The sequence below is a fragment of the Paenibacillus sp. NPDC057886 genome, from assembly GCF_042796655.1.
Classification (GTDB): domain Bacteria; phylum Bacillota; class Bacilli; order Paenibacillales; family Paenibacillaceae; genus Paenibacillus.
The window spans coordinates 1-57,671 of sequence record NZ_JBHVMZ010000013.1 but is presented as its reverse complement, the minus strand read 5'-3'; the positions used below and the strand labels follow the sequence as shown (position 1 = coordinate 57,671).

Here is a 57,671-nt window from a genome sequence, read left to right as displayed (position 1 = left end):
CTGGAATGCGTACTTTGATGCCCTGATCTATCTTCGTTCCGAGAAGTTGTTCCCGCTGCAATATGTATTGCGCAATCTGCTGATTCTAAACGCCGCAGACCCGGCGATGTTGGCCAATACGAGCCAGCAGCTACGAGACCAGGGATTTGAGCAGGTACTGAAATATGCCTTAATTGTAGTCGCCAGCATCCCTATTCTCATCATGTACCCGTTTGTGCAGAAGCATTTTGTTAAAGGGGTCATGGTCGGTTCTCTCAAAGGATGATCCTTGTAATTTGCACCCGCTAAGCCACTTGAAAGGAGGTGGGGGAACACTCCGGCTTCCGGGATCGGGTTTAACACGAGTACGTAACCAGATGGTTATGCCGTTTTCAACAAAAAGGAGGAGTCAGATTGAAAAAATCTTGGATTTCGATGTTGTTTCTGGTCTTTGCTTCGATGGCTTTGTTGTCCGCATGCGGTTCATCCGAGGAGACGGGTACAGGGAGCGACGGTAGCGGGGAGAGCGGTGGCCCTGTAACGATGACTTTTTTTTCCCCACAAGGTAAAGCGTCTATGGAAGAAAATGAGTTCACCAAATTTATCGAAGACAAGTTCGATGTGACCCTGAAATGGGATCTGGCCCCGACGGACGCCTTGCAAGACCGCAGACAGTTGCTGCTGGCGAGTGGGGATTATCCCGAAGTGTTCCTCCATGGCAAGTTCACCACCTCAGACCTTCAAACGTACGGGAAACAGGGCGTGTTTCTCCCGCTGCAGGATCTGATCAAGCAGTACGGTCCGAATCTCACCAAGATTATGGAGGAGAAGCCGTACTTCAAAGAAGCGGTAACTGCACCAGATGGCAACATCTACGCTCTGCCGATTTTCAATGAATGTTACCACTGTACGTATGCACAGAAATATTGGATTAACACCGAGTGGCTGGACAATCTGGGTCTGAAAATGCCGACCACGACCGATGAACTCTACACGGTTCTAAAGGCGTTCAAGGAACAAGACCCGAATGGCAATGGCAAAGCTGACGAGATTCCGCTCACGGGTGCACCCAACAAGTACGTGTGGAACGGCAACATCGATGCCTATTTGATGAACAGCTTTATCTATAATGACAACGATAAATATCTGATTGTGAATGATGGGAAGGTTGATTTTGCAGCGAATAAGGAAGAGTGGAAAAAAGGGCTGGAGTACATGCACAAACTGTATGCAGAGGGCCTGATTGATCCGGCTTCCTTCACGCAGAACGATCAGGCGATCGGGCAGCTGGGCAATAAGGAAGGTGATGAAGTGGTCGGCTCCATTACGACAGCACTCGTCAGCTACCTCGTGAACACGTATGACAAAGATATCACCCGCCACCAGCACTGGGACATCGTGCCTCCGCTGAAAGGGCCGGATGGCGTGCAGACGACAGGCGCTACGCAAAGCGTAGGTGAGTTTGAGTTTGCTATTACAAACAAAGCGACCGAAGCACAACAGATCGCCGCCATCAAAATTGTAGATTACATGTTCAGTGAAGAAGGTGCCCTGTATGCAGAATACGGTCCAACAGAAGGAAAGGGCTGGAAGAAGGCGGATGCCGATGAGAAAAACATCAATGGCGAGCCTGCCAAATACAGCTACTATAACCTGCCTGAGCGTGACCCGAATGTTGTAGTTAACGAGAGTTGGTCACAGATCGGGGCACATGACCTGTCCAATACGTTCCGCAATCTGTTTGCAGAAGGTCAGAACCCGCTGGAAGCGGAGGGTTATGGTACACGTCTGGCGCAAGCGACCAATGTATATGAACCTTATGCACCAAAAGAAGTCTATCCTGCGAACGTATTTATCCGTCCTGAAGATACAGAAACCGCTGCGCAGCTCACGACGGCCGTCAAGGATTACGTGATGACCAATATGGCTCAATTCATTATCGGCAGCAAGAGCATCGATAAGGAATGGGACGCGTACGTAAAAGGTTTTGATGGTCTGGGACTCAGCAATTACCTTGAGATTTACCAGCGTGCGATTGAGAAGAATCAATAAAGGTTGATGGATTCATGATTGAGGCTGTCCCGATGTCAACACAGGAATCGGGACGGTCTTCTCCTTTTGACAACCCCACTTCATCCGATATAATTTACTGAATATTTATGGAAAATTAGCGACCAGATTAGCGTGGTTGTCGTCATGCGTATAAACAGTGGGGGGCCTCGGAGATGAACAACAGTTGGTTTAGACGTTTGCTGCTATCGTATTTACCTGTTTTTTTTATTGTAACCACAATCCTGTTTATTATCTTCTTCCAGGTATTCAATGAACAGAACCGGAGAGAAGCACTCAAGGCCAATGAATTTCTGGCTTCACAGGTAACGCAATATCTGGATAATTCACTGCGCTCCATTGATTTCAAGGTGCTGCGTGATATTTTGACGAATCCCAATCTGAAAAATTATTATTCGGTAACCGGAAGCGAGGATGTGTATGCCGGAATTCAAGCGGTCCAGGTTATTGATGAATTGAAAATAGAGTATCCGCTAATTAATTCCATATATCTGGTGCGATACAACGACGATACGGTATTCAGCAACGGCAAGGCAGTGCCGATTGAGGAATTCCCTGATGCAGCGTTTATTAAAGACAGCCGTGCTGCGGCAACGCAAAAGTGGGTGGGCGCGAGATCCTTTAAGGCATTCCCAACCGAGGAAGGAAAACAGGTCATTACTCTCATTCGTGGTGTCGGAAACGGCACGGGTCTTGTGGTTGTTAACGTCGATCTGCCAACCTTGCAGAAGTCCATCATGCAGATGTACGACCCGGAGTTTACCTTCGTAAATATCTTCAATCGCTCGGGCGGCAATCTGTGGGACGGAGGAATGCAGGATTACACTACAGCAGTTTCTCCCAAAACAGCTTCAGGTGAAGTATTCTCCGAATTCACATCCAGCTACAGTGGCTGGAAGGTTCAGACGGGACTGAACAACGGCAAAATCGTCAAATTTGCCCTGAAATTTTATAATATCTGGTTTGTTTTTGCCGTTGCCGTTGTCCTGATTGGTGTGGTGTGGGTGATTTATGTGACGCGGAGAAATTACAAGCCCATTCAGCAAATCGTCACGTTGATTGAAACGGTGGCTTCGCAGAAACAACCGGGCATGAGCTATACCAAGGATAACGAGTTCCGTTTTATCCAGACTACGCTGGAGCGAATGATTGATCAAACCAAGCAATATCAGGAGGAGCATGAAGAGAACCTGATTTTGCAGAAGAAATACTTCTTTCAGGAGCTGCTGGAGGGTACGAGGGACTTTACCAGCAATGAATTGACAGCGGAGATGAGCAGGTTCAAGCTCCCGCAGTTAGAGGATCGATGGGCTGTAATTGTGGTGGAGATCGATCAGTACTCTCGCTTTATGGAGGAATATCACAATCAGGATCAATCTCTTCTCAAGTTTGTGTTATCCAGCATTCTGCAGGAGAGTGCAAGACACGAAGGGACCGATGTATGGGCAGAGTGGATATCGGATCAGCGTCTGTATGCGATTGTCTGGTTGCCCGAGACGGAAAAGGGTGAGGAAACCGAGCAGAGACTGCTCTCCGGTTATCTTGACAGGGTTGGGCAGTATTTGAACTTCACCGTAACCATCGGTATTGGGAGAGTGGCAGTGGATGTTCGTGGTCTGAGAGCTTCGCTGAAAGAGGCTGTGCATGCCTTGGAGTACAAGGCTGTGCTCGGCATGAACCGGATTATTCCATGCGGGGAGGTACCGAACTCGACCAATGATGTGTATGAATTCCTGAAGACGATCTCTTTGCTAGTGCAGGCAATGCGACTGTCGGACGATGTGTGGGAGAAGCATTTTGACCGCTTGTTTGAACAGATCCGTGAATCCGTGCTCTCTCGCCAGGAGATTATGAATACGGTCCAATTGCTGTTCCAGCACTATAACCGGGAGTTCGCAGAACTTCCACGGGAGTATCAGGAGCGATGGGCTTCTATATTTACACCACTTCTGCCAAGGTTGGAGGGTTGGGAGACGTTGGATGATTTGCGCGCGCTATGCTGGGAAGGCTTCCGTGATCTGGCGGAGCAGATACAGACGCTGCATTGTTCCAGAAAACATAGATCTCATATTCTTGAAATTCGCAAGTATATTGAACAGAACTATAACAACCCCGAGCTATCGCTGAATTATCTAAGTGATCTATTCGATATTAATCCGAAATATCTAAGCAAGCTGTTCAAGGACGAAATTGGTGAGAAGTTCGTGGATCTTCTGATTAGTCACCGTATTGAGAAGGCGAAGCAGCTCATGCTGGAAACTGATAAGGCCATTCAGGAGATCAGTGAGGAAGTTGGGTATACGAATTACAATTCCTTCAATCGGGCGTTCAAAAATGTGGTGGGTGTAGCTCCTAGCGACTACCGAAAGGCCATGTGAACGTGTTGAAGGACGCCATATCGACAGGAAAATAGTCGTTCTATTCTACCGGAGTCACCGCAGTTATCGCATTTACCGCAGTTGCCAAACCAAGCTTAACTCATAAGGAGAATGTGCATATGGACTATAAAGATGCTTCGCTTCCCATTCAGGAGCGGACCCGAGACCTGCTCGGACGCTTGACAACGGAGGAAAAGATAGGACAGCTGATTCAGCCCATGGGGTGGAAAACTTATGTTAAGGAAGCAAATGGTACGGTTCAGGTTACGGATGAGTTTAAAAAGGACATCGCAGAGGGCGGGATCGGGTCGTTGTATGGAGCACTTCGGGCTGATCCCTGGACGGAAGTGACGCTGGAGACTGGCCTGACGCCTAGACAGGGAGCTGTTGCCACCAATGAAATTCAGCGGTATGCCATGGAGAACTCCCGGCTGGGGATTCCCATTTTGTTCGGGGAAGAGTGCTCTCACGGTCATATGGCCATTGGGGCAACCGTATTCCCGGTGCCGCTAGCGGTAGGAAGTGCCTGGAACATGGAATTGTACCGCAAGATGTGCGAAGCGATTGCTGTGGAGACTCGGAGTCAAGGGGGAGCGGCAACGTATTCGCCTGTACTCGATGTGGTGCGGGACCCGAGATGGGGACGGACGGAGGAATGTTTTGCCGAAGATCCATACCTGATTGGTGAATTGGCGGTTGAAGCGATAAAAGGCTTGCAGGGTGACCGGCTCGATTCCAACCGGACGATTGTGGCGACACTCAAACATTTTGCGGCCTATGGCAGCTCCGAGGGGGGACGCAATGCGGCCCCTGTCCATATGGGACTGCGTGAGCTCCACGAGGTGGATCTGCTGCCGTTCAAGAAAGCGGTGGAAGCCGGAGCATGTTCTGTCATGACAGCGTATAACGAAATTGACGGTGTGCCTTGTACGTCAAGTTCGTATCTGCTGAATGATCTCCTGCGCGAGCAATGGGGCTTTGACGGATTTGTCATTACTGATTTTGGTGCAATACAGATGCTCGTCAATGGACACAACACCGCTGAGACAGGGGAGCAGGCCGCCGCTCAGTCACTTAAGGCAGGTGTGGACATGGAAATGTCCGGGTATATGTACCGAAAGCATCTCGGGCAGGCCCTGGAGCAAGGGTTAATCGGAGAGCAGGAGCTTGATACAGCGGTAAGGCGGGTGCTGGAGATGAAGTTTAGACTGGGCTTATTCGAACAACCCTTCGTTGATCCTGACTTTGCAGAGCAGGTAATCGGATGTGAAGATCATATTCGGTTAGCGAGGCAAGTGGCGCAAGAGGGAATCATTTTGCTCAAAAATGAAGACAACACCCTTCCGCTCAGCAAAACAGGTACAAAACTGGCGGTCATTGGCCCGAATGCGAATCATGTCTACAACCAGCTTGGTGACTACACCTCGCCGCAGCCGAGAGGACAGATCGTTACGGTGCTGGATGGGATTACGCGCAAGCTTGGTGCTGACACCGGAAAGGTGCTGTACGCACCGGGCTGCCGGATCAAAGGGGATTCCAGGGAGGGCTTTGCGCAAGCGCTCGCCTGTGCTGAAGAAGCAGATACCATCGTTATGGTGATGGGAGGATCGAGTAGCCGTGATTTTGGTGAAGGGACCATTGATTTGCGAACGGGGGCATCCGTTGTTACGGATGATCCATGGAACGATATGGAGTGCGGCGAGGGCATTGACCGGTCATCCCTGAATCTGATGGGTGTTCAATTGGAACTGGTGCAGGAAGTACATAAGCTGGGGAAACCGGTTATTGTCGTATATATTAACGGACGGCCTATTGCCGAACCCTGGATTGATGAGCATGCCCATGCCATTGTGGAAGCGTGGTACCCGGGGCAGGAGGGAGGCAACGCCATTGCAGATATTCTGTTCGGTGATGTGAATCCATCTGGTCGCCTTACCGTCTCTATTCCCAAGCATGTAGGGCAGCTTCCGGTCAGCTACAATGCCAAACGCACCCGGGGCAAGCGATATCTGGAGACCGATCTGGTACCACAATATCCGTTCGGCTTTGGGCTGAGTTATACGGAATTCAAGTACGAGAATGTAAGAGTTGTGCCGGAAGTGATTGGACCAGACGATGAAGCAGAGGTGCAGGTGGAGGTCACGAATACGGGAGCGGTTGCGGGAAATGAGGTTGTGCAGCTGTATATTACGGATGTATCGGCTTCGGTCACCCGGGCCGAAATTTCACTGAAGGGATTTCGTAAAATTCATCTGGAGCCGGGACAGACCCGGACGGTGACGTTCCCTGTGCAAAAAGAACATCTGGAGCTGATCGACTCCCGTCTTCAGCCTGTTGTGGAGCCAGGTGAATTCAGACTGATGGTGGGCAGCAGCTCCAGAGACTGGACTGCTTGTAGTTTACACATCCAGAAGGTGGGGGTGGAGGTATGATTCGAATTCAGAGATTCATTCAGGATCTGACTCAGCAGCAATGGCTTGATACCATTGAGCTTCCGCAGTGGCAGATGCAGAAAGCCAAGTATATCCGGCCAGGGGAATACGAGTATGATCAGGAGAATGCGGCTGTTCCAAGCTTGAATCCGCTCCATAGCAACCATGGAACGACTTACTTTCTAAGCAAAACCGTAGAGATTCCGGCCAATTGGGAGGAAGATGCGGTCGGATTGATCTTTGAGGCCGGGGGTGAAGGGCTGCTGAAGGTAAATGGCATGCCTTATCACGGACTGGACCGCAATCATTGGTATGTACCGTTGCCGAAGAACCGTGTGGGAACTACACCTTTGCTGGAGATTGAGCTATATGATCCCATGCCGGAACCACATGACCCCTTGAATCGACAGGCGGTCATTCAGCCGCCAATTCAGGGCATCCGATCCGCTTTGGTTCGTGTTAATTCGCCTCTACAGAGTCTGATGTATAGCATTACGGTACTTGCAGAATCACTCCGAGCATTGCCGGAGAAAGATTTAAAACGTACCCGTCTTGTCCGGGATATTCATCAGGTGATGGACAAGATGTACAATGAGCCGGGTCGCTGGAGTGAAGCGGCTTGGGTACAGCATTTGGAAGAATGGCTCGCACAGTCGGTACAGGAGGAGGACCCGGAAGAGTACCGGGACGGATTCATGCATCTGGTTGGACAGTCCCATATTGATATCGCCTGGCTGTGGCCTGTGCGTGAGACCGTGCGCAAGTCCAGCCGTACCTTCTCCACAATGTGTACCTTAATGGATGAGTATCCGGAGTTCGTGTATTCACAGAGTCAACCGCAGCTGTATGCATTCGTAAAGGAGCATTATCCTGAGCTGTACGAACGAGTCAAAGCCCGGATTGCCGAAGGCCGCTGGGAGCTGGTGGGTGGCATGTGGGTAGAGCCGGATCTGAACATTCCGAGTGGCGAGTCGCTTGTGAGGCAGATCTTGTACGGGCAGAACTTCTATCAGGAGGAGTTCGGCAAGCGTTCGAGCATCGAGTGGCTTCCGGATACTTTTGGCTACTGTGCTTCGCTGCCACAACTGCTCAAGCTGGCTGACATTCCTTATTTTATGACGACCAAGCTCAATTGGAATGATACCAACGTTTTTCCGTATGATCTGTTCCACTGGGTGGGTATTGACGGCACCTCGGTGCTTGCGTATCTCAATCATGGAGTGAATGAGCATACCCGGCCCAAAGATGTCGATGAGCACTGGCAATCCTATAAGCAGAAGGATGTACATCCCGAGCAAATGCTCCTTTACGGACATGGCGATGGTGGAGGTGGGGTAACAACTGAAATGGTTGCGTTCGCGGAGCGATCCCATTTCATGGTTGGGCAGCCCATCAGCAATTTCAGTACAGCAGGCGCGTTTTTCGAAGAGATTTCGATCAACAACCCTAAGCTGCCGAAATGGCATGGCGACTTATATCTGGAACTGCACCGAGGCACTTATACAACGCATGCGCGCAACAAACGAAGCAATCGGAAGGCGGAAGTACTGTATCGCGAAGCGGAAATCTGGGGGCAGTTTGCCGGAGTTGAAGCAGGGCAGGCGAGGAAAGATCTGGATGAAGGCTGGAAGCTGATCATGCTTAACCAATTTCATGACATTATCCCGGGGACGTCCATTCCCGAAGTATACGTAACATCTATGGAAGAGTATACGAAAGTATTTGCTCTGGGGACATCGGCTATGGAAGATCCCCTTGGCAGTATTGAGGACCGCATTACGACAGATGGCTTCGAGGGTCTGCCCTATATTGTATTTAATAGTCTAGGGTGGGAACGCGGAGAAGTCGTTACTATTACAGGCGACCATAAATTGAGCGGTATAACGGCATTTGACCATGAGGGTAATCGTCTGGCGAGTGATTTTGAGCATAATGGAGACGTGTTGACCTTGTCGGTCTATGTCCCATCCATTCCGGCCTTTGGATATACAACGTTATGGCTACGCCAGGAACCGGATGTCAGTCTTCCTACATTGAAGCAGGATGAATCCCTCCCTTCTGTCTGGGAAACGAAATTTTACACGCTTGAATTCAACGATGTAGGCGAGATCACCAGATGGTATGACAAGTCCATCCAACGCGAGTGGCTGAAGCCGGGTGATAAAGCGAACGAGTTACAGTTTTTCCATGACAGGCCAACGTATTGGGACGCTTGGGATATTGATCCGCGGTTTGAATCGCATCGTGCAGGAGTGGCAGAGCTGATTTCCAGAGAGGTAGTACAGCATGGAGTAACGCAGGATGTTCTTCGGTTTCATTGGAAGTTAAACGACTCGGAGATTCACCAGGACATCATCCTGTATCGTCATCAGCGACGTGTTGATTTCAGGACAAAGGTGAACTGGGCCGAAAGCCATAAGCTGCTCAAAGTAGCGTTTCCCGTTGATCTGGTATCTGCCAAAGCAGCCTACGAAATTCCGTTTGGTGCACTGGAGCGGCCAACCCATAACAACACCAGCTGGGAGCAGGCCCAGTTTGAAGTGTGTGGTCACCGCTGGGCGGATATCTCAGAGGGCAACAGTGGTGTAAGCCTGCTGAACGATTGCAAGTATGGATACGACATCAAGGATCAGACGATCCGTCTTTCCCTGCTCCGTGCTCCCAAATGGCCGGATGAACATGCTGACCAGGGTGAGCATGAATTCACTTACTCTCTGCTTCCGCATCAGGGAGACTGGCGGGAAGCGGGTGTGGTACGCCGGGCGATGGAACTGAACCATCCGGTTCGGGTTGTTGCGAGTGAACGACACTCTGGCATATTGCCGGCAGAACATAGCTGGGTTCATTTCCATAGTGAACATGTCATTCTGGATACAATCAAGGCTTCCGAAGACGGCACGGGAACGGTACTTCGTTTCTATGAGTCATCTGGTGGAAGAGAGACGGTCCAGGTTCAGTGGGCTGACGAACGTATACAGACATCTGTGGTCAATCTGCTGGAGGATGAAATCAGGACACTAGCTTGTCATGAAGGGAAGTTTGAGTTGACGTTCAAGCCATATGAAATTCAAACCGTGAAGCTGGTTTCAGCAGATTAGACTCAGGGAACCGGATAAGAAATGATCTGAGAAAAAGGAGTGACCGGGAAGGGGTCGAAAATTTAATAGAGTATTCCATTCATTATGAAAGCGCACCAGGAATGGAAAATCAAATACCGATTTAACGGGAGGGTATGGCATGAAATTAACAAACAAGATTGGCGTTATCGTAGATAGCTTTGGTGTAGGTGTACGTGAAGGGTTAAGCAAAGCGAAGGATGTAGGTGCAGAAGGCGTACAGATCTATGCAGTCCATGGAGAGATGGACCCCGCAACTCTCTCTCCGGCAGCTCGCAAGGAGTTGAAAAGTTATATCGATTCTCTCGGTCTTGAAATTTCTGCCCTGGTCGGCGATTTGGGCGGTCACGGGTTTCAGGTCAAGGAAGATAATCCGTGGAAAGTAGAGAAGTCCAAGCGCATCGTGGATCTTGCTCTTGATCTGGGCACGAATATCGTCACAACACATATCGGTATTGTTCCACACGATCCCTCCTCCGAAGTGTATGCCACACTGCATGCTGCATGTGAGGAGTTGGGTCAATACGCCAAAAGCGCAGGGGCGTACTTCGCGATTGAGACGGGACCGGAAACCGCCGCAGACTTGAAAGGATTTCTGGATACCCTGTCCACCAACGGGGTTTCGGTGAATTTTGATCCGGCAAATATGGTGATGGTTACCGGGGATGACCCTGCACGGGGGGTTCATCTGCTCAAGGATTATATTGTGCATACCCATGTGAAAGATGGTGTGCGCTTGAAGGAAGTAGACCCGAGGGACGTATACGGTGCAGTGGGATACGCGCCTATGGATCATGAGAAAATTGCCGAAATGGTCTCTTCAGGAACGTTCTTCCGTGAGGTGCCGCTGGGCGAGGGCAGTGTGGATTTTGACGGATATTTTGCAGCCCTTCGGGATATCGGCTACAAAGGTTATCTGACGATTGAACGCGAGGTAGGCGACCAGCCGGAGCAGGACATTCGCAAAGCGGTTAAGTTTATCCAACAATACCGATAGGGAGCTGAGCAGATGAAAGTGGGCCTGAGTACGTATAGCTTGTTGAACGATCTGAATTCGGGTGAAATGACGGTTCTGGATATCATCGACTGGATTGCTGCAAATGGTGGCGAGCATATGGAGATGGTTCCGTATGGCTACACCGTGGAGGACAATCCTGATCTCGCCGACGCCATTCGGGAGCGAGCTGCTTCTGCGGGTATTGAGCTGTCCAACTATTCAATGCCTGCGAATTTCGTGCAGGAGACGGAAGAAGCTTTTGAAGAAGAGATGGCTCGGGTCAAAAGACATGTCGATGTTGTACACCGGATGGGTGTAAAGCATATGCGGCATGACATAACGGCGTTTACTTTGCCTAAGGAGAAAATGACCATTGCCTGGTTTGAGGAAAATCTGCCGCTGATGGTGAAGGGAAGCCAGATCATTGCTGATTATGCTGCACAGTTTGGCATTACAACAACCATTGAGAATCACGGCTTCAGTGTGCAGGCCAGTGACCGTGTGCAGCGTGTGCTTCATGCCGTAGATCGCCCCAACTTCAAAACGACACTCGATATTGGCAACTTCATGTGTGTGGATGAGAATCCGATTATCGGGGTCATGAAAAATCTGCCGTACGCTTCTCTGGTCCACTTCAAAGACTTTTATTTCCGCCCTTATGATGAGCATCCGGGCGAAGGGGAATGGTTCACAACCGCTTACGGCAACTTCCTGCGCGGTGCCATTGTTGGGCAAGGGGATATTCCAATCCGCAAAATTGTGAGGCTGATTAAAGACTCTGGTTATGATGGTAACATTACGGTGGAGTTCGAAGGTATGGAGGAATGCAAGTCAGCGTCCAAAATCGCCATGAATAACCTGCGTCGGTTCTGGGAAGAGGCGTAGGGTCAGTTTATCTGAAATGCGAATAAATATAAGTAGGCTTGTCTAGTACGTCCTCATTTAATTAACCATAATACATCTGCAACCCGCTGGGCCACCTTATCAATAAGGTGGTTTTTCTTTTATGCAAAAGTAAAGATATGTACATCTTTTAAAAATCATTGTAATATCAGAATTATCTAGACGGTATCGTACAGAAGAGGAGAGCATGAGGATGCCCAAAACTATCGTCACTGAGGAACAGTGGGTCCAGCAAGGTATTGAACGATTTGAACAAGGCGGAGTAGAAGAGCTCGTCATAGAGAAAATGGCAGTTTCTTTGGGATGCAGCAAAAGCAGCTTTTATTGGTATTTCAGCAGCCGCGCCAGCTTCATTCAACAGCTTATTGAGACGTGGAAAGAACGCACCACCCGGCAGGTAATTGCGGATTCCAATGTCCATGCGACCGCAGATGAGCAAATTGTTGAAGTGCTGAACCGGATGTTTGGAACAACCCAGCGGGGAGATTTTCTTTTTTATCTGCGAAAGCTGTCGTTGAAGGATGAGGCCTATCGGGTGATCCTGAATGAAGTGGAGCAGCTGAGAATGGAGTTTATGAAGCAACTGCTGATCCAAAAAGGAATGCACCCTGAGCAGGCCTTTCAGAAATCATGGATGTTGTACCACTATTACTTGGGTTGGTATGAGCGCCATAAGCAGGAGAAGTTAAAGGATGAAGATATCCAGCGACATGTTGAACTGATTTGCAAGGAATGGATTTTCAGTTAAGGGGGAAGAGTGACATGTTGGGGATTCTGACTTGGACGGTGGGTATCATTTTTGCAATATTGAGTGGTTTGCATGTCTATTGGGCGCTTGGAGGAACGTGGGGACTTGAAGCGACCATCCCACACACGGGTAAAGACAGACTCTTTGAGCCCGGGAAGATCGGTACATCTGTTATCGCATTGCTGCTGGCTTTGGCGGCATGGTTCGTTCTGGAGCTGGGCGGAGTGGTGCGAGTGCTGTTCTCCTATTCTCTATTGCCCTATGGTGCATGGGGCTTGTCCATTGTGTTTATGATCCGTGCCGTAGGAGATTTTAGATGGGTTGGTTTTTTTAAGAGAAAGAAGGGGACGATGTTTGCAAAATGGGATAGCATCCTGTTCTCGCCGCTATGTGTTTTTCTGGCATCAGCGACCTTGGTGATCATGTACCTGCACGGAACGCATCAATGGCAATAGCGCCAACAATTCACATGGCGAGTGGCCTTATGAATCGTGGGGGATCAACCAGCGAGATGATGCTGCCATAACAGTCAACTTTGGACGCAAGGTATCTATCAACAAAGTAGTCCTGACCCTGCGTGCAGACTTTCCCCACGACAACTTCTGGGAGCGGGTGACTCTTACCTTTTCCGATGGCAGCTCCGAGCAGGCCAGTTTCATCCAAACCCATAAACCACAAACCATCGCAATTCAGCCGAAGGTCCCTCGCCATTCCCGGCATTAAGCCAGTTCGAGGTGTTTGGTCGCGAAGCCTGAATTACTAACATAAATTGGATCTCCATAACGATTAAGTTACGAACATCACAAGTATGGTATAATAGATATATTCAGCCTGGAAAATAACTGGCTATGGATGGGAGAGGTCGCTGATCTATGCAGGTATTCGAGGACTGGAATCAGAAAGTGAAAAAAACGTTTAATGCTACGAATCCCGAGGTTGTATTGACGGTATCTGAAGCAGGGAGTTTGCTCGGTCTGACCAAAGACCAGATGAAACTTTATGTAGACAAGAATAAACTAACTAAGGTCCCTATCATGAGAAGTGTTCATCGATACCTCTTGTTGAAAAGTGAAATAGATAGCATCGTAAAAACGCGATAACCTCATAGGATCGACCGCAGCCATTTTACCGACAGGATTCGGGAGAGTGGTTTTTTTTTTGAGAAGACACCGGGGTTAAAATAAGGATTAGAGGACAAACCTATCAATGAACGACGATGATCAACCCAGCACCGTTACAAGATGTGGTCAGAGCTCTTTTTGAAGAAAACATGGTTCATAGAGAAGCTTGTGGAAATACCTTCTTGTCAACGGACAACCTGTTCGTTTATACTCATGTCGCAAGTAGCAGGAATGGTTCAATTACATGATATCAAGGAGATGAAGCACGAATGGCGATTAGCTTGAATGTGTATCTTGTAACGGATGGTAATGGACGTGAAGCAGTGGAATTTTATAAAAAAGCATTTGGAGCAGAAGTGTTGGCTCTCCAAACGTTTGGCGACGGTCCTTCCAACCCAGACCACCCCGTACCGCCCGAAGCGAAAGACCGTATCATGCATGCTTCCTTGCAGATTGGCAGTTCTGTACTGATGTTATCCGATACATTCCCTGGCATGCCGCATATCGTGGGTAACCATGTGAATGTCACGGTGAATACGGATACCCCGGATGAAGCCAAATCCATTTTTAATCAATTGCAGGACGGCGGAGAAGTGAAGATGCCGATACAGGAAACATTTTGGAGTCCGGCCTACGGCATGGTTATCGATAAATTTGGCGTTCAGTTCCAGATCAGCTGTGTTGCAGCCAACCATCAGTAAATTGCGAGATAGCGTCTCGGCCATATAAGATCAAACTACAAAACCTCCAGGACATGAGTACCGTGTCTGGAGGTTTTTTTGTGACTCCTGCAAGGAGTGTGTATACTTGCTAATCTGAAAATTAGACTTCTTTCTGGATCTTGGAAGGGTTGTTGATTTTGTAGGGAACAGGGTTTTTGGCCAGCTTTTTCTTGATAATCTTTGCTTCAAAAGTAAGCACATCACCAACCTCAAGCTCCTGCTTCTTGATCGTGGCACTGTGGCTAGACCAGGCTTCGCCAACGTCAACAACCTCGGGCTCGGTGATCGTAACGGCTTCATAGATAATGACTTCATCATCATTGTCGGAAAAGTGGTTCGGCACGGTCGTAAATTCCTTCACGACAGCGGACATTTTCACTTTACCCTCCGGCAGCTCAATCTTGATCGACTTGGTTTTACCTGCGGTTTTCGCCTTCGGTTTAGCAGCGCTGCTTGTTGCGTTAGCGGGTCCAACATACGCTTCCACCAGACCGTCAGGGTCGCCTTTTAAAGCAGAGGAGGTATCATCTTCATCCGTGTACATATCCAGTTCCGAATCGAAGTCACTCATACCGGATGGAATCTTATCCGAATAGGAATCAGTAACAGGATCTTGTGCAGTATCAGAGCTAGGGAGCTCTTCTAAGTTGGTTGTAGCGACTGGTTCATTAGATTTGTCCTTTGCCGTGCCTGCTCCGACCAGATTTTTCACATTATAGCCAGAAGCCTGCATTTCTTTCAGATAAGACGGATGAATGCAGTGTTTCTGTTCATTGTCCAATTGAATGACTGCTGCCATATGATCGACAAAGCCAACGATGGTGCAGGGCATATTCAACCCATTCCCTTTATAATAGAACGTTTTTACCTTCGTTGCTTTTTCCGAAAGCAATCCCCATTCCTGGCACTTCTCAATCAACTCGTCTTCGTTCTCCAAAGCGGTATAATACTGCGGTTCGATCATAAAAGCATATGCCATAACGAATTTCCGCCTTTCCAATCATATCTTCATGTTCATCGTTGCCAAATTACACTCAGTGTATCACAAAAGTGGACCCTTCGATGAGGAATATAAAAGCGCCTGCGAAGGCGCCTATGGTATAATTTTCGGTAGACAACGGGTGAAAATTACCGTTAGAACACATAAACAAAAACCCACCGTTAAACAGGTTGACCGCCTGCGGTGGGATTTGCTCTGCATCTGAACAGACGCGCGCCGTGAGAGGGTTTTACCTCTCCTTGTTGTCTATTCTTATGTTACCATAGCCATTTTATACAGGCAAATGAGTGACTTTTCCTACATTAAAGTTAATATTTTTTATAAAATATCTTCAAGGAGGATGATCTCCATGGATAAAAAAGCGAATCCTCAAACTCTTTGGCTTGGGGTGGGTATTGCCATTGGAACGAGTATTGGTGTGGCTACGAACCAGATCGCCCTGGGGATTGCCTTTGGTGTGGCATTGGGCGTCGTGGTTGGATCTGTCGTTAGCAAACGTGCAGGCTCAGGGCTCGATGATATGCTGAGTGAACATGTCAAGGAATTGCATAAGCCGGAGGAATGGGAAGAGGTGCTTGAGCGGTCGCAGGATCATCCGGTGCTGCTGCTGAAACACAGTACGACTTGTCCAACCAGTGCGAGAGCATACAGGGAGTTTATGGCGTTTGTTGGCTCGAATGCCTCAGATCCCGCACAGAAGATAGAGTACCGGATCGTCAAAGTCATCGAAAGCCGCTCGCTTTCCCGCCGCATTGCGGAAGATACCGAGGTTCACCATGAATCGCCTCAAGTTCTGCTGCTGGACAGCGGCCAAGTCATTCAACATACGTCACACGGGAAAATTACCCGGAAGAGACTGCTGCAATGGGCCCAGAATCCGTTTGGATGAAGGGCACCCAATATACATAGACCCGTTTCCTTCAGCTGATCGCTGAGGGGAGCGTTTTTTTTACGCTTTTTTTACACCCTGGCAGGTATTCTTTACCCCCTTTTTACAGCGTTTCGTATTACGATTTCATATGTAGAAGGTTGCAAGAACGGTAGAGAGAGGGAGGGGAGCACATGGTGAATGATGCCACGATAATTGGGCTGGTTGTGCTGTTGTTTGTGGTGTTCTGGGGATTTGTAAAGTTTTGTGAGAAAGCATGAATGCTTAGGGCATGAAAGGGGAGAAGCCGTATGATCGTCATCGGCATGATTGTGCTCGCACTGGTAGTCTATCTTGGTTACGTGCTGGTGAGGCCGGAGAAATTCTGATGGTCGCTTGGGGCATGAAACCAGAAGCACACGGATCGTCGATTTTAGGGAGGAAATGCGGATATGAGTAGCGGTTTATTACAAGTGGCGGTGACGCTGCTGATCATCATACTGCTGGTGAAGCCAGTGGGGAGTTATCTGGTGAAGGTGTTTGACGGCAAGCGAACAGGACTGGATCGGATATTTGGCGGGCCTGAGCGATTGCTGTATCGATTGATGGGGGTGAAGGAGAACGAGTCGATGGGTTGGAAAAAGTACCTGTCGGCCGTGCTCATTTCGAACTTCGTCATGTTGTTATTGATGTTTCTGGTGCTGCGGCTGCAAAAATATTTGCCGCTCAACCCGGATGGCATCGGCAATATGCCTGCGGCACAGGCCTTTAATACAGCTGCATCGTTCATGACCAACACGAACTGGCAGTCTTACACGGGCGAGAACGCCCTGTCGTATCTGTCACAGATGCTGGCAGTGACGTTTCCGATGTTCACCTCAGCCGCGACCGGCTTCGCGGTCGCTATTGCATTCATTCGCGGCCTGGTGGGCCGACGGGATGAACTGGGGAACTTTTACGTCGACGTGGTACGGTCGATTACGAGAATCTTTTTGCCGCTGAGCTTCATTGTGGCGTTGTTCCTCGTATTCCAGGGTGTGCCGCAGACACTGGCAGGAGCGGTGAACGCTACCACGCTGGATGGGGCGCATCAGACGATTAGCCGCGGGCTGGTCGCTTCGCTGGAGTCGATTAAACACTTGGGTACCAATGGTGGAGGCTGGTTCGGAACCAATGCAGCGCATCCATTTGAGAACCCCACGGCGTTGTCGAACCTGGTGCATATCGTCTGCATGATGCTGCTTCCTACTGCGCTGGTTTATGCCTTCGGCATTATGGTAAACAATCGGAAGCAGGGCTGGACGCTGTTTGCGGCCATGAGTTTACTTTTCCTCGTGATGCTGACCACGGTATTTGTTTCGGAATATCGCGGTGTGCCAGCGCTGGATGCGGTGGGAATCCAAGGTAATATGGAGGGCAAGGAAGTCAGGTTTGGGGTATCCGAATCGGCGCTCTTCACAGCGGTTACCACAGCAGCCACAACCGGGTCAGTGAACAATATGCATGAGTCGCTCACCCCGCTTGGTGGCATGGTTGCACTGGCTGAGATGATGCTCAATAACGTATTCGGTGGTAAAGGGGTAGGTTTGCTCAACGGATTGCTCTATGTGATTCTGGCCGTGTTTATCTGTGGGTTGATGGTTGGGCGGACCCCTGAATTTCTTGGCAAAAAAATTGAGGGTAAGGAAGTGAAGCTCGCGTCCATCGCGCTGCTTGTTCATCCTTTGATTATTCTGGCTCCGACCGCGCTTGCGCTGATGCGTCCTGAATCTGTCGCTTCGATTTCGAATTCAGGCATGCATGGTCTGACCGAGGTGTTATATGCCTTTGCATCAGGGGCTGCCAATAATGGATCGGCGTTTGCAGGGCTGAATGCTAACACAGACTTTTACAACATCGCCATTGGTGTGGTGATGCTGCTCGGAAGATACATTTCCATGATCGCGATGCTCGCCATTGCCGGATCACTAGCTACCAAACGGGTGGTTCCCGTAACAACGGGTACACTGCGTACTCACACGCCTCTTTTTGCAGGTATTCTGGTGATGATGATTGTGGTAGTTGGTGCATTGACGTTCTTCCCATCACTGGCGCTTGGACCGATTGCAGAGCATTTGGCGATGATCCGATGATGAGCGGTACAGTGATCGGATATGGGAATAGGAGCAAGGATGTAAAGCACGGAGGTGGATTATCACAATGAATGTTGTAGAACGAAAGAAGGAGCAGACGGTGGAAGGATTAGATAGAGGCACGATCAGGACCCATGGTAAAGGAACGAGAGGTACGGGTGTGGATCCCGGTACGCCCAAAAGAACCAAAACATTAAGTCGGGACATTCTGCTCCAGGCATCTCTGGATGCCTTCAAGAAGCTGAACCCGGTCGTCATGATCAAAAATCCGGTGATGTTTATCGTCGAAGTCGGCACACTCATCACATTGCTGTTATGTATCAATCCAGATCTATTTGTTGCATCCGAGGCAGGGCGAGGGTACAACATCGCGGTGTTTCTCATCCTGTTGTTCACGTTGCTGTTTGCCAACTTTGCTGAAGCACTGGCAGAGGGAAGGGGTAAAGCTCAGGCAGATACGCTGCGCAAGACGAAATCGGACACTACTGCGAAGCTGGTACAGAAAGACGGAACCATCAAGCAAGTCTCTTCGACCCAGTTGAAAAAAGGAGATATCGTCCGTGTAGAAGCAGGCGAACTGATTCCCACGGACGGTGAGATTATTGAAGGGCTGGCCTCTATCGACGAGTCGGCCATTACCGGAGAATCCGCTCCCGTGATCAAGGAGGCGGGCGGTGACTTCTCCTCCGTTACGGGAGGCACGCGGGTTACTTCCGACTATATCGTGATGCGTGTGCAGACCGATCCGGGAGAGTCGTTCCTCGACCGGATGATCTCACTCGTTGAAGGCGCACAGCGCCAGAAAACGCCGAATGAAATTGCGCTGACAACACTGCTCGCCGTGTTGACCCTGATATTCCTGATTGTCATCATGACCATGGTGCCAATGGCGAACTATCTGGGCATCCGGCTCGATCTGGCTACCCTTATCGCGTTGCTTGTCTGTCTGATTCCGACGACGATCGGCGGGCTGTTATCTGCTATCGGTATTGCGGGCATGGACCGGGTCACGCAGTTCAACGTACTCGCCATGTCGGGTAAAGCGGTGGAAGCGGCAGGCGATATTGACACGCTAATCCTGGACAAAACCGGAACAATTACGTACGGCAACCGCATGGCCTCGGAGTTTATTCCTGTTCAGGGCGTATCTGCACAGGAGATGACTCGGGCTGCGCTGCAAGCTTCCGTAGTCGATGAGACACCGGAGGGGCGCTCGGTTGTTGAATTGGCTGGCAAGCAGGGCGAGAACTGGGCGGAGACAGAATATGCAGATGCAGAACATGTGAACTTCACCGCAGAGACCCGTATGTCGGGTCTGAATCTAAGCGGTGGGAAGCAAATTCGCAAAGGTGCGGTGGATGCGATCAAACGCCATATTTCCTCCCGTGGAGGGCGGATACCCGGCGATTTGGACGATATAGCTAACCGAATTGCAAAGGCTGGGGGTACACCGCTTGCTGTTGCGATTGATGACCAGATTTATGGCGTAATCTATCTGAAAGATACGGTAAAGCCGGGGCTGAAAGAGAAGTTTGCAGAGATGAGATCCATGGGCATCAAGACAATCATGTGTACAGGGGATAATCCCCTGACGGCGGCGACCATTGCGCTGGAAGCGGGCGTGGATGATTTTATTGCCGAAGCCAAGCCGGAAGACAAAATTACCGCGATCAAAAAAGAGCAGCAGGAGGGCAAGCTCGTCGCCATGACCGGCGATGGCACCAATGATGCTCCTGCTCTGGCGCAGGCCGATGTCGGCCTAGCAATGAATTCGGGCACCATGGCGGCCAAGGAAGCGGCCAACATGATCGATCTGGATTCCGACCCGACGAAGCTGTTGTCGGTGGTCTCCATTGGCAAGCAGCTGCTCATTACCCGCGGCGCACTGACGACATTTTCGATATCCAATGACATTGCCAAGTATTTCGCTATCATCCCGGCCATGTTTATTCTGGCTATGCCGCAGCTCCAGGCACTGAATATTATGAATCTCGCTTCACCACAGTCCGCGATTCTGTCAGCGCTAATCTTTAACGCCATCATTATCCCGCTGCTAATTCCAATCGCCATGAGGGGCGTGAAATATCGGGCCATGTCCGCGGAACGGCTGCTTGGACGGAATGTGTTCATCTATGGTGTGGGCGGTGTAATCGTACCGTTTATCGGAATTAAGCTGATTGATCTGGTGCTGTCGGGGCTTATTTAACTAAACATTTAAGAAGAAGCCTTGATTTACACGAAGGTGCTGCAATCGGAGTGAACCAGTGTAACACGTATAGGTTGAGTTTTTACAATAATAATTTCAGGATGTGATTCATATGAAACAGGTACTGCCCGCCATTCGGTTGTCTGTCGTTCTTATGCTGATTTGCGGTATTATCTACCCGCTGGTTACAACTGGAGTGGCACAGCTGCTCTTCTCGAATCAGGCGAACGGCAGTCTGATCACACAAGGCGGGAAAACCATCGGTTCCTCGCTGCTGGCGCAGGAAGTAAAGTCGCTGGGGCTGTTCCAGCCCCGGGCATCGAATGCCAATTATGATGGAACCGCATCGGCTGGTTCCAATCGTGCCGTGGCCTCGGAGGCGTATATTGTTGAAATGAAGGAAAAGGTAGCTCAGCTCAAGCAAGAGAATCCGGGAATGCAGCAAATTCCTGCAGATCTCGTGACAGGTTCCGGTTCCGGTCTTGACCCGGATCTGTCACCGGAAGCGGCAAAAGCACAGATTCCGCGGATTAGCCAGGCAACGGGCCTTGGTGAGCAAGAGCTTGCCAAGATCGTGGAGGAACATACACAAGGGCGACAGTTGGGCATATTCGGTGAGCCGCGTGTGAATGTGACCGCTTTGAATCGGGCGTTAACAGCTGAGCTGAAATAACAGGCATCGAGTTGGGTAGATCCACGGGGGATGCAACTTCCCTTGGTTGTTCGTATCAGGCCTTCTTCCGAGCTTCGGAAGGGGCTTTCTCCATTTTAAGTAAAGGTTATGTTGGGGGAGTGAACAGGATGGAAGACAGCTTCAAGCGGAAGTCCCCGGAAGACATCTTGAAGATGATCACGAAGCTGCAGCAGGGCACCTTGAAGATATATATCGGTCCGGTCAGCGGTTCAGGCAAAACGTATCATATGCTTAGGGAAGGAAACACATTGCGCCACCAGGGGATTGATGTGGTCATCTGCGCTGTGTCGACTATGCGAAGACCGGAGACCGTGGAGCAGCTCGGCGAGTTGGAGCGGATTCCAAGCATTCACTGGTCTCGCTGGAAGGATGGCATGGAGATGAAGGATCTGAATCTGGATGCCCTGCTGGCACGTAATCCGGAGGTTGTGCTCGTTGACGGGCTTGCTCATACAAATAGAAAAGGGGCACGTCATGCAACCCGACTGGAAGACATTCAGTATTTGCTGCGACACAACATCAGTGTCATTACAACGGTGAATGTATATGAGCTGGAGGGATATACGGAGCTTGCACGTCAGCTAACGGGAATTGCAGCAGAGCATACCGTGCCTGCCGATACCCTTGAACTGGCCAATGAAGTGAAGCTGATCGATGTAACTCCTGAAACCGTATTAAGCCGCCTTGCGGAGGGACATCTTCGGGGACATGAAGGTGAAGCGGTGTTTCGGCATGGCAATTTGGGCATTTTGCGTGAACTGGCTCTTCGACTTGTTGCGGAAGGGGTCAACGAATCACTGCGTGAGCACCGGGAAGAGATGGGAATTACGGTTACGACAGGCATTATGGAACGCATTTTAGTATCCACCCAATATCACTGGAACGGGTCCATCTATATTCGGCGGGGACAACAGATTGCGAAGAGATTAAACGGAGATCTGCATGCTGTGACCTTTCGCAATATGAAGCAGCCGCTATCCAAGGAAGCTACTGTTTTTCGTCGCAACATGATCAAACTTGTGGAGAAATTCGGAGGGCAGTTTGAGGAATTGCCTGTGTTACACCGCCGTAACATTCCATCTACACTTGCACGCTACGCAGTCCAGCATCAGATTACCCGTATTGTTATGGGACACTCACGGCACAGTCGCTGGCAGGAGCTGTGGCGGGGATCATTTGTTAATTCCTTGCTGCGCAGAGTGCGGGGTGTCGATCTGTTTCTGCTAGCCGATCGGGCACAACATGAGGGCGAGCGGGTACTTCCGACCCGATTGCCGGATACAGAGACTCCAACATATCGCAGGTTAAGTGAGCAGGAGATGAAGGCACAGATTGGTCAGATTCGGCGTGGTAAGTTCAAGGTATACATCGGTGCTGCGCCAGGTGTGGGGAAAACCTATATGATGCTCCGGGAAGGCAATGATCTGCTCCGCAAAGGCATCGACGTACGGATTGGTCTGCTGGAGACGCATAATCGGGCGGAGACGGTGGAACAGATCGGCCAATTATCCATCATCCCACGAGAGCAGCGGATGTACCAAGGGGTGCAGCTCGAGGAAATGGATATAGAAGCGATTCTTCGTCTATGTCCTGAAGTGGTACTGGTGGATGAGCTCGCGCATACAAATGTCCCGGGAAGCTTGCGGCAAAAGCGTTACGAAGATGTGCAGATCCTGTTGGATGCGGGCATCTCTGTCATAACTACCGTGAATGTGCAGCATCTGGAAAGTCTGAACGATGCGGTGGAACATATTACGGGAATTCGGGTCCGAGAGACCGTGCCGGATCAGATTTTGCAAACGGCAGATGAGGTCCAACTTATCGATGTGGCCCCTCAAGCCTTGCGGCAACGCATGCGGGAGGGTAAAATCTATGCAGCAGCCAAGGTGGAACAAGCGCTTGGTCATTTTTTTCGCATTGGCAATCTGATTGCCTTACGGGAACTTGCCCTGCGGGAATTGGCCGATGATGTGGATGAACGGCTTGAATCACAGGAGCACAAAAGTGCACTTCGCGGTCCCTGGCGCAGACAGGAGGCGGTCTTTGTCTGTGTAAGCAGTGATGAGCATGCGGAGCGGCTGATCCGTCGCGGATTCCGCACAGCCTACCGGTTAAAGGCGGTCTGGCATGTGCACCATGTTCATGTAGGTCAAGTCATGAATGACGAAGTGAAATGCCAGTTGGAGGAGCTGGAACAGCTGACCGTTCGACTGGGCGGTAAATTTCATATTCATCATAGCCAGAGGCTGAGAGATGTGCCTGGTATTTTGGCGGGTAAAGCTTCTGAGGAAAGGGCAACGCAGTTGGTGGTTGGTCAAGCGAAACGGGTCTGGTGGCTGAACGGCTATCGTGGAAAGGGAACGGTGGTCAGCAGGCTGGTGCGGTTATCCAGACATATGGACGTATTGATCGTTGCGGACTACGATTATGATCTGAGCGGGATGTGAGATGTGCTGTGTCTGAACGAAATAAAGGGGAAGACGTCTGGCTGAAGCTGAACCGTGTTCCCAAATATATATGGGTAACCCTTGGAATCACATTGCTAACCATTCTGCTTCATGCGATAGGGATTAGTGATGACCTGGTTAACGTGGGGCTAATTTATCTTTTTCCGGTATTGGTCAGCGCTGTGTACTGGGGAATGGGTCCGGCCATATATGCAGCAAGTCTTAGCGTTGTTGCCTTTGACTTCTTTTTTGTTCCCCCGTTTCTCAGTTTTACGGTTGAAGATTTGCGATATATGTTTTCTTTTATTGTGTATTTGGCAGTGGCAGTATTAACGGCGAGTCTGGCGGGGCGCCTGCGGCAGCAGCTTGAGGTGGTAAAACAACGCGAGATTACGACGAATTCGCTATATGCTTTAAGCCGTCAGATGACGGCTGTTACAGATTTGCATACCCTATTGGGAAACATTGTGAGACAAGTGTCACTGACACTTGGGGCTCCGGCGGCAATATATCTCCCGAATGCTCAAGGCGAAATTCAGGTTACCTCCTCTTCGGAGGATTCGGATTCAATAGCCTGGGGTGAAGGAGAAGCTGAAGTCGCTATTGCCAAATGGGTGTATAAACATGGCGAAATCGCCGGACGCGGGTCCTCCAGCCTGCGGGAATCGTCTGGTCTGTATGTGCCGCTGCGTACAGAAGACCAGATACATGGGGTGCTCGCTGTGAATCTGGAATCCAGCGATCTTCAGGAGCAGCGGGAAGAGCTGCGTTTGCTGGAAGCGTGTGGCGGGCTGGCAGCAAGCGCCATTGCCCGTGTTAAGCTGGCTGAAGAAGCGAGACTCGCGCAGGTGACGGCTGAATCGGAACGAATTCGTACCGCTTTGCTCGATTCGGTGTCCCATGAGCTGCGCACACCCCTTACGGCCATCATTGGTTCAGCGACAGGTTTGCTGGAGAATGATTCTCTTTTTACCCCGGAGGATCGAAAAGAACTGACAGGCAATATCCGGGATGGAGCGCTGCGTATGAACAGGCTGGTAACCAATTTGCTGGGCATGGTGAAGCTGGAGAGTGGCATGTTGCAGCTGCGCAGGAAATGGTGCGATGTGGGCGACATGATCGGCATTGTGTTAACCCAGGTTCAGCAATTCATCCAGCACCGTCGCATTCGGGTGGAACTGCCGGATCAGCCGCCGTTTGTATCCGGCGATGAGGTTTTGCTGGAGCAGGTTCTGGTCAATGTGATCAGCAATGCCATCAAATATTCACCAGAGGACAGTGAAATCGTCATTACGGTGAAGGTGGATGGGCCGCATGGACGAATGACCATCGTGGTGGCTGATTCGGGTGTAGGGATTCCGGAAGCAGACCGCGAGCGGGTATTTGAGAAATTTTATCGATCCGAATCATCACGGCATGTGACAGGTACGGGACTCGGGCTTGCCATCTGTAGGGGAATTGTCGAAGTTCACGGAGGTACGATTACCGCAGAACCCAATCCGGGAGGCGGGACCCGGGTATGCATCTGTTTGCCCACAGAGGAACCCGAAGCATCATTCCCGTATATGGGACAAGGAGAGGAAGAATGACATGACGGCACAAGGCGCGCGCATATTGATTGTGGATGATGAACCGCAAATCCGTAAACTGCTGAAGGTTACGCTTCAGGCGCACCAATTTGAGATTCACGAATGCGCCGACGGCGAAGAAGCGGTCATTCAGGCGAGCATTGTGCATCCTGATCTGATTGTGCTTGATCTGGGTTTGCCCGGTATGTCCGGAATGGATGTACTTCAGCGTATCCGGGAATGGTCGCAGGTACCAGTCATTGTACTGACTGCAAAGGAACGCGAAGAGGATAAAATTGCTGCACTTGATGGCGGAGCAGATGATTATGTCACCAAACCGTTTGGCATGGGCGAGCTCGTTGCCCGTATTCGGGTTGCCCTTCGCCATGTGGCCAAAACTACGGATGAGCCGGTATTGCGTTTTGGCCCGCTTACCATTGATCTGGCCCAGAGACAGGTCGATTTGGATGGATCACCAGTAAAGTTAACACCAACCGAGTATGAAATGCTGAAAGTACTCGCAACTCATGCAGGCAAAATTATTACCCAACGCCAGCTGCTGCAACAAGTGTGGGGAGGACATCATCATGAGTCGGACAGCCACTACTTGCGGGTATATGTCGGACATCTGCGCAAAAAATTGCAGGAGGATCCCACGCGTCCACGTTTTATTCAGACCGAGCCGGGAATCGGATATCGTTTTCTGCTTCAGGATTAGGCTGGGAAACAAGATGAAAGCTCAAAAAAAGCACCAGCCTCTCCCTGTTGAGAGGAGACTAATGCTTCTAGAATTGCGAACAATGGATTTCTTATGACGTGTACTTCGGCAACCAGTCCCCATGAGCTTCGATCAATTCATCACACATTGAGACGATATCATCGATGGAAAGCTCGGCAGCTGTATGCGGGTCAAGCATCGCGGCATGATAGATGTGCTCTTTTTTGCCCGTAATCGCCGCTTCGATGGTCAACAGTTGGGTGTTAATATTCGTGCGGTTCAATGCCGCGAGTTGCGGAGGCAGGTCCCCGATATACGTTGGGCTGATGCCTGATCCATCCACAAGACAAGGCACCTCAACACAGGCCTCACGAGGCAGGTTGGTAATCAGTCCGTTATTCATGACATTACCGCCAATTTTGTAAGGGCGATCGGTCTCCATGGCTTCCATAATATGCGAAGCGTATTCCCGGCTGCGCGTATGTTCGATATTTTCGCTGGATAACAGCTTCTCACGCATTTCCTTCCAGCCTTCAATCTGATTCACGCAGCGGCGCGGATACTCATCCAGCGGAATGTTGAAGCGTTCGATCAGCTCCGGGTAGTTTCGTTTGATAAAATAAGGATGGTACTCGGCATTATGCTCGGAGGACTCGGTTACATAGTATCCAAAGCGCTGCATCAGCTCGAATCGCACCATGTCGCCATGCTGCTCTTTCTGCTTTTCTTTCGCCAGACGTTTAATCTCCGGATACAGATCCTGACCATCCCGTGTTACTTCCAGCAGCCAGGCCATATGGTTGATACCCGCAACTTTCGCGACCACACCCGTCTGATCCATCCCCAGTGCATCAAACAGATGCGGCACACACACCTGTACACTGTGACACAGACCTACGGTTTTAATTCCGCCATGCACGTTCATGACATTTGTCAGTACCGCCATTGGGTTGGTGTAGTTGAGGAACCACGCATCCGGGCACACTTCCTGCATATCCCGTGCAAAATCGAGCATCACCGGAATCGTCCGCAAATTACGGAAAATCCCGCCAATTCCGAGCGTATCGGCAATCGTCTGACGCAATCCATATTTCTTCGGAATTTCAAAATCCGTAATGGTACATGGATCATATCCGCCTACTTGAATGGCATTAATCACATATTTGGCCCCGCGCAGTGCTTCCTTGCGGTCGGTATAGGCTTTGATGGCACAACCACTTCCGATCGAACGTGCCATACTTGTGAGCAAGCGCTCCGAGTCGCTTAGGCGTTCCGCATCAATATCGAACAACGCCAGCTCAAAATCTTGAAGTGCTTCGGTCATCATGACGTCACCCAATACATTTTTGACAAAAACGGTGCTTCCCGCACCGAGGAACGTAATTTTGTTCATCTCAAGTTCAGCCTCCCTGAATAATTGGTGTACCTCCAATATAGGTGGATTAGGCCGATATAACTATGGCTCAACCTCTTATAAACATGGCATAATCCCATTTATGGATTCGCTTACAGCTAATATTTCATCTATTTACCTGTTATAATTTTAGTGAAGAGATTGCGGTTGTGGTGAGCAGAGGGAGGGTGAAGTGTTGAAATTAATCGAAACGAACGTGGTTCCTATGGATTTGACGCAGATGGAATTGGTGCTGTTATTTTTCGGTTGGCAGGTATGTGATCCTTCGCATTATTGGGGGCCAGGTGTTCGGGATGCCTATATCGTTCATTACATTCATGAAGGACGGGGCACTGTATATATGGCGGATCAGCAATATGACCTTACACAGGGCCAGGGATTTGTGATTCTTCCGGACACGCTTATTCATTATGAAGCAGATGCGAAGCAGCCGTGGACATATTCCTGGTTTGGGTTTAAAGGGGTTCATGCCAAGGCTTTCATGCAGCGAGCCCACATTAGTCCGGAACATCCTGTATTTGATGCCAGAGATGCGGATACATTCGACTGCCTGTATACCGAGATGGTTCAAGCATCCACGCGCACCGGGGGAGATGTGTTCAACCAGAGCCTACTGTACCGGTTGATCGCCGAATTGATTGCCTCTTCTCCCACAGGAGAGCAGGTACAGCGACCTCTTTCGAGCAAAGAGGAATACATCAGGCAGGCCGTTCAATTTATGGAGAACAGGTATAGCCAGAGAACTTCAATTCTAGATATTGCCCGAGCTGTAGGTTTGGATCGCACATATCTGTCAGGGCTTTTCAAGGAGAGGTATGGCAAGTCATTACAGGCTTTCTTTCTCGAATACCGGATGAATCGTGCAGCTGAGCTGCTGCAGCATTCGGCTCTATCGGTTAGCGAAGTGGCCCACTCGGTGGGGTACACAGATCCCTTGCTGTTTTCCAAGATGTTCAAGCGAGTGACGGGCGTGTCTCCGAAAGGATCGAGAAGTATGGAACAGGGAGATTAGCTGGCACTGCTTCACACTACTAGATACTAAATATCCATAATCATTAGTACTCTACCATGCAAAAAAAAGGCAACGAATCCGAAGATTCATAGCCTTATGCTTTAAAGTGAAAAGAAAGGGATAGCAACATGATGAAAAATCAGGCAATCGGTGTTCCATTCGGTAATGTCTGGTCAGGCGTTAACAATACAACGTCGCCTTCATCAGGTACGCCGCCAAGCACCAGTACTTCCGATACAAAACCCGCAATTCGGCGCGGCGGGAAATTGACTACAGCAATAACCTGCTTGCCGACCATCATGTCGGGGGTATAACGTTTCGTAATTTGGGCGCTCGAACGTTTAAGGCCAAGTGGGCCGAAATCGATGGTCATTTTAATGGCAGGGATGCGTGCCTTTGGAAAAGGTTCGGCCTCTACCACAGTACCAACGCGGATATCATGCTGTATAAACTCTTCAAAAGTAGCCATGTTATGATGTCTCCTTTCAGCTATGGAGTTCATTATAAAATAGAAATACCCAAAAAATCCAGATTGCGCTAATCGCAACCTGGATTATAGTGGTCAGTTGTACGAGCGATGCCTGTTTTGTCTCACTCTGACTTGAGCAGAGCAGAACGCCTAATGCAGCATCATCATGTTAAATTATGCGCCACTCCACTTTTCACCGGTCAGATATTTCTCAGTCAAAATGGATAACATCTGAATACCGACTTCATTATGTCCACCTTCGGGTATGATGATGTCTGCATATTTTTTGGAAGGCTCGATAAACGCATCATGCATCGGTTTAACGGTTTCGAGATATTGTTTGTACACGGATTGAATCGTACGGCCGCGTTCTTCCATATCCCGCAGTACTCTGCGCAGAATACGCACATCGGAATCCGTATCAACAAATACCTTAATATCCAGAAGGGCGCGCAGATGTTCATCAATCAGGACATGCAGTCCTTCCACAATAACGATATGGTTCGGTGCCAGTTCGACCGTTTCATTGGCGGCACGGTTATCTATGGTGAAGTCATATACGGGAGCATACGCCGCTTGGCCTTTTTTCAACAAGGTGAGATGCTCAATCAACAGATCATTATCGAATGCAAACGGATGATCGTAATTGGTGAGTCGGCGTTGCTCAGGTGTGAGCTGCGACTGGTCTTTGTAATAATTGTCTTGGGATATAAACGTGACTTTACCTGATCCCAGACGGTCTATGACGGAGCGAGCTACCGTCGTTTTACCGGAGCCGGTTCCTCCGGCGATACCAATAATGAGCATGGTTGTTCCATAAGCCTCCCTAGAATGGCAGCATGATGAATGGATAAAAGCGCACCAGAGATCCTTCGTTCATGGCCTTTATCCACATGTCTGTCTCTGAATACACAATTCCTTCATTGTACCATAGCAGACTGCTTTTTTCATCTTGGGACATGGACCATGTTTTGCCTTCAGGGGTACTTTATGTTTGCTAATCATCGTTTACTGCATAGCTTTGAATGATACTCCGCGTGGTAACTCCCATATGGCCATTAGTCAGAAGCGGGATCCACTGAAGACTCTCATATCAGGGTGTTTAATTGGGAATGAGTTCAGGCTATGGAAGCTGAATCTTCATTTCCATTCCCTTGATGAATTGACTGTCTTTAACCTCTTCTGCGAAGTCATCTTTGATCTCGAAAGGTTTCACAATCAGATATTTTACATCCTTGGCTGTCGTGGCATATATGTGTTCCGATTTCAGTTGGTTGCCCTCGTATATGCCCTCGCCGCTGAGTGCACTCAGTGGCCGGCCCTGATCATCATAGACGGCAAATCTGATGTGACGCAGCTGTTCTTCTTCTTTGGTGGTCAATTTGTCTGTATTATTTAAACCGATAACAGTAGTTAAGCGAGTGGTGACAGGTGTAACTTCGGCGTTCGTAACAGCAGCTGTATACAGATCATTGGTCATGACGGTATCAGGCTGAACGTGGTGGATGTTGTCTGTTGATTTGGCAAAAGGAACCGTCAACTCAAACTCGTGATCAATCCCTTGGAGCATCAACTTAACTTTAGCGTCAAACTGATCCGGGAAAGGGTCTTTCTGATCGGAGGGAATAACCTGTTCAAAAAGCAGGGTGTCGGGCTCGTTCGCCCCGACGGAACTATAGAACAGACCGCTGTCCGGGCGGGACCCGTTGGCTTGAAAAAAGACATTCTCGATTCCGCTGCTCAGCTTCACAATGTCCTTGCCATTGTCATACATGCCCTGATTCAGATTAGGCGCGGTGAAATGAACTAGAAACGCAGCACGGGTACCATCATATACCGCTTCCAGCACTTCCAGCTTCACATCCTGGTAAGCGACCTCGCTGTTAACAGGGACAGTCAAGCCTTCTTTGCCCGCCGTTCGCAGACCCATATCGGCTTCAATCGAGCTGAAGAGGCTGCCCACGAGCGGAATATTGCGCAAGGAGTCAGCCATGGCCGGTGATACAAAACCGGATGCAAATACGGTCACGCCCAATACTCCGGCTGCGATCGTCGCGGCTGCAGCCCTGTGCCATCGCTTGTTTCGGCGACTGGAGCGCAAAGTCTGTTCGGTTTTCAATATATTTGGTGAGTCTGGTAGAGATTCCAGTGTGGCATCAATTCGATTACGTACGTGTTCAGACATCAGGGGACGCTCCTTCGCTTGCTGCTTTAATTCCTGATCGATATTAAACAGGTTTGACATGTAAGTTTACCTCCCGAAAATTTTTGAACTTCTGATACAGTTCCTGCCTTGCCCGAGTAAGTCTCATTTTCACTGCACTTTCGGAAATATTCAGCGCATCGGCGACTTGACGTAGGGACAGGTCCTCAAAATAATGCAAAACGACTACAATCCGTTTCGATTCCTCCAGACGGTCTACTGCTTCTCGCATATCGACCTCATCGTAGGGACTAGAATGCTCCCGCTTTTCTGACGGCACCTCCGCATAAGCGGTGGAGAGGGAGCGGCGGGACAGCATCGTATTGCATTCATTGATGAGGATGCGAAACAGCCAGGTTTTGAAATACCGGGGTTCCCGAAGCGTATGCACCGATTTATAAGCGTTCAGGATTGTCTCCTGAATGGCATCGGCTACGTCCTCCTCTTTTCGCAGCATGGATTTTGCCGTATTGTACAAAGAGTTTTCAATGTCTCGAATAAGCCGGATAAAGGCTTCACGATCTCCTTGGATGGCCAGGTTAACGAGATCGGTTGAATCCATGGATAACAGCTCCTTTCGTATTGGAGGGATGAACGCAGCACTTGGCTGGTTTTATATGAATTAGACTGGCGGTTAGGGCATATGGTCACATTTTCTTTTTTATTAATCGTTGTTACATATGACGTATCGGATCTGTGCGTTCCCTTCAATGAAAGAGAGGTTGGTTTTTCCCTAACATTGGATGATTGACTTTTCCAAAAACAGCACTATAATAATACATATATTCATAACACGGACTGTTACTGGGGAAACCAGGCATGACCGAATTCGATTGCTTTACTGTAATCGCTTTCGGTCTTTTTTTATTTTTGTCGGGGGGTGAGAACATTGAAGGTTATCAAGAAAGTAAACAATAACGTGGCCATCGCTATTAATGAACATAACGAAGAGGTATTTGTCGTAGGCAAGGGTGTGGGATTTCTGAAAACTCCTTATGAGCTGACCGAGACCGACCTGGTGGAGAAAATATTCGTAGCTCCGAAGAACATCAGGATGTACGATCTGCTGAACAGTATTCCAATTGAGGATATTTATCTCGCGGAGGAAGTCATCAAGCTGGGCAGTCAGATCCTGAATAAAACATTTAACCCGAATCTGCTTCTCACCCTGTCTGACCATATCAGTTTTGCATTAACCCGAACCAAAGAAGGCATCCGTATCAAAAACCCACTGGAATGGGAAGTACGGACACTCTATCCGGACGAGACCCGGGTGGGGGAGGCTGCGCTGAAGCTGATTCAGGAAAAAACGGATATCGCTTTGCCGACAGCCGAAACAACACTGATTGCTCTGCATTTTGTCAATGCACAGGTGGGCTCTGGAGAGATGAGTGATACGACAAAGGTAACGACCGTGACGGGCGAAATCCTGTCGGTGATCAAGTATGCGCTCAAAATTGATTTTCAGGAGGATTCCATCCATTTCATGCGCTTTGCCACACATATCCGGTACTTTATTCTGAGGCAGATGAGCGGTAAATCGCTCAAAGACGAGAATGAATCGCTGTTTCTAATGGTGAAGGAGAAGTTTCCGAAGGAACTGGCTTGTGTGGAGAAGATTGCTGATTTCCTGAAAAATAATTACGGCTGGACCTGTTCTGATGATGAGAAGTTATATCTGATTCTGCATATCCAGCGATTAATCTCGAACGAACCAACGGAATGAACTTGGTGAAGGAACTAACCGAATAATCCATATTGGACTGTTACTGATTCGATCAGGCATGACCAAGCGTAGGGAATGACGATTCCCCGGCTTGGTCATTTTTTATATATCCAATTTATTCATGTAGAGGAGAAGGGTCATGAACAACAAAGACTTGGCTAAAAACGTACTTGATCTCGTTGGTGGCGAGCAAAATATATCGGGTCTGACGCACTGTGCAACCCGTTTGAGATTCGTATTGAAAGATGATAACAAAGCAGACCTTAGAGCGCTCGATCAGCTCGAAGGCGTGCTTAAGGCACAAAATTCGGGGGGACAGATTCAGGTGGTCATCGGTGCTAAGGTAGATGCAGTCTACAGCGAAGTGAAAAATCTGACCTCTGACCATATTGGCGAACTTACGGAGTCTACAGACAGTGGACCGAAAAAGAGACGCAACCCCGTCAATGTAGTGCTTGAAACCATCGCAGGTATATTCACGCCTGTCCTGCCAGCACTTGTTGGCTGCGGGATGATCAAATGTTTGGCTACCGTTATAACTGCCATGGGTTACTTGGAAGGCTCTGGCTTCCTGACAATCATTAACATGATCGGGGACTGTATTTTCTATTTCATGCCGTTCTTCCTGGCTGTGAGTGCAGCAAATCGTTTCAAAACCAATCCTTATTTAGCGGTAGCTCTTGCTGCGGGATTAATGCATCCAACCATTTTGAACGCTGCGGCTCAGATTGCCGAGACGGGTGTAAACAGTATTGATTTTCTCGGCTTGCCGATTCTGTTAATGAAATATTCCTCTTCCGTCATTCCAATCATCTTGGCGGTATGGATTATGAGTTATGTGTATCCGATCGTCAATCGAGTGATTCCCAAGTTTCTGCAGGTCCTGCTTACCCCAATGATTGTTTTGTTTATTATGATTCCAGTGGAACTCATTGTGCTTGGTCCAGTAGGATCATATATCGGCGACTGGTTGACCAATGGTATTAACTCATTGTTCTCCACTGCCGGTGTTCTTGCTGGTGCAATTCTTGGATTTTTCAAACCAATCATGGTCATGTTCGGCATGCACTATGCCATCATGCCTATTCAGGTTCAACAAGTGGCTACGCTTGGCGCAACCGTGTTGTTACCAACGGCATTAGCGGCGAATTTGGCCCAGGCTGGAGCAGCTTTCGGTGTGTTTGTACTGACGAAGAGTAAAACGATGAAGTCAGCGGCTGCTTCAAGTGGATTCACCGCATTGTTCGGGATTACCGAGCCGGCGATCTATGGTGTAACACTCAAATATAAACGTCCCTTTTTCGCAGGTTGTCTTGCAGGCGGATTAGTTGGTGGATTCTACAGCTTGGTGCACACAACAGCGAATGCAATTTCACTTCCAGGTTTATTGGCAATTGGTACGTATACATCTGATCGTTACATGTATGTCGTTATTGGCTGTATTGCCGCAATCGTACTCGGCTTTGTATTTACCCTGATGGCAGGTATCAAGGAAGATGCCGATGGAGCGAAACCGAAGCAGCAGGCAACAGGTGCGTTAGACAGCATTCGGAATGCTGCTGCAACAGGAGTGACAGTAGAACAAGACTCACCTCAGGCATATGCATCTTCCTCAGATATGCTAATTGTCAGTCCAATGACCGGGGAGATCAGACCGATCTCAGAGGTGGAGGATCAGGCATTCGCCCAGGAGCTAATGGGTAAAGGCATTGCAATCGTTCCGACAGATGGCAAGGTATACGCTCCATTTGACGGGGTAGTAGAAGCATTATACCGAACCAAACACGCCATCGGATTGAAAGCTGCGAATGGTGTTGAGATCCTGATCCATATCGGTGTGGATACCGTTAGTTTGAAAGGGAAATATTTTAACGCCCACATCGAACAGGGACAGACCATCAAGGCAGGCGATTTATTAGTGGAATTTGATCCAGAAGGCATTACGTCAGCAGGATATAACACCATAACATCCATTGTCGTTACCAACATGCAACAGTACGGAGACGTACTGACCACAGCGACTAACGGCCCGATTCGGGAGAGCGAAGCAATGATCAAGTTAATTCCGTAAGAACTGCTCATCTTTTCATTGATTAATCTACGAATTACAAGCTAGATGGTCTTAATAAGACCTTAATAACAGGAGGAAACTAAAATGACGAATACCCATTTTCCAAAAGATTTCTTATGGGGCGGTGCACTGTCCGCCTGTCAGGCAGAGGGAGCTTATAATGTGGATGGCAAGAGTCTAACCATTCCCGAAGTGATGAAGTTTAACGAGAAGAACGACCGCAAGGTGACCAAGCAGATCAGGGTTAATTGGGAGATGATTGAAGAGGCCAGAAATGACCCGGATACCGTGAAATATCCGAAGCGCCGGGGGATCGATTTTTATCATAACTTCCGTGAGGATATCGCATTATTCGCCGAGATGGGCTTCAAAGTATTCCGGTATTCCATTTCATGGGCCAGAGTATTTCCAGGTGGCGATGATGCCGCTCCCAACGAAAAGGCATTAGAGTTCTATGATCAGGTTATTGAAGAATGTCTAAAACATGGCATGGAGCCCCTGATTACCATTAGCCACTTTGATACACCAATTGTACTAATGGACAAGTTTGGGGGATGGTACAACCGCAAGTTGATCGATCTGTATGTAAACTATTGTGACGTGCTGTTCAATCGTTACAAGGGCAAAGTGAAGTATTGGGTAACGTTTAACGAGATCAACATGAGTGTGAAAGCATCGGCCAAAACGCTCGGAATTATTGATTATGATGCTCCGAATTATGAGGAAATGCTGTTCCAAGGGCTGCATCATCAATTTGTAGCTGCATCCAGAGCAACCAAGATGGCCCATGAGATTGATCCGAATAACCAGATCGGAAGCATGGTGGCATATTTTACAACGTATCCATACACATGCAAGCCGGAGGATGCACTTCAGATGCAACAGGATGATCAGATGAAAAATCAATTCTACCTCGATGTGCTCAATAAAGGCGAGTACCCTTACTATAGTAAAACGTATTTCAAAAACAAGGAAATCCAGTTGAACATCGAGGATGGCGATCTGGATAGCATTCGTGCGTACACGGCTGATTTCGTTGGTATGTCGTATTACAACTCCATGATTTCCAGCAGTGATACCGAACAGCTTGAATTAACAGCCGGGAACGTACACAGCGTCTACAAAAACCCGCATTTGCCTGCAAACGAATGGGGCTGGCAGATCGATCCGGTTGGGCTGCGGTATACGCTTAATCTGGTCTATGACCGCTATAAAAAGCCTGTATTTATTCTTGAGAACAGTTCGGGCTTCTACGACAAGTTGAATGAGGATGGTAGCGTCAACGATCCTTATCGAATCGACTTCCTGAGCAAGCACATTGAACAGATGGGGCTGGCCATTGCTGATGGTGTGGAGGTACTAGGATACACGATGTGGGGACCGATCGACATGATCAGTTCAGGTACTTCCGAGATGAGTAAACGTTACGGGTTCATCTATGTCGATCAGGACGACTATGGCAATGGTTCAATGAAAAGATATCGTAAAGATTCGTTCTTCTGGTATCAGAATGTGATCAAAACCAATGGAGAGCAGCTGTAAGCCAAGATGAATATTCTGGGGCGTGTCAAAAAAATTCCTGGCGGCTTGCTAATTGTCCCCATGCTTGTCGCCGCTGTCATCAACACCCTGTTTCCGGCCTTCTTTCAGATCGGTGATCCTACAACGGCACTGTTCACCTCAAAAGGCACAATGGTGCTCATTGGCATGATCCTGTTGTTGTCCGGAACACAATTGAACCTGTCCCAGCTCCTGACGACCTTGAAGAGAGCAGGTGTGCTCTGCATTTCCCGCATAATCATCAGCTGTGTATTCGGCTGGGCGTTTGTACATTTTTTTGGTATAGGCGGGATTGGTGGTGTCTCTGCGGTAGCATTCATAGCCGTTCTGACCAGCTGCAATCCGGGACTATATCTGGCGTTGATGAACTCCTATGGCGATGATGTAGATCGAGCTGCATTTGGCATTTTGAATCTGATTGCTGTTCCCGTCATTCCGGTCATGATATTGAATTCAGCAAGTGGAGTCGGTATTGATTATCTCAGTGTTCTTGCTACGTTGGTACCTTTTCTGATTGGTATTCTGTTGGGTAATTTGGACAGCCATATTCAGAAGATGTTCGCTCCGGGAACATTGATTCTGCTGCCTTTTCTTGGTACAAGCTTCGGGTCCAATATCAATTTGCGCATTGCATTTCAGTCGAGCTTATCCGGTTTGCTGGTGACTGTGCTGTTTCTGATCATATGTATGCTGCCTCTCATCGGAATTGATCGTGCGTTGCTTAAACGTCCGGGTTATGCAGCGGCAGCGACTTGTTCGGTTGCTGGTCTGTCGATGGTAGTACCTTCGATGGCCGCCGGATTTAACCCGGCATATGAACCTTATGTGGAGACGGCAATTGCACAGATTGCTTTTGCAGTTATTCTGACTTCGATTCTGGTTCCGTATATCGTTAGAAGATTGGCTCAGCCGGGTTCTGTTACGGAGTCTCGAAAATAAAACAAAACGACCAGCATGTTGCCATTTTGAATGGACAGCTTGCTGGTTTTGTTATGTGTATCTATTATCCTTAATGATCATATTGTCCCAGAATGCGACGAACGTAATCTTGAAATTCCTTACGCACTTCAATGGGTTCAATCACTTCACATTTATCTCCAAATGCAAGTAACTTGTCGTATCCGAATGTATTATTAATAATGGGATAAGTCGCTAGACAGGTTTCTTCTCCCATATGAAGGATATGCGCTTCCCCGAAACGCTCAATTACTTTATCAATGACTGAACGATGAACACGAATGGTTACCTCCACCCAGTCCTGACTCATCCATCCGGCTCCATCCATGGGTAATGGGGTGAAGTCTCTTGGCACATATCCGTCCTCTGATACCTGAAGGCCGCTCATACGCGCCAATTTAAATATACGGAATTCTTCCCGATCGACACAGTAGCTTTGCAAATACCAACTGCTTCCCTTGAAGACAATCTGATACGGCTCAACCGTTCGGGAACTGATTTTACCGTCCCGATCCCCATAATCAAAGACCAGATATCGCTGTTCATTCATCGCGGTCTCAATGTAGCTAAGCAAATTGCGGAGTGATTCATTTCCCTGATTTAACGATAAATCCACTGCGAACCGTCCTGCCTTAATGCCAGTGTCACTCCCGCGATGAATCGCATTCAATTTCTCCAAGACGAAAACAATTTCATTATGGTCAAACAGCTGTTTATAGCTTTTCAAACTGGTCAACAAGGTCTGTATATCATGTGGTGTGAATAACAGCTTGTCCATTTTATAGGCCTTCATCAGACCCACACCGCCCATCGCTCCCTGATGCGTAAATACGGGCAGTCCGGCAAAGGTTAACGTATCAATATCTCGATAGATGGTTCGTCTGCTCACTTCAAGACGTTCGGCCAATTCCCGCGCACTAACCACCTCTCGCTCTAATAAAATCATAATCAAAGCAAGTAAGCGATCAATCTTCATACTCCACCTCCGATTTAAGTATGCCATACAGATGTCACAGTTGATAGATTATGCTTGGTTCGTAAACCAAATTCATGTACAACCAGGAGGCAATAAATATGAACAATTACAAGATTGAGAAGAAGCAAGCCTTTCGTATCATCAGCTTTAAAACCCTTTTAGACGAGGGAGCCAGTATCCACACTCCTCAGTATTCAAGCAAGAAGACGACTTTTTTCAAAAGTGTATTGGATAATGGACAAATGGCCAGCCTTCGTCCTTATTCGGAAAGTCCATATGGTTACGCCGCAGTAGCCATAGAAAATGGCAATGTCCATTATTATGCGGGTGTTCAATCCTCCAAGCCTCTGCCTGAACATACAGACGAAGTCCTTTTTCCAACAGGCGAGTATTTAATCTTGTCAGGAAGCGGTGGTTTATCCCGTTTGGCATTTGATAAGCTGGAAAATCAGGCATTTGGCTCCCTTTTAACTGAGGAGTATGACTATGAGTTTGAATATTCCGGGGGACCGATTGTAGAAGTGTTGCTAAATGGAAATCCAATGGAGGCCGAAGTTGAAGTATGGGTCCCTGTACAAAAGCGGACTGCCCAATAAATGAATGCCAAATAAATCAGCATCACAATGATGGATTCTACAGCATCCATCATTGATAAGATGCAAACAGAGCGAAGGCGGAATACCAATTCCGATTCTTCGCTCTGTTTGCGTTTTACAGTGTATGAGGCAGGGCTTCATTTATTGCAAAATGCATACCATTGTCGACGTTAACCCGACCAGTCGCGGCGCCGTGTGAACAGATCTTTCAGCTGATCCGTGGACAGCTTGGTAATCCAGTTTAATGAGCATGAATATTCCATAAAGCTCCCTAGAATGGCAGGCAAGCAGGCATTATAACCGGTAGGAACGATGGGAAACTCGCGCCGGGTGCTTCAATTACAAGAGCGGAGGTAGCCGCTATTATCCAGAGACTGATGAAGAAGTCGGGTCTGATTTAATCGGCTGATCGTTCCCATACGGAAAGTCTATATGGTTACGCCGCGGTAGCCATAGAAAATGGCAGTGTCCATTATTATGTGGGTGTTCAATCCTACAAGCCTCTGCCTTAACATATATGGACGAAGCCCTTTTCCCTGCAGTGAGTATTTAATCTTGTCAGGAAGCGGTGGCTTATCCGGTTTAGCATTGGATAAGTTGGAAAATCAAGCGTTTGGCTCCATTTTTACCGATGAGTACGAGTATGCCGAGGCGCCGATTGCGGGGGGAATCCAATGGAGGCCGAAGTGGAAGTATGGGTGCTGTTCAAAAACGGAAGGCCACTTAAGTCAGTACACAGTGTATTAACTTGTAAGGAGAAGATTGGGACTCGATCTGTATCAATTTAGTCTCAACTTCGCAAGTTTGGGTTGTAGGATCTAGGACCTTCGATATATGATGTCGAAAGATGCCAGTTAATGGATGGTATCTATAAACATTAAAGGAGGTGTACGTTATGAAAAAATCAAGCAAAGTCATTTCTTCCACGGTTATTGCTGCCATCGCAGCTGTATCGGTTGTAACTTCTGCTTCTGCAGCAAGTGCATCTGCGGTCACTCCGGTGGTACCTTCTGTCTCAAGCATTAATTTGAGCGGCATGGACATTGAAACAGCTCTGATGATGGTTCAGCAAGAACGCACGAAATTGCTGGATAGCCAATTGCAGGCACAAATTCAAGAAGTTCAAAATCGCAATCAAGCGATTGCAGAATTGAACGCACAATTGCAGGCAGCTACTCAGAACGGGGATACTGTCCAAGTTCAAGTTCTGAAGAGCAGAATCGATGCGTTAAGTAATTCACAACAGATGGATATGCTGCGTTTGCAGTCTATGACTAACAAACGCAATGAAGCTTTTGATGTGATGACGAATTTCATCAAGAAAATGCAGGATTCAAGATCGTCCATCATTGGAAACATGCGCTAGGATGGAATTATCTTACTAAAGCAACCCTAAGCATTGAAGGCCTGCAAGTAGAAGGTCCGGGGTTAAGGTACAAAAAGAGCGAAGGCGGAATTCATTCCGACACTTCGCTCTTTTTGTATTTTATTATTTACAACGTTACGTATGTTGCATCAATCCAGTCTGGAGTTAACCCGACCAGTCGCGGCGCCGGGTGAACAGATCCTTCAGCTCATCCGTCGACAGCTCGGTAATCCAGTTTTCAGAGCTGGTGATGATATTGTCACTGAGCTGCTGCTTACTCTCCAGCATCTCGTCAATGCGTTCTTCGAGTGTGCCCAGCGAGATGAACTTGTGTACCTGAACATCCTTCGTCTGTCCCATCCGATAGGCCCGGTCTGTAGCCTGATTTTCCACGGCAGGGTTCCACCAGCGGTCAAAGTGGAATACATGATTCGCTGCGGTCAGGTTCAAGCCCACGCCGCCTGCTTTGATGGACAGAATAAAGACTGACGGCTGCTCTGCCGCAGGCAACGTCCGGGATTGAAACTCGTCAATCATGCGATCCCTTGCTGTCTTGGACGTACCCCCATGCAGATACAGCACAGGTTCCTGCAACTCCTGTCTCAATACCTGTTGCAGCATCTGGCCCATGCCGATGTATTGTGTGAAAATCAGACACCGTTCGCCCTCATCCCGTAGTTCGCGAACCAGTTCCATCAGTCGTTCCAGCTTCGCGGAGCGGCTGATTAGCATGGCCATGTCCTGAGGACTGTACAGGTCATACACTGTTACAGAGCCTTCCGAGGAGATCGTTTCCGGCAAGGCTTCTTTGGTCAGCAACAGGGGATGATCACACAACTGTTTGAGCTGGGTTAAGGCAGAGAGAATGGCACCTTTACGCTTGATGCCTTCCAACTCTTTCATTTTGTCCATCAGTTCCTGAACGGACTGGTCATACAGTGCACTTTGTTCACCCGTAAGGTGAATGTAAGTTTTCATCTCGTTTTTGTCCGGTAGATCGAGTTGAATATTCGGATCTTTTTTCTTGCGACGCAGCATGAATGGCTTCACCAGTTGCTGCAAATCCTGCATGCGTTGCTCGTCTTTATCTTTCTCAATCGCACTGATAAAACGAGTCTGGAATGCCCGTGCGCTGCCCAGATAACCTGGATTAATAAAATCATAGATGGACCACAGCTCGGACAGCCGATTCTCAATCGGTGTACCTGTCAGTGCAATACGGTGTTTTGCCGGGAAGCTGCGTACCGCCAGGGACTGCTTCGTTTGGGCGTTTTTAATATTTTGCGCCTCATCCAGACAGATCGATGCCCATGTATATGACTGCAACATCTCTTGATCCAGCGTAGCTGTTGCATAGGAGGTAATGATGATATCCACCTGTTCAGTCTGTTCCCGGAACTCTTCTCCGCTCAGTCTTCGTGCTCCGTAATGCAAACTAACGTTAATTGAAGGCGCGAAGCGGCTGATCTCCTTTTGCCAGTTCCCCAATACGGAAGTGGGGCAGACGAGAAGGGCCGGGGCCTGTCCAGGCAAGCGCTGCTCATGCTCTTTGAGATGTAGTAGATACGTGATGAACTGAATCGTTTTGCCGAGTCCCATGTCATCCGCAAGACAAGCCCCGAGACCGAATCTGCGCAGGAATCCAAGCCATGCGAAACCTTCCTTTTGATAAGAACGCAGCTCAGCATGCAATCCTGCCGGAATGGGCAGGGAAGGAGCGCCGCCTTGACCGCCGCCTAGCTGTGCAATGACCCGGTTCAGGTGTTCGTTCAGTTCCACCTCAAGTCGAATGTTCTCGTTGGATTGAGGCTGTTCTTCTTCCTCATCCTGTCCTTCCTTGCGTTTCTGGTTGCGATATTCGCGCTGCTCATTATGCAGCAGATGCAGATGCAAAATATCCTGAAACGACAGCCCCTGTTCCTGATCCACACCGCCCATGGCGCGGCGAATCTGCTCAAGCAAGGCCGGATCGAGGGGAACCCATTCTCCACGGAAACGAACAAGCCGTTCATTACGGGCAACGAGATCAGCGAATTCTTCCTCGCTGAGATCCGTATCGCCAATCGCAATACGCCAGTCAAAATGAATGATTGAGTCCAGTCCAAAGAACGACTGTCCCCGTTCACTGCCTTCCTCCGGTTTTACCTTGGCACGCAGCTTGGGTTTCTTCTTGCGTGCAGCTTCCCACCAACCCGGAAGCAGCACTTGCCAGCCGGCTTCGAGCAGTCGTCCGCTGTCTTGCGTCAGGAACAGCCAAGCATCCTGATCTCCCAATGGATCACTGAGCACATCCCGGCTGCCGCTGATAGCGCGGCGAATTCGGGGCAGATGTGCACGCAGCTGCTCCAGCCATCCTGCTGAACGATCAAGGATGAACGGCGTCCATACGTCCGGCCATTCACCTTCCAACCGGCCATGTGAATCCAGCCGCACGGGAACGAGTACGGCTGCATCCAGTTTGTTTTGCAATACCAGCCGTAGCCGCCATGCCGGTTCATCATCCTCCGGCTCCAGCAATTGCAGGAGCGGACGGAATGGGGCTGCGTCTGCTTTCCAGCCGATGGACACGAGCCAGGATTGAGCATCCATGCCGGCTGTTTGCGGAGCTGTTCCGCTTTGTGGAAACAACTGGGGGAACTCGCGCCGCAGATCGGTGGCTGCTTCTTCCGTGCTGTACCATCGTTGGAACACAGAAGCTGAATAGGCTGCATTCAGTCCTTCGGCGTAGCTCTCATCCGTTTGTTCCAGGGCTTTGCCAAGAGCGGTTCGATCCTGCTTTTTCAAGCTGTCCGGGTCCCAGGTCCATTGCAGTTGTCCCGTACGGAATGCGGTGAAGCTGGGGATATATTTACGGTTTTCAATCGATGCTGCGAGTACCGGGGCAAGCCGGATCAAATGCTCTGCCTGCTCGTCCCATTTCCATTCAATGTGCAGAAGGGTATGCATTTCGCTGAAGAAAGGAATCACTTCTTCCGCAGGCAGAACGACCAGTTCAATCTCTTCGATCTGTCTTGTTTCCAGTTCTGTTCCGTAGAAGGAAGGGGCATGCCAAGCAAATAATCGCTGCTTAAGCGATTGTCCCGATACAAAGTGATGGGTGTTCAGCGCTCCATAAAACAAGGCATCCCCGTATCCCGTCAATGCAACATGGACTTCAATCGTTTCGGTGTAAGGGTGCATTAGGCTCATGAGATCAACTTACCTTTCCGAAGCTCTTCCTGCAGGGCGCGCAGTCGGCTGTTGCGAACGGCCAATGTGGTGATAAACTGCTCCCAGTGCTCTTCCTGCTTCAATTTTTTATAAATTTTGGACAGACGCTTCAACAGTTTCACTGCTGCTTTGTATCCGTCCCTGTTTTTGTGTCCGATATAACGATCCACTGCCTGATGGTAGAAAGGCAGCAGTAACTCGGGTGCATCCTTTTCAATCGGCTGCAGCACCGCTACCCGGAATCCAAGCGGCTCTGTCTCCGTGCTCAGTTGAAAATCAATCCACCGCCGCCACTGTCCACGGGAATGCATTGCTTCTTCATAAGCTGGCCGGGAATGAGGCAGCATGCTGACCAATGTGTCCCACATGCGGTGCTCTACATCAGGCAGATGATGAATGGCTGTGTCCCACAACTGCATGTAATCATTCAGAGGGGAGTTCCGCCGGTTCGCGAGCAAAGGTCCGAGCTGCACTAACCATTCGCCCAGCCGCTTCCAGTCTGATGAATCTGCAAGGACGTGAAGAAAATGCAGAAGATGCTCCGGCGGGATGCCATATGCCGAGCTTCCGCTGATTAATCGCTGCCAAGCCTGTTCATCTTGTCCTATATGGAAATATATCCAGCTCTGCGCCAATACCAGCGGCAAGGGCAAAGTGACAGATTTAATCGGAGCACCGCTCCCGTTTTTCGTCAGATTCGCTACGCTCAGCACGCTTTCACCAGGTTTGGCGGGTTTGGAAGCAGCAGTCAGGCCGTTCTCCATTTCCTGAAGAAACGTCAGCTCTGACTCCAGCGTTTTCCCGTTTTCCTGAAGATGAGGCACGATCCAGCTTAACCAAAGCTGTCGGTAAATCGGGGCGAAGAACATCATGCTGGAAGTCTCGGATATCATCTGCGTACGCAGGTAAGCCGAGGTTTCCTCAAGCCTTTCCCATTGGTGTTCAAGCTTCGTGCCTTTCAGACCGGAGAGATCCAACGGACGGCTAAAGATCTGTTCCAATCCTTTCTGGAGCGCATCCACGGCAAGTTGAGCAGGATAGCTTAGATACACAGGTGTATGTGTGATTGAATTGCGGCCAGGCACACAGAAGCGAATCAAAAATAACTGAACATGCAGCTCAAATAACTGGTCCATACCAGCGGACAGCTTAGGTTTGATGGAATAGAGCTCGTCCGCTGCGGCCTGCACATACGATGTACTTGGCGTGGCTATCCCCAGTCGTTTCAGGCATGCCCGAAACAGCTCATGCCATTCCGTGATCTCAAGTTCTGCAAGCTCCGTTGCACGTTCCTTGATCTGGCTATACTGGTTATCAGGGATGGTGAGATCCTCTTCGTGCGCTGCGTAATCGGAACGTCCTGAAATCGCTATAGCAGCAGGTTTTGGAGCCTGTTTCAGTGCCGTACTGGAGTGGGCGTTCACAATGCCGTGTACTGGGCGCCCCAGTTGCTCCGCATAACTCATTAGAACGGCTATCATATGTTTGCAATGAGAACCAACCGGACAGGTACAATGACTGGTGGTCAGCGATTGTAAGCTCAGGGTTACCTCATAATCATCGGAGCCTTGCACTTCAGCCAAAATTCCATTTTGTTCGGTGTAGGTTAATGGTCCGACGCGTTTCTGTTTATAATATTGGAATCCGCGCATGATCGTCAGGTTGTTAAAATGTTCAGCAACCTGCCTGATCAGCTCTTGCCACTGCGAATCATCCATCTTCATGTCATTAGGTATGTTCATCATTCCATCTCCTGGAGAAATCATAGGTTCAGTAATCACCACGTCTTGACGTAATGGTGTACATTTCATGTATCCATCATATCAGTTATCGTGTGCTCCGTGCATCGGTTCTGAGAACTCGGATGAGACTTTTTGATAGGTAAAACTCAAGAGTATCGATCTCTATTTTTTACCATAAACCATGCATGATAGGCTCGTCTTGTGTATGCTTAGCGTATGTATTCCTTTCAGGAACGATGCAGGCCGGAATTCGGCTTAATTTCAAACAACAGGAGAGAGCATATGAAAATACTTACGTTAAATACGCACGCTTGGGCAGAAGAAGACCAACTGAACAAGATCAGTCAGCTGGCTGATTTTATCAATACACACCAGTTCGATGTGATCTCCATGCAGGAGGTTAATCAATCGATGCAAGAAGCAGCGCTGTCAGCGGAGGAACTGAAACATTACTTTGCCACGGAATCGGATGCTGTGATCAAAAAAGATAACTACGCCTACGTTCTGCTTACGCAACTGACCGAGACCTATTACTGGACATGGATTCCCGCTCATGTCGGTTTCCGCAAATACGATGAAGGGCTGGCCATCCTGAGCCGGACGCCGATTACACAGGCTTTTGGCGAATATGTATCCCACATGCGGGATTACGACAACTACCGGACACGCAAAATTGTAGGTATACAGACGGCTGTCCAAGGTGAAGCTACCTGGTTTGTGAATGGGCACTATAACTGGTGGGATGATGAACAAGAGCCTTTTAAGGGTCAGTGGGAACTGACCGAGAGCAAGCTTGCTCCATATATGGACCAGTCGCTGTATATTATGGGCGATTTCAATAATGTCGCAGAAGTACGTGGGGAAGGCTACGATTATATGATGAGCAAGGGCTGGAATGACCTGTACACAACAGCTGTGCAAAAGGATGACGGTGCAACCGTGGTCAAAGCCATTGCCGGATGGGCGGATAACAAACGCGATTTGCGTATTGATTATATTTTCTCGAATCGTCCGGTACAGGCGAAGTCTTCGACGGTAGTTCTCAACGGAAAGAACGGCCCTGTGGTCTCTGATCATTACGGCGTAGCTGTGGAAATTTAGTTCGACCAAGTCTTCACGAGTCATATCAACGGCCCTTTTTATACGAAAAAGCCTAAGCCTCCATACACCTGTATAACAGGAAGTGTAGCCGGAGGTTTTTGGCATTTTAAAAAAGCCCCCCAGTTATAGCTATACTTATTTGTAAGCGCAATCAAAAATCTGTAGCCACCGGGAGGCAGGTCAGTTATACTTGGTTTATTATTCGGCTGTGCCAAAGATAAACGAGGATCATCAACGTTCGCCAAAAAGGGATTTTCTCACAAAGGTTAAGCGCTATACCTATGTATTCCATCGGGAGAGGAATGTGGGCATTCAATGACAACGTATTTCAGTGAACCGCAGAGCATGTATTATCGATTCGGAGAAGATCAGGATCAGGTGCTGAAGGTGCTGGCAGAGCGGTATATAGGCGCCAACGCACAGGCTGATTTTGTATATCGGGTATTTCAGAAGTCTGGTATCTTGCAGAACGAAAAAGGTCTGTATGATCTGAATTTGAGTAAACGCTTCCCTGATGCACATAAAGGTCAGGTTTCCTATGCCGCAGCGCTGGTCTGGGGGGATGAAGATCGAAATCTGGATGTGCTGGTCCGCTGTTATGGACCGGTTCGTTTCTATTTTAACGAGCAATTGGTATATCGCTCCACGGTCATGGATGAGATCAACCTGGACGCGACCGTGAAGCTGGGAATCGACATTAAGCCGGGATGGAATACTTTGTTGCTGGAGATGAAGTATACACCTGCGGGCTTTGGATGCCAGTTTGGCTCGGACGAGGGAAAAGTGCGCATTCTGAATGTGCTCGCTCCTTTCCAGGAGAGACAGGGACAGGCCGGATGGGTGTATTCCAAACCGGTAAGTTCGGAGGACAGTCATGCGGAATGGAATCTGCTCGGGTCAGAAGAGGATCACAGACTGGAGTGGCTGCCTGATCCGCAATGGTCAGAGGAAAAGCTTACGCAACCGACTCTGGAGAGAATGTACGGGCATCTTTCTGGTCAGCGAGTCTATGCGTGGACACGGTTGATCAACAGGAATTCAAGCGATTGCCAGATCCGTTTGTCTGGTCAATCTTCCGGACCACTGAATATATGGCTGAACGGCGAATCGGCTGTGCAATTGAAGGAAGCGGGTCCATTTGAGGTGAAGATACCCGCATCTTTTGGACGGAACGACCTGTTGGTACGTAGTGAATGTAGCGATACGGCTGAGCCATGGAATTTTGTAATAAACGCAATGGTGAATGGAGAGCCACTAGAGCTGGAGCTTCCCCAGCGTGTGCACGGAGCTTCTGGAGAGTCGTGGTTATATCTAGGACCTTTTGAATCTGATAAGGTTGGACCTGATTTGCAGGATCTAATGCGTATAGATCGAGTCTATAAAGGAAGTGTATTGCAGGGTAACCCAGAAGAAACGGGAAGCCAGCAGGTATGGAAGGAACGCATATATTGGCGACTGGACAGACCGGATGCGTGGATACGCCCCTATTATGAAAATGCAATGCTCAGTAACAAATGGACAGTAGGCAGTGTGACCAACTATGGTCGCTGGGATTATCCATTGGGCGTCACCGTATATGGCCTGTTGCAGACCGGACGTTATTTGCAGCGGCCCGACATTACGCGTTATGCGTTAGAACACGTGCAGTTGTGTACCCGTATGGATGAGTACTCATTATGGGATCGGGAGCAGTATGGTTTCCCGGCGGTTAACCAGCAGCTGGTTATGATGAAAATGCTGGATAACTGTGGCTCTTTTGGCTCCGCGATGCTGGAAGCCTACTCCGAATGTCAGGAGCCGACGTTCTTGCCGATCGCCGAACGAATTGCAGATTTTATGCTGACCCGGCTGGAAAGACAGGAAGACGGTGCATTTTACCGCGAGTGTATCGGTGAATTTGCCGAGAATACGATGTGGGCCGACGATCTCTATATGAGCACTCCGTTTCTTGTGCGGTATGCCCGACTGACGGGAAATAATTCAGCACTGGATGAAGCCGCCAGACAATTTTTATTGTATCGGAGGTATCTGTTCATGCCTGAATTCAAGATCATGTCCCACGTATATGATTTCAAATATGGACAAGCGACACAGATTCCGTGGGGACGGGGAAATGGTTGGACGCTCTTTTCGCTGTCTGAGGTATTGGAAGCTTTGCCGGCAGAGCACCCGGAGCGTCCAGCTTTAATTGCCTTCTTTAATGAATTATGTGAAGGATATGCAGCTCTGCAAGGAGAGGGCGGATTGTGGCATCAGGTATTGAATGATTCTGAAACATACCAGGAAGCCTCCTGTACAGCGATGTTTGCCTATGGTTTTGCACGGGGAGTGCGTTTTGGTTGGTTATATCAACCTGAACGTTACATTGAAGCGGCTGAGCGGGCATGGAACGGATTAGCCCGTAAGGCGATTGACCGTCAGGGCAATGTACATGGTGTATGCAGTGGATCGAGATATGCCTTTACCGCAGAATATTACAATAAGGATCTGCTCACGGTAACGAATGACAATCACGGTATTGGCATTATGATGCTGGCAGGAACCGAAGTGGCGAAGATGAAGAAACATCTGGCTCGGCATAAGGTGTCATCAACTGCTGTGACGCAATCCTGAAAGTGTCAGTAAAACCCCAGAATACCTTGATCAAAATCTTACATGATATCTACTTTAACGTTTTATTGTAGACATCTGGATGACCACCGTTGAGATGTAGTCGAGGCACAGTGCGCTGCATAAAGACTGCTGTATATATGAATAACCACCGGGAGTTTCATTCCTGGTGGTTATTTAATCACTATATCGATCTCAATTGAAAGGACATTTGTCCCAACCCCTTACTTTTTTGACAGGAAAGCTTACTTTTGTTTATGTCATGAGCAGCCATAGGCCGTTACAATAGTTTTGTAAGCGATTCCATAAAAAGCAAAAGGGGAGGAAATTCATTCATGTTGAATACCAAAAAGTGGGTAACCCTGTTCTGCCTATCCCTGTTAATGTTCGCTACAGCCTGTTCCGGAGGGTCATCAGCACCGTCTGCCTCATCCAATGAAGGTGAAGAAGGGGGCACTTCCGGCAAAATTGAACTTCGTATGACCTGGTGGGGATCACAGACTCGACACGATCTCACGACCAAAGTGATTAAGCTATTTGAAGAGAAGCACCCTGGCATTACCATCAAGCCGGAATATTCCGGTTGGGACGGATACTTTGACAAGCTGACCACACAGGTAGCCGGTTCAAATGCACCGGATATCATACAGATGGATTACGCTTTTCTAACCGATTTTGCCCGGCGTGGTGCATTGCTTGACCTGACCCCATACGCAGAGAGCAAGGAACTGCGCACAGAGGATCATGACAAGAGCATGCTCAAAGCCGGATCGATTGACGATAAATTATACGCGATTACATTGGGTGTAAATGCACCAGGTGTCATCTATGATGCCACCGTATTCCAAGAGCTCGGGATCGAGGAGCCGCAGGAAAGCTGGACGTGGAAGGATTTTAGTGACGTAGCTGCTAAGATTGCAGCGGAGAAGGGTGACGGTTTCTACGGTTCGGCGGATGTATCGGGAACCACCAACATGTTTGAGGTATTTATCCGGCAAACAGGCAAGGGACTATTTGATGGCGGGACGTTGACAGCAACCAGCGAGGAGCTTCAGCAATGGTTTGACATGTGGGGGGCACTTCGTGAAAACAGGGGTGCTACCTCTGCAGAAGTGACGGCATCCACTACGAATGCACTGGAAACACGCCCGATCTCGCTTGGTACAGCCGCCATGGATTTTGCTTGGTCTAACCAATTGCTGACGTTCCAGCAGGTGAACAAAAACCAGGATCATAAGCTTGGGATACAAGTACTTCCGCACGGTGTGGGTGAAAAGCAAATCGGTGAATACCTGAAAGCAGGTCAGTTCCTGTCCGGTTATGCCAAAACGAAACATCCAAAGGAAGTGGCGATGTTTATCGACTTCATGGTAAATGATCCCGAAGCTACTGCCATTCTTGGCTCGGAGCGGGGAGTACCCGTCAATGCTAGCATCCGTGAGAAGATGCAGCCTACGCTGCCGGAAGCGGAGCAAGCCATCTTCCAATTTATCGATGTGGTATCGAAAAACTCCAGTGAAATTGATCCGCCATACCCGCAAGGATTTTCCGAAGTGGATACCAGCTTCAAGAGTGCAAGCGAGCAGATCGCCTTTGGTCAAGGGAACACACCGGATGTGATTGCCCAGTTCATTGAAGGGGCCAAGGCAACACTTGCATCAAGTCAATAACACTTGAACGGTTCCAGACTTCATATTCCACGGGGAGGTTGCGAAGATGAGTACAACACAGGTCAGTCAAGCACGAACCGAGCGTGTGACAGCCCGGCGGGTGAAACGGAGATATGCCCATAATGGAGCAGCGCTCCTGTTTCTAGCCCCATGGCTGGTTGGATTATTGTTTCTGACACTTGGACCGATGCTCGTTTCCTTATACATTTCGTTCACCGACTACAGTATCCTGGCCGCCCCTTCCTGGGTCGGTCTGGATAACTACACTACGATGTTTACATCGGATAAACTGTTTATCCAATCGCTCAAAGTCACATTTACGTATGTCACCGTATCCGTACCGATCAAGCTGATTTTTGCCCTATTGGTGGCGATGTTGTTGAACAAAGGCATTCGTGGGCTTGGCATTTACCGTACGGTGTATTACATCCCAACCCTGCTTGGGGGCAGTGTCGCGATAGCGATGCTGTGGCGCAAAATGCTGGGCGGTGACGGTCTGCTCAATGGGGTGCTCGCCATGGTCGGCATTAAGGCACCCGATTGGGTCGCCAACCCGAAATATGCCCTGTATTCGATCGTACTGCTGTCCGTATGGCAGTTCGGATCGTCAATGATTATTTTCCTGGCAGGATTGAAGCAGATTCCACCTGAGTATGACGAAGCTTCCGCCGTAGATGGAGCAGGCCCACTCCGGAGATTCTTTTATATCACACTGCCGATTCTGTCACCGGTTATCTTTTTCAATCTCGTGATGCAGCTGATTACCTCCTTCCAGTCATTTACTCAGGCTTTTGTCATCAGTAACGGCAGCGGGGGGCCAGTCAATTCAACATTAATGTACTCTTTATACCTGTACAAAAAAGGGTTCTCGTTCTTTCAGATGGGTTATGCGTCTGCGATGGCCTGGGTGCTGGTGATCCTGATCGGTGTCTTTACATTGCTGGTATTCCGCAGCAGCAAGCTGTGGGTGCACTATGAGGATGGTGGAAAATCATGATTGGACAACGAAACTCTGCTGCGTGGGTAATCGCCAAACATGTACTGATCTCGGTCATTGCCTTTGTCATGCTGTACCCGGTGCTCTGGATGCTGGGCAGTTCATTCAAACCGGGACATATGATTTTCACCGAGACCTGGTTCTGGCCGCAAGAATGGAATTGGCAAAATTACATCAATGGCTGGACGGGGATTCAGGGCAACCCATTCTCCCGTTTTCTGACCAACTCGGTCGTCCTGTCGCTGGGCGCTGTGCTTGGCAATGTTATCTCTTGCTCGATGGCGGCATACGCCTTTGCCAGATTGAATTTTCGGTTCAAAGCAATTTGTTTTGGCTTAATGCTGATGACGATCATGCTGCCACACCATGTGACGCTGATCCCTCAATATATTCTGTTTAACCATCTGGAATGGGTGAATACGTATCTGCCGCTGGTGGTGCCGAAATGGTTGGCGACCGATGCCTTCTTCATTTTCCTGATGGTCCAGTTCTTCCGGGGATTGCCCAAAGAACTGGATGAAGCGGCTACGATTGATGGATGCGGTCCTGTACGAATTTACACCAAAATTATCATTCCGCTGGCCTTTCCGGCGCTGGTGACGACGATGATCTTTACCTTTTTGTGGACATGGGACGATTTCTTCAGCCAGTTGATCTATCTGAGTGATGTCAGCAAATACACGGTGCCGCTGGGCTTGCGCCTGTTCCTCGATTCCAGCTCTCAATCCGATTGGGGTCCGATGTTTGCGATGTCAGTGCTGTCACTGGTGCCTTGTTTTATCGTATTTATCGTGTGTCAAAAGTACTTCGTGGAAGGAATCGCAACCTCTGGGCTCAAAGGGTAATTCCAAGACGAAACGAGTTGATTCCATGCGGAAACGAAGATTATCGTTATTCCTAAATCATAAGCTGCAACAAAGCAAGCTCTCCACGTTGATGGTGACTTGCTTTATTGCGTTTAACCTGCTGCTCGTCTCGGTTATTGTCTGGCTGGCATACCAGTCGTTCTCTGCCGTCACGTTTACCGAGATCAGCAAAGCACGGCTTGCTCTCCTGAACGAAAGTACACGCCGAGGGTTTGATTTTATTACAGGTGTGACAGGCACGGCTTATTCTTTGGCGAGCAACCGTGAGCTGTCCAATCTGCTGGAAACGAAGGGGGCGGGAAGGCTGACACAGATCCACCAACGGCGCGAGGTATCCAAAATACTGGATCATACGCTGGTCGTCAGTGAAGGTATTACCTCGGTGGAGCTGTATACGGATGCCTTTAACGGTGTCACTGTCACGATGGCCGACCGCATCTATCCAGTGGATACGATTGCCGGTGATTCATGGTTTGCTGCATTGGAGCAGGCGGATGCGGCTTGGGTACCTCTACGGGAAAACGAATCTGGCCAATCGCTAATCGGATACGCCCAGCGAATCTTTGACAGCCGGGGTGGGACAGTAGCTTACGTGCTCATCCGCCTGAGTCGCGCGGACATTGTACGCAGATTTGCGGATATGCCGATGGTGCTGGATGGACAGGTACTGTTGGTGGATACCGCGGGCAACGTCGTCATGCAGATGGGTGATGATAATTTAGAGGTGAATTCTGGTGAGGGTTTGAGTTCAGTTAATGGAGCCTCAAAACATTTTTCTTCTATTAATGAATCTGCTAATGTAGCTGCAGCTGGGGAAAGTGAACCTGTCGTCGATAGCGCATGGATTCAGGAGCATGTTGAACATGGGGAGGACGGATTTGAAGTGGTTTCCGGCAAGCCTGGTGGAGCGCAGCTTGTTCTGTATTCAAGACCTGCCATGCTTCAGTGGCGACTGGTACAGACCATCCCTGTTCATACACTGTTATCTCCTGTGAGGCAGGCCGGATGGCAGGTCCTTGGAATAGCTGTGCTGGGGTTACTATGTTCGGCGGTACTTGCATATCTGTTCGTTTGGCGGATTGTTCGTCCTTTACGTCAGCTGATTAAGCGGATGAGGCAACTGGAGAAGGGGGATTTCAATACCCGGGTTCAGCTTTCGTTTACCGAAGAATATGCCCATTTGGCGTATGGATTCAACCATATGGCTTCACAATTGACGGAGTTGATGGAGCAGGTCAAGGAAGAGAGCCGAGCGAAGCGTGAAGCACAGACGGGTTTGCTTGAGGCGCAAATCAAACCGCATTTTTTGTACAACACACTCGACATGATCCACTGGCGTGCTCTCGATTATGAGGCCAAGGACATCAGCCGCATGATTGTACAACTCAGCAAACTGCTGCGTATTGGATTGAGCGGTGGCAGACTATTCATCCGGGTACGGGATGAGCTGGAGCATGCTCGTTGTTACGTCAGCATTCAGTCGGAGCGGCTGCCGTTCTCTATTGATTATCAGGAACAGATTGATCCGAGAGTGCGCGGCTGTTACATTCCCAAAATCATTTTGCAGCCCTTTATCGAGAATGCGGTCATGCATGGGCATCCGAAGGAAGGAAAACTTCGCATAAAGGTGGATATGCGGGAATTGGAGAGCAGCGATCCACCTGGTGTGGAGGAATCCTCAAAGGGTCTTATCACCGATTCATCTGATTCATCCGGATTAGGCAGCCAATCCATAGATTATCGTCCGGCCAGAAAGTCTGCACACGCACCCAAAATCATCATTTGCATAAAGGATAACGGACAGGGCTTGCCTGAGGGTTGGAAGCTGGAGGAGACATCTGGCATTGGTATACGAAATGTACATCAGCGTATTCAACTGTATTGTGGCACTGGGTATGGCGTTGATATATGCGCAGGTGAATTGGGCGGAGTAGAAGTGACCATTACGCTGCCGCGTATTGAGACGGAAGAACAATTAAACTTATGGCTGGGCGGTGAAAATGAATGAAAACCATTATGCTCGTAGACGATGACCCGCATATTGTAAAAGCATTGACCGACCATATTGATTGGCCATCCATCGGCCTCCGCATTGCAGGAACGGCTTCCAATGGCGTGGACGCACTGGAGCTGTTCCAACAGCTGCGCCCCGATCTGGTGATGACGGACGTCTATTTGCCAGGAATGACAGGACTTGAGGTCACGCAGGCGCTACGGCGGGATCATCCCCATCTGCCTATCATCATTCTTAGCGGATATGACGAATTCGAGAATGCCCGGGCGGCCATGCGTTGGGGCGTGAATCATTTTTTGCTGAAGCCTGCTGAAGTGGAGGAGATCGAGTCTGTTCTGCGTGAGGTGTTACTGGAACAGGATGTGCGTGAGCGGCGTGAGCAGCTAGAGCGGACGTACAAACAGGAGATTGGGCGGGTGGTTCCTTATCTTCGCAAACTGTTTCTCCATGAGCTGTTAACCACGCACTATCGGGAAGAGGAGTTGTCTGCGGAGCGTATGGATTATGTGGGTATTCGCATACCCTCTCAAGTGCGTGCTATCAGTCTGCAGTTGTACCGGCCTGCATTTCTGACAAGGATGAAAGAGCGGGACTGGCAGCTATTAAGATATGGGGCAGCAGATATTATTCAGGAGACCGTCAAAGAGCAGACTTCGCAAATAAACGACTGCCAGGTGGAAATCGTGGATTATTCTGATCAGGTGTTTGTGCTGCTTCTATTTGATGAAAAGGCCCCGCTAGAACAATTGGAGTCGATTGTTGAACGGATGATTGATCAGATTTTTACGTATCTCAAGATCGAAATGAGCGCAGGTATTGGAACGTCCAAAGGTCACTTATGCGAAGTGATGGACTCCTATCTGGAAAGCAGGGAGGCGCTGGAGAAAGCAGAGTTTCAGGGAGGAAGCCGCGTATATCGCTATGATTCGTCAGATGCTTTAACGCCGAGCGTAACAGATTACTCGCAATTGCTGCGACAATGGAGTGAGTCATGGGCAGATATGAGGACTGATCTGGCAGAGGAGATATGGATTCACCTTCGCAATCTGCTGGACGAAGGGAGTGGTACCAATATTCAGGATGTGCAAGTTGTGGCTGTGAGCCTATTTGACACGTTAATTCATAGTTGGAACCGACATTATCCCATGCTGGCACCGCCGCTGGCGATGAGTCATTTTTTGCGGGAAATTCAATCGAAATATGGGCTGCAGGATCTGATATGCTGGATGGATGGTATTATTCGAAACTGGATGGAACAGATACGAAAAGAAATGGGCGAGAAAAAAAGCAATAAACTAGTGGAGCAGGTGAAACAGTACGTTGAAATGCATTATGCTGAAGAAATCAGCTTTGAAGCCATTGCCAAGGGTCTGTTTGTACACCCCAAATATTTGAGTCAGCTGTTCAAGAGGGTAACCGGAGAGAACTTTGTGAGTTATGTAAACGGGTATAGGATTCAACGTGCGTTGGAGCTATTACAGTCAGGGCATTACATGGTCTACGAGGTTAGTGAGATGACCGGGTTCCGCAACGCGACGTATTTTAGTCAGGTTTTCAAGATGCTTACAGGCAAAAGTCCGTCTGAAGTCGGGTAGAGCCATGAATAGGATTGGGCAAAATAAAATAGATTGGACGGATTACAACATATGATCATCGATCAACAGGAGTTTAACGTAAAAGGATTGACCTATTTGATTAGGTCCGCAAAAGGAAACGATGCTGAAGCATTATCTTCACTTCGGGTGCAGATGGATGGAGAAACCGATTATATGGATCGTGAACAAGGTGAGGGCTTTATTGATCCAGCGGGATTTGAACAAATAATCCGATGGGACACGGAGAAAGAGAGAAACCTGTTTCTCGTTACTATGGTAAATGAACAAATCGTCGGGTATTCCAGATGTGAGGGTGTTGATCTAAAGCGATTTGCCCATAAGGTTGAATTTGGCGTTTGCGTAGCGAGAGAGTTCTGGGGATACGGCATTGGTAAGAAACTGTTGGAGACCTCTATAGATTGGGCAGATACGAATGGAATTGAGAAGATGACCTTGAACGTGGTGGGGACGAACGATAAAGCGATGGAGCTTTACAAAAGAATGGGCTTCGAGATAGAGGGGATTTTGAAAAAGGATCGACGACACGCGGACGGTCGGTATTACGATACGGTTATGATGGGAAGGTTCAGCAGCTGAGGGGGAGAAGGTGATGGTGGGAGGTTGGCTAACAATATACGCTACTCCTTTAATTGTCTCAAAAACTATTCTATCTATATGAAAGAACAGATACTAGAGTATCTATTTCTCTCATATGGAGAGGATTATTATCTATTAGATGTAGAGTTCTTAAAATCTGATTTCATATTAATTAAGCTATAGAAGCTATTGGATATGTGCGATACAAAAGTAATTATCCCTTGAGCTGCTAGAGAGTGTTTCTTCAAAACGCTTAGCCACTCAGTTTACTATGAACAGTAACTATTACCCTTTCTCTATAAGTTAATGATGCTTAACATTGTCATATCTATGGAGTGTAGCAGATGGGTTCTGATTGCATGACAATGATTGAGTGTGAATAGAAGGGAAATATAACGGTTCTATTTGTTCTCATAAAACGGAGAATGAAAAATATTAATTTAGGGTTGCAATTTATTTTTCCACATGGTATATTCTAATTCCGGCCAAGAAAACACGAGAAACACGGTGCGGCAAGCGAAACAACTAAGCTTCGAAAGAAACTTAAAAAAAGAGCTTGCAAAGTTGGTTCGGATGTGATAAGATATAAAAGTTGCTGAGGTGAACGACACCCGGCAGTGAAACAAGTTTGATCTTTGAAAACTGAACAACGAGTGAGTAAAACATTCTGCTTGCAGAATGAACGCGAAAGTTTGAGACAAGCCTTGGCTTGAATTGACTGGAGCATAAATGAGATTTTTAATCTCGTCAGTTTCAAAATGAGCTTATCGCTCTTTTCAATACTTTATTGGAGAGTTTGATCCTGGCTCAGGACGAACGC

44 protein-coding genes (1 of these 44 running past the window's edge) are annotated in these 57,671 nt (G+C 48.8%); 35 read left to right on the top strand and 9 right to left on the bottom strand.

All coding sequences use genetic code 11. From position 1 onward, the window contains the following. The 11 genes from ACFVQB_RS31090 to ACFVQB_RS31040 form a co-directional block, all read left to right on the top strand. Positions 1 to 265, top strand: the 3' portion of a protein-coding gene (locus tag ACFVQB_RS31090; RefSeq protein ID WP_379448772.1) for a carbohydrate ABC transporter permease. It extends 635 nt beyond the left edge of the window; 265 of the gene's 900 nt are visible here — the last part of the coding sequence; its start codon lies beyond the left edge, outside the window; the stop codon is at positions 263 to 265. A 128-nt stretch (positions 266 to 393) separates the two neighbouring features. Next, positions 394 to 2,031: a type 2 periplasmic-binding domain-containing protein gene (locus tag ACFVQB_RS31085; protein WP_379448623.1), complete on the top strand. Its 1,638-nt coding sequence runs from the start codon at positions 394 to 396 to the stop codon at positions 2,029 to 2,031. 173 nt (positions 2,032 to 2,204) lie between these two features. Continuing rightward, on the top strand, positions 2,205 to 4,427 hold the full coding sequence (locus tag ACFVQB_RS31080; protein ID WP_379448621.1) for a helix-turn-helix domain-containing protein: 2,223 nt from the start codon (positions 2,205 to 2,207) through the stop codon (positions 4,425 to 4,427). A 119-nt stretch (positions 4,428 to 4,546) separates the two neighbouring features. Further along, on the top strand, positions 4,547 to 6,859 hold the full coding sequence (locus ACFVQB_RS31075) for a glycoside hydrolase family 3 N-terminal domain-containing protein (protein ID WP_379448619.1): 2,313 nt from the start codon (positions 4,547 to 4,549) through the stop codon (positions 6,857 to 6,859). Then, positions 6,856 to 9,957 carry an alpha-mannosidase gene (locus ACFVQB_RS31070; protein WP_379448616.1) on the top strand — a complete coding sequence of 1,034 codons (3,102 nt, stop codon included), beginning with the start codon at positions 6,856 to 6,858 and terminating at the stop codon, positions 9,955 to 9,957. Before ACFVQB_RS31075 ends, ACFVQB_RS31070 begins: the two co-directional genes overlap by 4 nt. Positions 9,958 to 10,096: 139 nt before the next feature. Beyond that, positions 10,097 to 10,972 (top strand): sugar phosphate isomerase/epimerase family protein, encoded by an 876-nt coding sequence (locus ACFVQB_RS31065; RefSeq protein ID WP_379448612.1) that lies wholly within the window; start codon positions 10,097 to 10,099, stop codon positions 10,970 to 10,972. 12 nt (positions 10,973 to 10,984) lie between these two features. Beyond that, a complete protein-coding gene (locus ACFVQB_RS31060; RefSeq protein WP_379448609.1) occupies positions 10,985 to 11,857 on the top strand; it encodes a sugar phosphate isomerase/epimerase family protein in 873 nt (290 codons plus the stop codon). A gap of 211 nt (positions 11,858 to 12,068) precedes the next feature. Further along, entirely contained in the window at positions 12,069 to 12,623 is a 555-nt protein-coding gene (locus tag ACFVQB_RS31055; protein ID WP_379448607.1) for a TetR/AcrR family transcriptional regulator, read from the top strand. A 14-nt stretch (positions 12,624 to 12,637) separates the two neighbouring features. Then, entirely contained in the window at positions 12,638 to 13,078 is a 441-nt protein-coding gene (locus ACFVQB_RS31050; RefSeq protein WP_379448604.1) for a DUF3995 domain-containing protein, read from the top strand. 417 nt (positions 13,079 to 13,495) lie between these two features. Next, positions 13,496 to 13,723: a hypothetical protein gene (locus tag ACFVQB_RS31045; protein ID WP_053782996.1), complete on the top strand. Its 228-nt coding sequence runs from the start codon at positions 13,496 to 13,498 to the stop codon at positions 13,721 to 13,723. Positions 13,724 to 14,013: 290 nt separating this feature from the next. Beyond that, entirely contained in the window at positions 14,014 to 14,445 is a 432-nt protein-coding gene (locus tag ACFVQB_RS31040; RefSeq protein WP_379448598.1) for a VOC family protein, read from the top strand. Between the two features lie 121 nt (positions 14,446 to 14,566). Here ACFVQB_RS31040 and ACFVQB_RS31035 read toward each other — a convergent pair whose 3' ends face one another. Further along, positions 14,567 to 15,445 carry a hypothetical protein gene (locus tag ACFVQB_RS31035; RefSeq protein WP_379448597.1) on the bottom strand — a complete coding sequence of 293 codons (879 nt, stop codon included), beginning with the start codon at positions 15,443 to 15,445 and terminating at the stop codon, positions 14,567 to 14,569. A gap of 370 nt (positions 15,446 to 15,815) precedes the next feature. On the opposite strand from ACFVQB_RS31035, the gene ytxJ reads away from it, so the two are divergent. The 8 genes from ytxJ (at position 15,816) to ACFVQB_RS30995 (ending at position 26,099) form a co-directional block, all read left to right on the top strand. Further along, on the top strand, positions 15,816 to 16,355 hold the full coding sequence (gene ytxJ, locus ACFVQB_RS31030; RefSeq protein WP_379448596.1) for a bacillithiol system redox-active protein YtxJ: 540 nt from the start codon (positions 15,816 to 15,818) through the stop codon (positions 16,353 to 16,355). Between the two features lie 290 nt (positions 16,356 to 16,645). Beyond that, positions 16,646 to 16,723: a potassium-transporting ATPase subunit F gene (locus tag ACFVQB_RS31025; RefSeq protein ID WP_072735816.1), complete on the top strand. Its 78-nt coding sequence runs from the start codon at positions 16,646 to 16,648 to the stop codon at positions 16,721 to 16,723. Between the two features lie 63 nt (positions 16,724 to 16,786). After that, positions 16,787 to 18,466 (top strand): potassium-transporting ATPase subunit KdpA, encoded by a 1,680-nt coding sequence (gene kdpA, locus ACFVQB_RS31020; RefSeq protein ID WP_379448593.1) that lies wholly within the window; start codon positions 16,787 to 16,789, stop codon positions 18,464 to 18,466. Positions 18,467 to 18,533: 67 nt separating this feature from the next. Further along, positions 18,534 to 20,672, top strand: coding sequence for a potassium-transporting ATPase subunit KdpB (kdpB, locus tag ACFVQB_RS31015; protein ID WP_379448591.1), 2,139 nt, complete (start codon positions 18,534 to 18,536; stop codon positions 20,670 to 20,672). A gap of 112 nt (positions 20,673 to 20,784) precedes the next feature. Continuing rightward, positions 20,785 to 21,345, top strand: coding sequence for a potassium-transporting ATPase subunit KdpC (gene kdpC / locus ACFVQB_RS31010; protein WP_379448588.1), 561 nt, complete (start codon positions 20,785 to 20,787; stop codon positions 21,343 to 21,345). 128 nt (positions 21,346 to 21,473) lie between these two features. After that, positions 21,474 to 23,813, top strand: coding sequence for a histidine kinase (locus tag ACFVQB_RS31005; protein WP_379448586.1), 2,340 nt, complete (start codon positions 21,474 to 21,476; stop codon positions 23,811 to 23,813). Between the two features lie 8 nt (positions 23,814 to 23,821). After that, the gene (locus ACFVQB_RS31000) at positions 23,822 to 25,402 is read left to right on the top strand and encodes an ATP-binding protein (protein ID WP_379448584.1); all 1,581 of its coding nucleotides are present in this window, start codon (positions 23,822 to 23,824) and stop codon (positions 25,400 to 25,402) included. A gap of 1 nt (position 25,403) precedes the next feature. Beyond that, positions 25,404 to 26,099 carry a response regulator gene (locus tag ACFVQB_RS30995; protein ID WP_379448581.1) on the top strand — a complete coding sequence of 232 codons (696 nt, stop codon included), beginning with the start codon at positions 25,404 to 25,406 and terminating at the stop codon, positions 26,097 to 26,099. 91 nt (positions 26,100 to 26,190) lie between these two features. Here ACFVQB_RS30995 and melA read toward each other — a convergent pair whose 3' ends face one another. After that, positions 26,191 to 27,492, bottom strand: a complete 1,302-nt coding sequence (melA, locus tag ACFVQB_RS30990; protein ID WP_379448579.1) for an alpha-glucosidase/alpha-galactosidase — start codon at positions 27,490 to 27,492, stop codon at positions 26,191 to 26,193. Positions 27,493 to 27,688: 196 nt separating this feature from the next. Here melA and ACFVQB_RS30985 point away from each other — a divergent pair, with 196 nt between their 5' ends. Then, positions 27,689 to 28,525 carry an AraC family transcriptional regulator gene (locus ACFVQB_RS30985; RefSeq protein ID WP_379448578.1) on the top strand — a complete coding sequence of 279 codons (837 nt, stop codon included), beginning with the start codon at positions 27,689 to 27,691 and terminating at the stop codon, positions 28,523 to 28,525. Positions 28,526 to 28,664: 139 nt separating this feature from the next. On the opposite strand, the gene csaA is transcribed toward ACFVQB_RS30985, so the two are convergent. The 4 genes from csaA to ACFVQB_RS30965 form a co-directional block, all read right to left on the bottom strand. Continuing rightward, complete coding sequence (gene csaA, locus ACFVQB_RS30980; protein WP_379448576.1) at positions 28,665 to 28,994, bottom strand: chaperone CsaA; 330 nt, start codon at positions 28,992 to 28,994, stop codon at positions 28,665 to 28,667. Positions 28,995 to 29,168: 174 nt separating this feature from the next. After that, entirely contained in the window at positions 29,169 to 29,801 is a 633-nt protein-coding gene (gene udk / locus ACFVQB_RS30975) for a uridine kinase (RefSeq protein WP_379448573.1), read from the bottom strand. A 316-nt stretch (positions 29,802 to 30,117) separates the two neighbouring features. Further along, positions 30,118 to 31,239, bottom strand: a complete 1,122-nt coding sequence (locus ACFVQB_RS30970; RefSeq protein WP_379448570.1) for a DUF4179 domain-containing protein — start codon at positions 31,237 to 31,239, stop codon at positions 30,118 to 30,120. Then, complete coding sequence (locus tag ACFVQB_RS30965) at positions 31,223 to 31,759, bottom strand: sigma-70 family RNA polymerase sigma factor (RefSeq protein ID WP_379448567.1); 537 nt, start codon at positions 31,757 to 31,759, stop codon at positions 31,223 to 31,225. The genes ACFVQB_RS30970 and ACFVQB_RS30965 overlap by 17 nt, the downstream gene beginning before the upstream one ends. Before the next feature lie 327 nt (positions 31,760 to 32,086). Between ACFVQB_RS30965 and ACFVQB_RS30960 the strand changes: the two genes are divergently transcribed. The 4 genes from ACFVQB_RS30960 to ACFVQB_RS30945 all read left to right on the top strand — a co-directional run bounded on the left by ACFVQB_RS30960 (position 32,087) and on the right by ACFVQB_RS30945 (position 37,493). Then, on the top strand, positions 32,087 to 32,923 hold the full coding sequence (locus ACFVQB_RS30960; protein ID WP_184187108.1) for a PRD domain-containing protein: 837 nt from the start codon (positions 32,087 to 32,089) through the stop codon (positions 32,921 to 32,923). A gap of 139 nt (positions 32,924 to 33,062) precedes the next feature. Next, positions 33,063 to 34,994: a beta-glucoside-specific PTS transporter subunit IIABC gene (locus ACFVQB_RS30955; RefSeq protein WP_379448562.1), complete on the top strand. Its 1,932-nt coding sequence runs from the start codon at positions 33,063 to 33,065 to the stop codon at positions 34,992 to 34,994. 84 nt (positions 34,995 to 35,078) lie between these two features. Next, positions 35,079 to 36,536 (top strand): glycoside hydrolase family 1 protein, encoded by a 1,458-nt coding sequence (locus tag ACFVQB_RS30950; protein WP_379448559.1) that lies wholly within the window; start codon positions 35,079 to 35,081, stop codon positions 36,534 to 36,536. Positions 36,537 to 36,542: 6 nt separating this feature from the next. Further along, positions 36,543 to 37,493, top strand: a complete 951-nt coding sequence (locus ACFVQB_RS30945) for a 2-keto-3-deoxygluconate permease (RefSeq protein WP_379448556.1) — start codon at positions 36,543 to 36,545, stop codon at positions 37,491 to 37,493. Positions 37,494 to 37,563: 70 nt separating this feature from the next. On the opposite strand, the gene ACFVQB_RS30940 is transcribed toward ACFVQB_RS30945, so the two are convergent. Beyond that, a complete protein-coding gene (locus ACFVQB_RS30940) occupies positions 37,564 to 38,487 on the bottom strand; it encodes a helix-turn-helix transcriptional regulator (protein ID WP_379448554.1) in 924 nt (307 codons plus the stop codon). Positions 38,488 to 38,585: 98 nt separating this feature from the next. On the opposite strand from ACFVQB_RS30940, the gene ACFVQB_RS30935 reads away from it, so the two are divergent. From ACFVQB_RS30935 to ACFVQB_RS30925, 3 genes are all read left to right on the top strand, one after another. Beyond that, positions 38,586 to 39,083, top strand: a complete 498-nt coding sequence (locus ACFVQB_RS30935; RefSeq protein WP_379448552.1) for a GyrI-like domain-containing protein — start codon at positions 38,586 to 38,588, stop codon at positions 39,081 to 39,083. Between the two features lie 293 nt (positions 39,084 to 39,376). Next, positions 39,377 to 39,484 (top strand): hypothetical protein, encoded by a 108-nt coding sequence (locus ACFVQB_RS30930; RefSeq protein ID WP_379448770.1) that lies wholly within the window; start codon positions 39,377 to 39,379, stop codon positions 39,482 to 39,484. Positions 39,485 to 39,978: 494 nt separating this feature from the next. Then, positions 39,979 to 40,449, top strand: coding sequence for a hypothetical protein (locus ACFVQB_RS30925; RefSeq protein ID WP_379448550.1), 471 nt, complete (start codon positions 39,979 to 39,981; stop codon positions 40,447 to 40,449). Between the two features lie 165 nt (positions 40,450 to 40,614). Here ACFVQB_RS30925 and ACFVQB_RS30920 read toward each other — a convergent pair whose 3' ends face one another. Together ACFVQB_RS30920 and ACFVQB_RS30915 are read right to left on the bottom strand one after the other, a co-directional pair. Beyond that, positions 40,615 to 43,629 carry a DEAD/DEAH box helicase gene (locus ACFVQB_RS30920; RefSeq protein WP_379448768.1) on the bottom strand — a complete coding sequence of 1,005 codons (3,015 nt, stop codon included), beginning with the start codon at positions 43,627 to 43,629 and terminating at the stop codon, positions 40,615 to 40,617. Positions 43,630 to 43,634: 5 nt separating this feature from the next. Continuing rightward, positions 43,635 to 45,404, bottom strand: coding sequence for an SWIM zinc finger family protein (locus tag ACFVQB_RS30915; RefSeq protein WP_379448548.1), 1,770 nt, complete (start codon positions 45,402 to 45,404; stop codon positions 43,635 to 43,637). A 279-nt stretch (positions 45,405 to 45,683) separates the two neighbouring features. Between ACFVQB_RS30915 and ACFVQB_RS30910 the strand changes: the two genes are divergently transcribed. The 8 genes from ACFVQB_RS30910 to ACFVQB_RS30875 all read left to right on the top strand — a co-directional run bounded on the left by ACFVQB_RS30910 (position 45,684) and on the right by ACFVQB_RS30875 (position 56,851). Beyond that, complete coding sequence (locus ACFVQB_RS30910; protein ID WP_379448546.1) at positions 45,684 to 46,502, top strand: endonuclease/exonuclease/phosphatase family protein; 819 nt, start codon at positions 45,684 to 45,686, stop codon at positions 46,500 to 46,502. A 315-nt stretch (positions 46,503 to 46,817) separates the two neighbouring features. Beyond that, positions 46,818 to 49,115 carry a glycoside hydrolase family 88/105 protein gene (locus tag ACFVQB_RS30905; RefSeq protein ID WP_379448541.1) on the top strand — a complete coding sequence of 766 codons (2,298 nt, stop codon included), beginning with the start codon at positions 46,818 to 46,820 and terminating at the stop codon, positions 49,113 to 49,115. Positions 49,116 to 49,447: 332 nt separating this feature from the next. Next, complete coding sequence (locus ACFVQB_RS30900; protein WP_379448538.1) at positions 49,448 to 50,782, top strand: ABC transporter substrate-binding protein; 1,335 nt, start codon at positions 49,448 to 49,450, stop codon at positions 50,780 to 50,782. A gap of 46 nt (positions 50,783 to 50,828) precedes the next feature. Beyond that, positions 50,829 to 51,779, top strand: coding sequence for a carbohydrate ABC transporter permease (locus tag ACFVQB_RS30895; protein WP_379448535.1), 951 nt, complete (start codon positions 50,829 to 50,831; stop codon positions 51,777 to 51,779). Continuing rightward, positions 51,776 to 52,624 carry a carbohydrate ABC transporter permease gene (locus ACFVQB_RS30890; RefSeq protein ID WP_379448533.1) on the top strand — a complete coding sequence of 283 codons (849 nt, stop codon included), beginning with the start codon at positions 51,776 to 51,778 and terminating at the stop codon, positions 52,622 to 52,624. Before ACFVQB_RS30895 ends, ACFVQB_RS30890 begins: the two co-directional genes overlap by 4 nt. Before the next feature lie 25 nt (positions 52,625 to 52,649). Next, complete coding sequence (locus tag ACFVQB_RS30885) at positions 52,650 to 54,653, top strand: cache domain-containing sensor histidine kinase (protein ID WP_379448530.1); 2,004 nt, start codon at positions 52,650 to 52,652, stop codon at positions 54,651 to 54,653. Beyond that, positions 54,650 to 56,254 (top strand): response regulator, encoded by a 1,605-nt coding sequence (locus ACFVQB_RS30880; RefSeq protein ID WP_379448528.1) that lies wholly within the window; start codon positions 54,650 to 54,652, stop codon positions 56,252 to 56,254. The genes ACFVQB_RS30885 and ACFVQB_RS30880 overlap by 4 nt, the downstream gene beginning before the upstream one ends. Positions 56,255 to 56,305: 51 nt before the next feature. Continuing rightward, complete coding sequence (locus tag ACFVQB_RS30875; protein WP_379448524.1) at positions 56,306 to 56,851, top strand: GNAT family N-acetyltransferase; 546 nt, start codon at positions 56,306 to 56,308, stop codon at positions 56,849 to 56,851. Positions 56,852 to 57,671: the final 820 nt, after the last annotated feature.

Excerpts from the sequence above, each read along its gene's own strand:
- ACFVQB_RS31080 (WP_379448621.1), top strand. The coding sequence starts at position 2,205 with ATGAACAACAGTTGGTTTAGACGTTTGCTGCTATCGTATTTACCTGTT.
- ACFVQB_RS31075 (WP_379448619.1), top strand. The coding sequence starts at position 4,547 with ATGGACTATAAAGATGCTTCGCTTCCCATTCAGGAGCGGACCCGAGAC.
- ACFVQB_RS31070 (WP_379448616.1), top strand. The coding sequence starts at position 6,856 with ATGATTCGAATTCAGAGATTCATTCAGGATCTGACTCAGCAGCAATGG.
- ACFVQB_RS31065 (WP_379448612.1), top strand. The coding sequence starts at position 10,097 with ATGAAATTAACAAACAAGATTGGCGTTATCGTAGATAGCTTTGGTGTA.
- ACFVQB_RS31060 (WP_379448609.1), top strand. The coding sequence starts at position 10,985 with ATGAAAGTGGGCCTGAGTACGTATAGCTTGTTGAACGATCTGAATTCG.
- ACFVQB_RS31055 (WP_379448607.1), top strand. The coding sequence starts at position 12,069 with ATGCCCAAAACTATCGTCACTGAGGAACAGTGGGTCCAGCAAGGTATT.
- ACFVQB_RS31050 (WP_379448604.1), top strand. The coding sequence starts at position 12,638 with ATGTTGGGGATTCTGACTTGGACGGTGGGTATCATTTTTGCAATATTG.
- ACFVQB_RS31045 (WP_053782996.1), top strand. The coding sequence starts at position 13,496 with ATGCAGGTATTCGAGGACTGGAATCAGAAAGTGAAAAAAACGTTTAAT.
- ACFVQB_RS31040 (WP_379448598.1), top strand. The coding sequence starts at position 14,014 with ATGGCGATTAGCTTGAATGTGTATCTTGTAACGGATGGTAATGGACGT.
- ACFVQB_RS31035 (WP_379448597.1), bottom strand. The coding sequence starts at position 15,445 with ATGGCATATGCTTTTATGATCGAACCGCAGTATTATACCGCTTTGGAG.
- ytxJ (WP_379448596.1), top strand. The coding sequence starts at position 15,816 with ATGGATAAAAAAGCGAATCCTCAAACTCTTTGGCTTGGGGTGGGTATT.
- ACFVQB_RS31025 (WP_072735816.1), top strand. The coding sequence starts at position 16,646 with ATGATCGTCATCGGCATGATTGTGCTCGCACTGGTAGTCTATCTTGGT.
- kdpA (WP_379448593.1), top strand. The coding sequence starts at position 16,787 with ATGAGTAGCGGTTTATTACAAGTGGCGGTGACGCTGCTGATCATCATA.
- kdpB (WP_379448591.1), top strand. The coding sequence starts at position 18,534 with ATGAATGTTGTAGAACGAAAGAAGGAGCAGACGGTGGAAGGATTAGAT.
- kdpC (WP_379448588.1), top strand. The coding sequence starts at position 20,785 with ATGAAACAGGTACTGCCCGCCATTCGGTTGTCTGTCGTTCTTATGCTG.
- ACFVQB_RS31005 (WP_379448586.1), top strand. The coding sequence starts at position 21,474 with ATGGAAGACAGCTTCAAGCGGAAGTCCCCGGAAGACATCTTGAAGATG.
- ACFVQB_RS30995 (WP_379448581.1), top strand. The coding sequence starts at position 25,404 with ATGACGGCACAAGGCGCGCGCATATTGATTGTGGATGATGAACCGCAA.
- melA (WP_379448579.1), bottom strand. The coding sequence starts at position 27,492 with ATGAACAAAATTACGTTCCTCGGTGCGGGAAGCACCGTTTTTGTCAAA.
- csaA (WP_379448576.1), bottom strand. The coding sequence starts at position 28,994 with ATGGCTACTTTTGAAGAGTTTATACAGCATGATATCCGCGTTGGTACT.
- udk (WP_379448573.1), bottom strand. The coding sequence starts at position 29,801 with ATGCTCATTATTGGTATCGCCGGAGGAACCGGCTCCGGTAAAACGACG.
- ACFVQB_RS30970 (WP_379448570.1), bottom strand. The coding sequence starts at position 31,239 with ATGTCAAACCTGTTTAATATCGATCAGGAATTAAAGCAGCAAGCGAAG.
- ACFVQB_RS30965 (WP_379448567.1), bottom strand. The coding sequence starts at position 31,759 with ATGGATTCAACCGATCTCGTTAACCTGGCCATCCAAGGAGATCGTGAA.
- ACFVQB_RS30955 (WP_379448562.1), top strand. The coding sequence starts at position 33,063 with ATGAACAACAAAGACTTGGCTAAAAACGTACTTGATCTCGTTGGTGGC.
- ACFVQB_RS30950 (WP_379448559.1), top strand. The coding sequence starts at position 35,079 with ATGACGAATACCCATTTTCCAAAAGATTTCTTATGGGGCGGTGCACTG.
- ACFVQB_RS30945 (WP_379448556.1), top strand. The coding sequence starts at position 36,543 with ATGAATATTCTGGGGCGTGTCAAAAAAATTCCTGGCGGCTTGCTAATT.
- ACFVQB_RS30940 (WP_379448554.1), bottom strand. The coding sequence starts at position 38,487 with ATGAAGATTGATCGCTTACTTGCTTTGATTATGATTTTATTAGAGCGA.
- ACFVQB_RS30935 (WP_379448552.1), top strand. The coding sequence starts at position 38,586 with ATGAACAATTACAAGATTGAGAAGAAGCAAGCCTTTCGTATCATCAGC.
- ACFVQB_RS30925 (WP_379448550.1), top strand. The coding sequence starts at position 39,979 with ATGAAAAAATCAAGCAAAGTCATTTCTTCCACGGTTATTGCTGCCATC.
- ACFVQB_RS30920 (WP_379448768.1), bottom strand. The coding sequence starts at position 43,629 with ATGCACCCTTACACCGAAACGATTGAAGTCCATGTTGCATTGACGGGA.
- ACFVQB_RS30915 (WP_379448548.1), bottom strand. The coding sequence starts at position 45,404 with ATGATGAACATACCTAATGACATGAAGATGGATGATTCGCAGTGGCAA.
- ACFVQB_RS30910 (WP_379448546.1), top strand. The coding sequence starts at position 45,684 with ATGAAAATACTTACGTTAAATACGCACGCTTGGGCAGAAGAAGACCAA.
- ACFVQB_RS30905 (WP_379448541.1), top strand. The coding sequence starts at position 46,818 with ATGACAACGTATTTCAGTGAACCGCAGAGCATGTATTATCGATTCGGA.
- ACFVQB_RS30900 (WP_379448538.1), top strand. The coding sequence starts at position 49,448 with ATGTTGAATACCAAAAAGTGGGTAACCCTGTTCTGCCTATCCCTGTTA.
- ACFVQB_RS30895 (WP_379448535.1), top strand. The coding sequence starts at position 50,829 with ATGAGTACAACACAGGTCAGTCAAGCACGAACCGAGCGTGTGACAGCC.
- ACFVQB_RS30890 (WP_379448533.1), top strand. The coding sequence starts at position 51,776 with ATGATTGGACAACGAAACTCTGCTGCGTGGGTAATCGCCAAACATGTA.
- ACFVQB_RS30885 (WP_379448530.1), top strand. The coding sequence starts at position 52,650 with ATGCGGAAACGAAGATTATCGTTATTCCTAAATCATAAGCTGCAACAA.
- ACFVQB_RS30880 (WP_379448528.1), top strand. The coding sequence starts at position 54,650 with ATGAAAACCATTATGCTCGTAGACGATGACCCGCATATTGTAAAAGCA.
- ACFVQB_RS30875 (WP_379448524.1), top strand. The coding sequence starts at position 56,306 with ATGATCATCGATCAACAGGAGTTTAACGTAAAAGGATTGACCTATTTG.